General features: G+C 64.7%; 54 protein-coding genes and 1 pseudogene (1 of these 55 only partly in view). 24 read left to right on the forward strand and 31 right to left on the reverse strand.

Annotation, left to right across the window (positions count from 1 at the left end; genetic code table 11):
* Positions 1-227 (reverse strand): transposase (locus GCT13_RS26205; protein ID WP_152763086.1); only part of this gene is annotated, 227 nt, incomplete at its 3' end.
* A 132-nt stretch (positions 228-359) separates the two neighbouring features.
* A complete protein-coding gene (locus GCT13_RS26210; protein ID WP_152763088.1) occupies positions 360-1358 on the reverse strand; it encodes a LysR family transcriptional regulator in 999 nt (332 codons plus the stop codon).
* A gap of 197 nt (positions 1359-1555) precedes the next feature.
* Here GCT13_RS26210 and GCT13_RS26215 point away from each other — a divergent pair, with 197 nt between their 5' ends.
* The 3 genes from GCT13_RS26215 (at position 1556) to GCT13_RS26225 (ending at position 5739) form a co-directional block, all read left to right on the forward strand.
* A complete protein-coding gene (locus tag GCT13_RS26215) occupies positions 1556-3736 on the forward strand; it encodes an FUSC family protein (protein WP_152763091.1) in 2181 nt (726 codons plus the stop codon).
* 137 nt (positions 3737-3873) lie between these two features.
* The gene (locus GCT13_RS26220) at positions 3874-4095 is read left to right on the forward strand and encodes a hypothetical protein (protein ID WP_152763093.1); all 222 of its coding nucleotides are present in this window, start codon (positions 3874-3876) and stop codon (positions 4093-4095) included.
* A 129-nt stretch (positions 4096-4224) separates the two neighbouring features.
* Positions 4225-5739 carry an acetyl-CoA hydrolase/transferase family protein gene (locus GCT13_RS26225; protein WP_152763095.1) on the forward strand — a complete coding sequence of 505 codons (1515 nt, stop codon included), beginning with the start codon at positions 4225-4227 and terminating at the stop codon, positions 5737-5739.
* 54 nt (positions 5740-5793) lie between these two features.
* On the opposite strand, the gene GCT13_RS26230 is transcribed toward GCT13_RS26225, so the two are convergent.
* The gene (locus GCT13_RS26230) at positions 5794-6957 is read right to left on the reverse strand and encodes a metallophosphoesterase (RefSeq protein WP_152763097.1); all 1164 of its coding nucleotides are present in this window, start codon (positions 6955-6957) and stop codon (positions 5794-5796) included.
* 369 nt (positions 6958-7326) lie between these two features.
* On the opposite strand from GCT13_RS26230, the gene GCT13_RS26235 reads away from it, so the two are divergent.
* Complete coding sequence (locus GCT13_RS26235; protein ID WP_152763099.1) at positions 7327-7641, forward strand: hypothetical protein; 315 nt, start codon at positions 7327-7329, stop codon at positions 7639-7641.
* Between the two features lie 83 nt (positions 7642-7724).
* Here GCT13_RS26235 and GCT13_RS26240 read toward each other — a convergent pair whose 3' ends face one another.
* Positions 7725-8309 carry a malonic semialdehyde reductase gene (locus GCT13_RS26240; protein WP_152763101.1) on the reverse strand — a complete coding sequence of 195 codons (585 nt, stop codon included), beginning with the start codon at positions 8307-8309 and terminating at the stop codon, positions 7725-7727.
* A gap of 291 nt (positions 8310-8600) precedes the next feature.
* Between GCT13_RS26240 and GCT13_RS26245 the strand changes: the two genes are divergently transcribed.
* The gene (locus GCT13_RS26245) at positions 8601-9194 is read left to right on the forward strand and encodes an alpha-ketoglutarate-dependent dioxygenase AlkB family protein (protein ID WP_152763103.1); all 594 of its coding nucleotides are present in this window, start codon (positions 8601-8603) and stop codon (positions 9192-9194) included.
* A gap of 65 nt (positions 9195-9259) precedes the next feature.
* On the opposite strand, the gene GCT13_RS26250 is transcribed toward GCT13_RS26245, so the two are convergent.
* Genes GCT13_RS26250 through GCT13_RS26285 form a run of 8 tightly spaced genes read right to left on the reverse strand, consistent with a single transcriptional unit; the run spans position 9260 to position 16408 of the window.
* The gene (locus GCT13_RS26250; protein ID WP_152763105.1) at positions 9260-10195 is read right to left on the reverse strand and encodes an ACP S-malonyltransferase; all 936 of its coding nucleotides are present in this window, start codon (positions 10193-10195) and stop codon (positions 9260-9262) included.
* Positions 10195-10899, reverse strand: a complete 705-nt coding sequence (locus GCT13_RS26255) for a malonate decarboxylase holo-ACP synthase (RefSeq protein ID WP_152763107.1) — start codon at positions 10897-10899, stop codon at positions 10195-10197. The genes GCT13_RS26250 and GCT13_RS26255 overlap by 1 nt, the downstream gene beginning before the upstream one ends.
* Positions 10899-11729 (reverse strand): biotin-independent malonate decarboxylase subunit gamma, encoded by an 831-nt coding sequence (mdcE, locus tag GCT13_RS26260; RefSeq protein WP_152763109.1) that lies wholly within the window; start codon positions 11727-11729, stop codon positions 10899-10901. The genes GCT13_RS26255 and mdcE overlap by 1 nt, the downstream gene beginning before the upstream one ends.
* Entirely contained in the window at positions 11729-12625 is an 897-nt protein-coding gene (locus tag GCT13_RS26265) for a biotin-independent malonate decarboxylase subunit beta (RefSeq protein ID WP_152763111.1), read from the reverse strand. The genes mdcE and GCT13_RS26265 overlap by 1 nt, the downstream gene beginning before the upstream one ends.
* Positions 12622-12936 carry a malonate decarboxylase subunit delta gene (locus tag GCT13_RS26270; protein ID WP_152763113.1) on the reverse strand — a complete coding sequence of 105 codons (315 nt, stop codon included), beginning with the start codon at positions 12934-12936 and terminating at the stop codon, positions 12622-12624. The genes GCT13_RS26265 and GCT13_RS26270 overlap by 4 nt, the downstream gene beginning before the upstream one ends.
* A gap of 5 nt (positions 12937-12941) precedes the next feature.
* Positions 12942-13922, reverse strand: a complete 981-nt coding sequence (locus GCT13_RS26275) for a triphosphoribosyl-dephospho-CoA synthase (protein WP_152763115.1) — start codon at positions 13920-13922, stop codon at positions 12942-12944.
* A gap of 4 nt (positions 13923-13926) precedes the next feature.
* Complete coding sequence (gene mdcA, locus GCT13_RS26280; protein WP_152763117.1) at positions 13927-15618, reverse strand: malonate decarboxylase subunit alpha; 1692 nt, start codon at positions 15616-15618, stop codon at positions 13927-13929.
* A 7-nt stretch (positions 15619-15625) separates the two neighbouring features.
* Positions 15626-16408, reverse strand: a complete 783-nt coding sequence (locus GCT13_RS26285) for a GntR family transcriptional regulator (RefSeq protein ID WP_152763119.1) — start codon at positions 16406-16408, stop codon at positions 15626-15628.
* 174 nt (positions 16409-16582) lie between these two features.
* On the opposite strand from GCT13_RS26285, the gene GCT13_RS26290 reads away from it, so the two are divergent.
* On the forward strand, positions 16583-17887 hold the full coding sequence (locus tag GCT13_RS26290; protein ID WP_152763128.1) for an MFS transporter: 1305 nt from the start codon (positions 16583-16585) through the stop codon (positions 17885-17887).
* A 129-nt stretch (positions 17888-18016) separates the two neighbouring features.
* On the opposite strand, the gene GCT13_RS26295 is transcribed toward GCT13_RS26290, so the two are convergent.
* Complete coding sequence (locus GCT13_RS26295) at positions 18017-18952, reverse strand: DMT family transporter (protein WP_152763130.1); 936 nt, start codon at positions 18950-18952, stop codon at positions 18017-18019.
* Between the two features lie 121 nt (positions 18953-19073).
* Between GCT13_RS26295 and GCT13_RS26300 the strand changes: the two genes are divergently transcribed.
* The 6 genes from GCT13_RS26300 (at position 19074) to GCT13_RS26325 (ending at position 25175) form a co-directional block, all read left to right on the forward strand.
* Positions 19074-19970, forward strand: a complete 897-nt coding sequence (locus tag GCT13_RS26300) for a LysR family transcriptional regulator (RefSeq protein WP_152763132.1) — start codon at positions 19074-19076, stop codon at positions 19968-19970.
* A gap of 255 nt (positions 19971-20225) precedes the next feature.
* The gene (locus GCT13_RS26305; protein WP_152763134.1) at positions 20226-20912 is read left to right on the forward strand and encodes a hypothetical protein; all 687 of its coding nucleotides are present in this window, start codon (positions 20226-20228) and stop codon (positions 20910-20912) included.
* Positions 20913-21170: 258 nt separating this feature from the next.
* On the forward strand, positions 21171-22001 hold the full coding sequence (locus GCT13_RS26310) for an arylamine N-acetyltransferase family protein (protein ID WP_152763136.1): 831 nt from the start codon (positions 21171-21173) through the stop codon (positions 21999-22001).
* 43 nt (positions 22002-22044) lie between these two features.
* On the forward strand, positions 22045-22722 hold the full coding sequence (locus tag GCT13_RS26315) for a methyltransferase family protein (protein WP_152763138.1): 678 nt from the start codon (positions 22045-22047) through the stop codon (positions 22720-22722).
* A 104-nt stretch (positions 22723-22826) separates the two neighbouring features.
* The gene (poxB, locus tag GCT13_RS26320) at positions 22827-24548 is read left to right on the forward strand and encodes a ubiquinone-dependent pyruvate dehydrogenase (protein ID WP_152763140.1); all 1722 of its coding nucleotides are present in this window, start codon (positions 22827-22829) and stop codon (positions 24546-24548) included.
* 366 nt (positions 24549-24914) lie between these two features.
* Positions 24915-25175, forward strand: coding sequence for a hypothetical protein (locus tag GCT13_RS26325; protein ID WP_152763142.1), 261 nt, complete (start codon positions 24915-24917; stop codon positions 25173-25175).
* Between the two features lie 120 nt (positions 25176-25295).
* On the opposite strand, the pseudogene GCT13_RS49525 reads toward GCT13_RS26325, so the two are convergent.
* Positions 25296-25394, reverse strand: a pseudogene (locus GCT13_RS49525) (alpha/beta hydrolase); the annotation flags it as partial.
* Between the two features lie 18 nt (positions 25395-25412).
* On the reverse strand, positions 25413-25769 hold the full coding sequence (locus GCT13_RS26335) for a DUF4148 domain-containing protein (protein ID WP_152763144.1): 357 nt from the start codon (positions 25767-25769) through the stop codon (positions 25413-25415).
* A gap of 770 nt (positions 25770-26539) precedes the next feature.
* On the opposite strand from GCT13_RS26335, the gene GCT13_RS26340 reads away from it, so the two are divergent.
* From GCT13_RS26340 to hutC (GCT13_RS26365), 6 genes are all read left to right on the forward strand, one after another.
* A complete protein-coding gene (locus GCT13_RS26340; RefSeq protein ID WP_321574633.1) occupies positions 26540-27409 on the forward strand; it encodes a transporter substrate-binding domain-containing protein in 870 nt (289 codons plus the stop codon).
* Between the two features lie 112 nt (positions 27410-27521).
* Positions 27522-28244 (forward strand): ABC transporter permease, encoded by a 723-nt coding sequence (locus tag GCT13_RS26345; RefSeq protein WP_087732357.1) that lies wholly within the window; start codon positions 27522-27524, stop codon positions 28242-28244.
* Positions 28245-28259: 15 nt separating this feature from the next.
* Complete coding sequence (locus tag GCT13_RS26350; RefSeq protein ID WP_152763146.1) at positions 28260-29012, forward strand: ABC transporter permease; 753 nt, start codon at positions 28260-28262, stop codon at positions 29010-29012.
* Positions 29013-29033: 21 nt separating this feature from the next.
* Positions 29034-29825, forward strand: coding sequence for an ABC transporter ATP-binding protein (locus GCT13_RS26355; protein ID WP_090872853.1), 792 nt, complete (start codon positions 29034-29036; stop codon positions 29823-29825).
* A 76-nt stretch (positions 29826-29901) separates the two neighbouring features.
* Entirely contained in the window at positions 29902-31527 is a 1626-nt protein-coding gene (locus tag GCT13_RS26360) for an HAL/PAL/TAL family ammonia-lyase (protein WP_152763148.1), read from the forward strand.
* A 125-nt stretch (positions 31528-31652) separates the two neighbouring features.
* A complete protein-coding gene (gene hutC / locus GCT13_RS26365; RefSeq protein WP_152763150.1) occupies positions 31653-32408 on the forward strand; it encodes a histidine utilization repressor in 756 nt (251 codons plus the stop codon).
* A 14-nt stretch (positions 32409-32422) separates the two neighbouring features.
* On the opposite strand, the gene hutC (GCT13_RS26370) is transcribed toward hutC (GCT13_RS26365), so the two are convergent.
* The 5 genes from hutC (GCT13_RS26370) to GCT13_RS26390 all read right to left on the reverse strand — a co-directional run bounded on the left by hutC (GCT13_RS26370) (position 32423) and on the right by GCT13_RS26390 (position 36456).
* The gene (hutC, locus tag GCT13_RS26370; RefSeq protein ID WP_152763152.1) at positions 32423-33283 is read right to left on the reverse strand and encodes a histidine utilization repressor; all 861 of its coding nucleotides are present in this window, start codon (positions 33281-33283) and stop codon (positions 32423-32425) included.
* 23 nt (positions 33284-33306) lie between these two features.
* Complete coding sequence (locus GCT13_RS26375; protein ID WP_152763154.1) at positions 33307-34173, reverse strand: amino acid ABC transporter ATP-binding protein; 867 nt, start codon at positions 34171-34173, stop codon at positions 33307-33309.
* Between the two features lie 38 nt (positions 34174-34211).
* Positions 34212-34874, reverse strand: a complete 663-nt coding sequence (locus GCT13_RS26380) for an amino acid ABC transporter permease (protein WP_152763156.1) — start codon at positions 34872-34874, stop codon at positions 34212-34214.
* Between the two features lie 10 nt (positions 34875-34884).
* The gene (locus GCT13_RS26385; RefSeq protein ID WP_152763158.1) at positions 34885-35535 is read right to left on the reverse strand and encodes an amino acid ABC transporter permease; all 651 of its coding nucleotides are present in this window, start codon (positions 35533-35535) and stop codon (positions 34885-34887) included.
* An 81-nt stretch (positions 35536-35616) separates the two neighbouring features.
* Positions 35617-36456 (reverse strand): transporter substrate-binding domain-containing protein, encoded by an 840-nt coding sequence (locus tag GCT13_RS26390; protein WP_152763160.1) that lies wholly within the window; start codon positions 36454-36456, stop codon positions 35617-35619.
* Positions 36457-36747: 291 nt separating this feature from the next.
* Here GCT13_RS26390 and GCT13_RS26395 point away from each other — a divergent pair, with 291 nt between their 5' ends.
* Together GCT13_RS26395 and GCT13_RS26400 are read left to right on the forward strand one after the other, a co-directional pair.
* Positions 36748-37734, forward strand: coding sequence for an isopenicillin N synthase family dioxygenase (locus GCT13_RS26395; protein WP_152763162.1), 987 nt, complete (start codon positions 36748-36750; stop codon positions 37732-37734).
* 8 nt (positions 37735-37742) lie between these two features.
* The gene (locus GCT13_RS26400; RefSeq protein WP_152763164.1) at positions 37743-39155 is read left to right on the forward strand and encodes an FAD-binding oxidoreductase; all 1413 of its coding nucleotides are present in this window, start codon (positions 37743-37745) and stop codon (positions 39153-39155) included.
* 39 nt (positions 39156-39194) lie between these two features.
* Here the strand turns inward: GCT13_RS26400 and GCT13_RS26405 are convergent, their stop codons facing one another.
* Both GCT13_RS26405 and GCT13_RS26410 read right to left on the reverse strand, forming a co-directional pair.
* Positions 39195-42611, reverse strand: a complete 3417-nt coding sequence (locus GCT13_RS26405; protein WP_152763166.1) for an alpha/beta fold hydrolase — start codon at positions 42609-42611, stop codon at positions 39195-39197.
* A 396-nt stretch (positions 42612-43007) separates the two neighbouring features.
* The gene (locus GCT13_RS26410) at positions 43008-43817 is read right to left on the reverse strand and encodes a hypothetical protein (protein ID WP_152763168.1); all 810 of its coding nucleotides are present in this window, start codon (positions 43815-43817) and stop codon (positions 43008-43010) included.
* A 388-nt stretch (positions 43818-44205) separates the two neighbouring features.
* Between GCT13_RS26410 and GCT13_RS26415 the strand changes: the two genes are divergently transcribed.
* Both GCT13_RS26415 and GCT13_RS26420 read left to right on the forward strand, forming a co-directional pair.
* Positions 44206-46041, forward strand: coding sequence for an ATP-binding response regulator (locus GCT13_RS26415; protein WP_227747021.1), 1836 nt, complete (start codon positions 44206-44208; stop codon positions 46039-46041).
* A 461-nt stretch (positions 46042-46502) separates the two neighbouring features.
* Positions 46503-46820 (forward strand): hypothetical protein, encoded by a 318-nt coding sequence (locus GCT13_RS26420; protein WP_321574635.1) that lies wholly within the window; start codon positions 46503-46505, stop codon positions 46818-46820.
* Positions 46821-46946: 126 nt separating this feature from the next.
* Here GCT13_RS26420 and GCT13_RS26425 read toward each other — a convergent pair whose 3' ends face one another.
* From GCT13_RS26425 to GCT13_RS26450, 7 genes are all read right to left on the reverse strand, one after another.
* Positions 46947-47699: a response regulator transcription factor gene (locus tag GCT13_RS26425; protein WP_152763281.1), complete on the reverse strand. Its 753-nt coding sequence runs from the start codon at positions 47697-47699 to the stop codon at positions 46947-46949.
* A 691-nt stretch (positions 47700-48390) separates the two neighbouring features.
* Entirely contained in the window at positions 48391-48549 is a 159-nt protein-coding gene (locus tag GCT13_RS48550; RefSeq protein WP_193727767.1) for a hypothetical protein, read from the reverse strand.
* Complete coding sequence (cydB, locus tag GCT13_RS26430) at positions 48527-49528, reverse strand: cytochrome d ubiquinol oxidase subunit II (RefSeq protein ID WP_152763170.1); 1002 nt, start codon at positions 49526-49528, stop codon at positions 48527-48529. The genes GCT13_RS48550 and cydB overlap by 23 nt, the downstream gene beginning before the upstream one ends.
* A gap of 39 nt (positions 49529-49567) precedes the next feature.
* Positions 49568-50989: a cytochrome ubiquinol oxidase subunit I gene (locus GCT13_RS26435; protein ID WP_152763172.1), complete on the reverse strand. Its 1422-nt coding sequence runs from the start codon at positions 50987-50989 to the stop codon at positions 49568-49570.
* Positions 50990-51395: 406 nt separating this feature from the next.
* On the reverse strand, positions 51396-51713 hold the full coding sequence (locus tag GCT13_RS50610) for a 4-oxalocrotonate tautomerase (RefSeq protein ID WP_152763174.1): 318 nt from the start codon (positions 51711-51713) through the stop codon (positions 51396-51398).
* On the reverse strand, positions 51628-52404 hold the full coding sequence (locus GCT13_RS26445) for a class II aldolase/adducin family protein (RefSeq protein ID WP_152763176.1): 777 nt from the start codon (positions 52402-52404) through the stop codon (positions 51628-51630). The genes GCT13_RS50610 and GCT13_RS26445 overlap by 86 nt, the downstream gene beginning before the upstream one ends.
* A gap of 45 nt (positions 52405-52449) precedes the next feature.
* A complete protein-coding gene (locus GCT13_RS26450) occupies positions 52450-53433 on the reverse strand; it encodes an urea transporter (RefSeq protein ID WP_152763178.1) in 984 nt (327 codons plus the stop codon).
* A 273-nt stretch (positions 53434-53706) separates the two neighbouring features.
* Here GCT13_RS26450 and GCT13_RS26455 point away from each other — a divergent pair, with 273 nt between their 5' ends.
* The gene (locus GCT13_RS26455; RefSeq protein WP_152763180.1) at positions 53707-54261 is read left to right on the forward strand and encodes a putative glycolipid-binding domain-containing protein; all 555 of its coding nucleotides are present in this window, start codon (positions 53707-53709) and stop codon (positions 54259-54261) included.
* 52 nt (positions 54262-54313) lie between these two features.
* On the opposite strand, the gene GCT13_RS26460 is transcribed toward GCT13_RS26455, so the two are convergent.
* Positions 54314-54877, reverse strand: a complete 564-nt coding sequence (locus GCT13_RS26460) for a GNAT family N-acetyltransferase (RefSeq protein WP_152763182.1) — start codon at positions 54875-54877, stop codon at positions 54314-54316.
* Between the two features lie 325 nt (positions 54878-55202).
* Here GCT13_RS26460 and GCT13_RS26465 point away from each other — a divergent pair, with 325 nt between their 5' ends.
* The gene (locus tag GCT13_RS26465) at positions 55203-55757 is read left to right on the forward strand and encodes a thioesterase family protein (protein ID WP_152763184.1); all 555 of its coding nucleotides are present in this window, start codon (positions 55203-55205) and stop codon (positions 55755-55757) included.
* Positions 55758-55879: 122 nt separating this feature from the next.
* On the opposite strand, the gene GCT13_RS26470 is transcribed toward GCT13_RS26465, so the two are convergent.
* Positions 55880-56355 carry the 3' portion of a TAXI family TRAP transporter solute-binding subunit gene (locus GCT13_RS26470; protein WP_152763186.1) on the reverse strand. Its footprint extends 649 nt past the window's final position, so 476 of the gene's 1125 nt are visible here — the last part of the coding sequence; the start codon falls outside the window, past its right edge — the gene reads right to left on this strand; it ends in the stop codon at positions 55880-55882.

A 56355-nucleotide genomic window follows, 5' to 3' on the forward strand; every position in this document is an offset into this window, starting at 1 on the left:
TTTTCCGCCTCAAGCTGCCGGATTCGCTGCTGCTCAGCCGTCAGCGGCTTGCCCTCGCCGGCGCCGCCAGCACGCTCCGCATCGTACTGCGCCACCCAGCGGCGCACGGCTGTCTCAACAAGGTCCATCGACCGGCACACTTCGCTGACCGATAGCCCTTGGTCTCGCACCATCCGTACTACTTCCAGCTTGAAGCTGGCGTCAAATTGTCGGCGCCTTCTTGTCATCTTGCTCTTTTCCTCCTCGATTCAGGATTGTCCTCCTATCGACCTGTCCGAGGAAATTAGACCACTACACCCGAGCGGCGCGCCGGACTGCGCATCCAACGCACAGCCACAGCCGCAACTACCACCTTCCCCCTAATGCTTCATCTGCGGCGCAGCAACGCCTACGTCACCCGCACGCAGCACATCGCTGAGCACACTCTGGCTTCCGGTTTCACCCAGCAACGCGACATCGCGGGCAATGACCTGCGGCAGATGCGTCCGCAGAAACTCCACCCACGTCCTCGTCTTCGCGTCGATGAACTTGCGCGACGGATACAGCGCATAAACATTCATTTTCTGCAGCGTGTATTCCGGCAGCACGCGCACGAGCGATCCCGTTCGCAGTCCGTCGATGGCCGCGTACAGCGGCAACATCCCGATTCCCATGCCTTCACGAATTGCCACGATCAGCGATTCGGCGATATTCACCTGCACGGGCCCGCTCACTTCCAGCGCTTCGCTGCCATTTGGGCCATCGAGTGTCCACTCGCTGGTCGGAAAGGCCGGCGTTTTGAGCAACAGACAGTCGTGATGCAGCAGATCGGCTGGCGTCTGCGGCGCAGCGTGCGCGTGGATGTAAGCGGGTGACGCGCACAAGATGCTGAACGTCGTCCCGAGCAGAAGCGATACGAGATCGGAATTGGGCAACGTCGATGCCCCCACGACAGCGACATCGGCGCTGCCCTCGAACAGATCCGGCATCTGCTGCGAAAGCGTGAGTTCGACGGCAACTTCGGGGTAGAGCGCGCGATATCGCGAGATCGCCGGCAGCACGTAGTGCTGGCCGATGCTCGCGAAGCTATGCATTCGCAGCACGCCCGACGGCCGCTCATGCGCTCCACTTGCTTCTTCTTCAGCATTATCGACATCAGCAAGGATCTGCTGACATCGTTTCAGATATCTCTCACCGGCGGTCGTCAACGCGAGGCGTCGCGTCGATCTGTTGAGCAGACGCGTCCGCAGATGCGCCTCGAGTTCTGAAACCGCGCGGGACATCGCGCCCGTCGTCGTATTCAGCGATTGCGCCGCTGCCGTGAAACTGCCTGCCTCAACGACGCGCACGAACACCCGCATGTTTTGTAACGTATCCATCAATTCTTCTTGACTGAAATCAAGCCGTTATTGTCCGCCTATTGCATGCCGCCATTGTTGAGTGTTCTGCAAGGGATGTTCCCGAGGCCTCGCATTAATTCGCACAACGCCGGCTCCTACAATCGGCGCCTTCAGGGCGGGAGTCTGCATGTCCGGTGCCGCGCTCCTCCGACAACAGCCAAGCGCAGTCTCAACGAATGAAACCCCAGCATGCGATGAAGCAAGCGTCGTCCGATACCACTCCCGGATGGCGAGCCGGCATGTTGCGGGCAATCGCCGATGCGAGCGAAGAGTGGACGACCACCGACGGCCTCGTCTGGCTTCATCTCTTCAAAACGGTGACGGCGGCGCTGCTCGCGCTGGGTATCGCGATGCTGCTCGAATTGCAGCAGCCGCGCACGGCGATGACGACCGTGTTCGTCCTGATGCAGCCGTTCAGCGGGATGGTGCTCGCCAAGAGCTTCTATCGGATTGTCGGGACGTTCGTCGGGATGCTGGCCGCGCTGCTGCTCGGCGCACTGTTCGCGCAGCAGCCCGAGCTTTACATGCTCGGCATCACGGCCTGGATGGGCGCCTGCGTGGCGGCGGCGGTCCGATATCGGCATTTTCGGTGGTACGGCTTCGTGCTGGCGGGTTATACCGCTGCGCTGATCGGCATTCCGACCGTCATGGAGCCGAACGGCCTGTTCCTCGCCGCGTTGACGCGCGCGGCGGAAGTGGCGATCGGCATCATCTGCTCGGCCGCAGTGAGCGCGCTGATCGTCCCGCGCCGGTCGAGCCTGGCGCTGCAAAACGCGCTGCAACTGAGGCATGTCGATTTTACTGCCTTCGCCGTGAAAGTGCTGGAAGGGGCGGTCGAGAGGGGCACGTCGGAGCGATATTTCGCGGATCTCGTCGACGAAGTGGTGGGCTTCGAAGCGACCCGCGCGTTTGCCGCCTTCGAGGACCCCGGCATGCGCTCGCGCAGTCAGGTGCTTGCAAGGCTAAACCACGAGTTCATGGACGTTTGCGCGCGTTTGCATGCATTGCATCAGTTGAGGAAGCGTCTGCGCGACAACCAGTCGATTCTCGTCGTGCAATCGACCGCGCCGTATTTTCGCGAGCTTTCCCAATTGCTCGGCGCTCGCACGGAACGACGCCTCGATTCGTCCGATGCCGCTCGCATCGCCATCAGACTCAAGCGCTTCCAGGCGACGCTGCCGGCCAGAATGCGCGCGACGCGGCGTCCGCTGGAATCGAGCGAGGCGCGATGCCTGCCGGACTTCGATACAGCGGGAGAGTTGCTGTATCGATTCGTCGGCGAGTTCATTCGATACATCGATACCTATGCGTCGCTCGAGACCAATCACAACCCGGCGCGCGAGCGGCCGCCCGTGCGTTACGTGAGCCGGACCAACGGGTTCGTCGTCGCGTGCACGTTCGCGCGCACGGCGGTTGTCGTTGGCGCCGTCAGCTCGTTCTGGATCGCGACGAACTGGCCGAGCGGCGGCATGGCCGTGATCGGCGCCGCGCTCACTTGCGCACTGACGTCGTCCGCGCCGAATCCGGTCAAGCTCGCACTGCAGATGTCCGTCGGCGCGGCGTGCGCGACGATCGCCGGTTATCTCGTCACGTGCTACGTGTATCCCATCATCGACGGCTTTCCGCTGCTATGCGCGATGCTCGCGCCCGTGCTAGCGGCGGGGACGTTCCTCGCGTCGCGCGCGAAGACTTCGGGCTATGGCGTCGGCTTCACGGTGTTCTTCTGCCTGCTCGCCGCGCCCGACAACGTCGTCGCGTACGCACCGGACCTGCTGATCAACAACGGCATCGCGATCGTCGTATCGATGCTCATGACCGCGGTCGGCGCCGCGATCGTCTTCCCCGTGCAGATGCCGTGGCTGATCGCGCGCATCGAAGGCGATTTGCGCAGTCAGATCACGCTCGCCTGCACGGCGCCGCTCGCGGGTCTCGCGCAGCGCTTCCAGTCGAGCACGCACGACCTGATGCACCAGTTGCGCATGCTGTTGCCCAAGCGCTCGCGACGTCACCGTTACGCACTCAGGTGGATGCTGGTGACGCTCGAAGTCGGTCATGCCGTCATCGATCTGCGCACCGACGCCGAGCGCGCGGCCTACGCGACGCAACTGCATACGCGCTGGAAGCCTTCGCTCGATCACGTCACGCGCGACCTCGCGCGGCTTTTCGAGCGGCCCGACAAGGCAAATGCACAGCGCGCGCAGATCGCCGTGCGCGCGGCGATGCGTGTCGTGCAGCAGGTGCTCGATGCCGTCCATGCGGATCGCGAAAAGCGCCACGACCAGCAGCGCATTCTCAGTTGCCTGCACTTCATACGCACGACGCTGCTCGACAAGGACGCGCCATTCGACACGCGTTAGCCGGTAGCCCCGCGAACGCCGATCTTGCCGCAACCTGGAAGAATGCCTTCCGCCAAGCCCTCTTAATCCGCGCCGACCCCGGTCCTATAGTTGGAACCACTGCTCCCGCAGTCACTGAATCGAATGGAGAGATTGAAATGAAAGCGCTGAAGTTGGTCCTGATTGCCTGTTCGTTGTCTGCTGCTGCCCTCGCGCACGCGCAGACGGCGCCGGCGGACGAAAGCGCGCAACAGGTTGCCCAGGCGAGCGCAGCACGCGTCGCGCAACCCGAAGCGCAGCGTCCCGCCACGGCACCGGCAAAGAAGGCCAATGACTGTGTCGGTCCCGTGAGCTACTGCGTGATGTACTTCGGCAGCTAACCCGAGCGGCACGGCGAAGCACCTGCAACACAGCATCAACTGGCATCAGGCGGCAACGGGACGACGCACACCGACAAAAAGACGTGCACTTCGGCTGCCGCGAGCATGACATCGGAGAGACTTTCATTCATGTACGAAGACCGGATTCGTTGTGCCGCGTTGCGCGGCAAGATCACGTCGGCGGCGCAGGCAGCGCTGCTGATTCACGATGGCATGCGCGTCGGCGCGAGCGGCTTTACGCGCGCGGGCGACGCGAAGGCCGTGCCCGTCGCGCTGGCCGAACGCGCGCGTAACGAAGGCAAGCCGCTGCGCATCACGCTGATGACGGGCGCCTCGCTCGGTCACGGCGTCGACAGCTTGTTGACGGATGCCGGCGTGCTCGCACGCCGTTTGCCGTTTCAGGTCGACAACACGTTGCGCCGCGCGATCAATCGCGGCGACGTGATGTTCGTCGACCAGCATCTGTCGGAGACGGTCGAAATGCTGCGCGCCGGCCAGCTCGGCAAGCTGGATGTCGCGATCATCGAAGCCGTTGCGATCACGGAGACGGGCGGCATCGTCCCGACCACTTCCGTCGGCAACTCGGCGAGCTTCGCGATTCTCGCGGACAAGGTCATCGTCGAAATCAATCTCGCGCAGCCGCTCGCATTCGAGGGCTTGCACGACATCTGGATTCCGGGCCGCCGACCGCATCGCGAGCCGCTTCCCATCGTGCGTCCGGGCGATCGCGTCGGCACGACCGCGATCGAGATTCCGCCCGAGAAGATCGCCGCGATCGTCATCACCGACAAGCCCGACAGCCCGTCGACCGTGCTGCCCGCCGACGAAGATACGGCGCGGATCGCAGGTCATCTGATCGAATTTCTCCAGCATGAGGTGTCGCATGGACGCATGCCCTCTCCGCTGCCGCCGCTGCAGGCTGGCATTGGCACGATCGCGAATGCGGTGCTGGCCGGCTTCGTCGAGTCGCCGTTCGAGCCGTTCACGATCTACTCGGAAGTCCTGCAGGATTCGACCTTCGATCTGATGGACGCGGGCAAAGTCACGTTCGCCTCGGGCGCGTCGATCACGTTGTCCGAGAAGCGCCAGGCGCAGGTGTTCGGCGATCTCGCGCGCTATCGCGACCGTCTCGTGCTGCGTCCGCAGGAAGTCAGCAACCATCCGGAAGTGATTCGCCGGCTCGGCCTGATCGCGCTGAACACGGCGCTCGAGTTCGACATCTACGGCAACGTGAATTCGACGCATGTCGGCGGCACGCACATGATGAACGGCATCGGCGGCTCGGGCGACTTCGCGCGCAACGCGTCGTGCGCGATCTTCGCAACGAAGTCGATTGCGAAGGACGGCGCGATTTCGAGCGTCGTGCCGATGGTCCCGCACGTCGACCACAACGAACACGACGTCGATATCGTCGTCACGGAAATTGGTCTCGCGGACTTGCGTGGACTCGCGCCGCGCGAGCGCGCGTCGCTGATCATCGACAAGTGCGTGCATCCCCTCTATCGCGATCTGTTGCGCGACTACTATCGCGACGCGCTGCGTTTCGGCGGTCAGACGCCGCACGTGCTGCGCGAAGCGTTTGCATGGCACGCGCGGTTTCAGGAAACGGGATCGATGCTGCCGGAGCAAAAGGTCACGGCGTGATAGAACCGGGACCGAAGCGTCCCGGTTGAAGTCCAGTCGAAGCTAAGTTGATGTTCAGGCGCCGCCGCTGCCGACCAGACGCAATCGCGTGATCTCCGACGGCGCGCCCAGACGCTTGGGCGGTCCCCAATATCCGGTGCCGCGGCTCGTGTAGACCCACAGGTTATCGAGCCGCGAAAGCCCCGCGACGAACGGCTGTTGCAACCGCACAGCGAAATTCCACGGAAAGAACTGGCCGCCGTGCGTGTGGCCGGACAATTGCAGCGTGAAGCCTGCATTGGCGGCGGCTTCGGCCGTGCGCGGCTGATGCGCGAGCAGCACCCGGATCAGCACGTCGCCGGGCGCACCTTCGAGCGCCGCGGCCGGATCGCTCCGATGCGTGGGATCGAAATGGCCCGCCGTATAGTCGGTGACGCCCGCGATCACCGCCTGCGCGCCGTCGTGCTCGACGACGACATGCTCATTGAGCAGTACGCGCAGGCCCAGACGCTGAAACTCGGCGATCCACGCATCGGCGCCCGAATAGTATTCGTGATTCCCCGTCACCAGATAAGCGCCATGACGCGCGCTCAGGCGCGACAACGGACGCGTGTGCTCGGACAGCCGCTCGACGCTGCCATCGACGACATCGCCCGTCACCGCGATCAGATCCGGCTGGAGTCGATTCACGGCATCGACGATGGCATCGACATAACCGCGCTTGATGGTCGGACCGACGTGAATGTCGCTGATCTGCACGATCGTGAAGCCATCGAGCGCACGCGGCAGATCGTCGATCGGCACGTCGATCGACACGACGCGCGCGCGGCGCCGTGCATTGACGAAACCGACGGCCGTCGACAGCAGCGCGAGCAGCGGCACCGCCGTCGCGCTATCGATCTCCCACTGCGCGACGTGAATCGCTTGCGGCGCGAGCGTCTCGACGATCAGCACGACGAGCAGCATCAGTTCGCGCGCGAACGTCAGCACGAGCAGCGACGAAAAGAAGCCGAGCGGGAGCAAGCCCGCCCACGCGAGCCGGTCGCCGAGCGGTTGCCGTTCGATCGTGCGCGCGATCATGCCGAGCGGAATCAGCAGCACGGACAGCACGAGCCATAGCACGCACAGCCACTTCACGGCGTTATCGACGGGCAGTTCGGGAATGATCCGAATGCCGACGTACACATGCAGCAGGATGCCGATGGCGATGATCCGGACAAGAAACGATAGGCGGCGCATAGGTGGGAGCAGGGCGCTGGCGCAGCGCGGGACACGAGTCGCGGGAAGCACGCCGACCGTTCGAGAGAGGCGGACGGAAGGCGGCCAGTCATTCTACAAGCAGTTTTGCACGCTTGCCGAAGACTCGCTTTCGCGTTGCGGCGCAAGCGATATCCGCGCGCTGCGATGCAGCACGATGGACGCGACAAGTTCTTCGTCATGCCTATTAAATGGATATTGAATTGCAGGCGCTAACGGACTATTCTGAAAGTAAGCGCACTGCCGTCGGCAGTCACCGCGTTCCGTTCACGGCATCAAGGAACGCGAGTATGCCCTGCCAGCGACAGTCGCGCGCTTGATCGCCATATCGGATCGAGGTGGGGGGCAAACATGAAAACGACAAAGATCACACATCGCGAGCATCACATCGGCCACGAAGGCAGCCACGTGATGCTGCCGATGGTCGCGCTGTCGCTGATGGCGCTCGGCGTCTACTACGGCGTGCGCAGCATCGATTTTTCCGAGCTGGGCCGCACCGCGCTGTTCTATGTCGTGATGGTGTTCGTCGCGCTGGGCGTGGCAGGGCTCTTCGGCGTTGCCGCGGCGTGGCTGCGCTCGCGAGGCGACGAGGCCGAAGAGGGCTTCTGTTTTGTCGGCGCGCTCGTCGGCGCGATCGTGTTCTACGTCGCGATGCTGACCAGTTGACGCCGCCTTTCGCTTGCGACGCGTTTCAGCGCGCCGCTATCAACAAACTTCGACCAGCAAACTGCGATCCGCACCGCCGGCGATCAAACGATCCGCGCCGCTTCGTCGAACGAAAGGCGCGGGCTGCGCGGAAAAAGTTTCGAGTGGTCGCCGTAGCCGAGATTGATCAGAAAATTCGACTTGATGGTCGTGCCGGCGAAAAACTCCACATCCACCTTCGCCTTGTCGAAGCCCGACATCGCGCCCGTATCGAGGCCGAGCGCACGCGCGGCCATGATCAGATAGCCGCCTTGCAGCGTCGAATTGCGAAACGCGGTGTCGGCGATCGCGGCTTCGTTGCCCGCGAACCAGCTGCGCGCGTCGGCGTGCGGAAAGAGCTTCGGCAGATGATCGTAGAACGCCATGTCCATGCCGACGATGGCCGTGACAGGTGCCGACATCGTCTTCTCGAGATTGCCTTCGGACAACGCGGGACGCAGCCGCGCCTTGCCCTCGGGCGTCTTCACGAACACGAAGCGCGCCGGGCTCGAATTGGCCGATGTCGGACCGAGCAGCACGAGCTCGACCAGTTGCCTGAGCAGCGAATCGTCGACGGTCCGCGGCTGCCAGCCGTTGTGCGTGCGGGCGGTGCGGAACAGTTGATCGAGTGCGTCGTCGGAAAGAGTCATGATGATGATCGGTACGGTTTCTGGAATGCGGATGAAAGCGCAAGCTGGAAGGCAACCAGGTTGCATGGGACGGGAGTAAGCGCCGAAGCGCCAACTCCCGTCGACAACTGTGTAGGGGACGCGAGCAAGTGCTCTGTATGGGACGGGAGTAAGTGCTAAAGCACTAACTCCGGCCGACGGCTAAAGCGCCAACTCTCGTCGATAGCTGACGCGTTGCAGCGGCACGTCCGATAATAACGCTGTTCCCTTGAAAGAGAGGCTTCGCGAGCGCTGGCTCGCGATCGCAATACGATGTCCGCCGATTTGTTCGACGATTTGCCGACCCCCGATGTCGCGTGGTTTCCCGACTGGCTCGCGCCCGACGCCGCCGCGCAGTTGCTCGCGCGCATCGTCGCGGAAGTGGCCTGGCAGCAGGATTCGATGTTCACGCCGGCGGGCCGCGTGCCGTTGCCGCGCCTGACTGCGTGGCAAGGCGAGCGGGATGCCGTCTACGTGTACTCGGGCATCCGCAACGTGCCGCAGCAGTGGACGCCTGCCGTCGCGGAACTGAGATCGGCCGTCGAGGCAACCTGCGATGCGCCGTTCAACAGCGTGCTGCTCAACCGCTATCGCAGCGGCGCGGACAGCATGGGCTGGCATGCTGACCGCGAGCCCGAACTCGGCAAGGAGCCCGTGATCGCGTCGGTGAGTCTCGGCGTGGCGCGCCGGTTCGATTTGCAGCACAACAAGACGGGCGTCGTGCAGTCGTATCAGCTGAAAGGCGGCAGCCTGCTCGTGATGCGCGGAAGGACGCAGGCCGAATGGCGGCATCGTGTGCCCAAAGAGCCGAAGGTGCAGGGCGAGCGCGTGAATCTGACGTTCCGCTTCATCACGCCCGGAAGATAGCCCCCGCCGGATCGCTACACGCGCGTTAAAAATTAGAAAAAATTTATACGCACGAGGAACCGGTTTCAGCCAGCGGATTCAATGCGGCGATGAACGGTCGGCGCGAGCCGGTCAAACGGCAGCGTGCTCGCGGCGATGGCGGCCACATCCGGATACTGCTCGCGGACGATATCGGTCAGCACCTGTCCTGGCGGCGCTTCGACGAATAGCGTTGCGCCCATTTCGACCATCACCGTCAACGCGTCGAACCAGCGGACCGTGTAGCGCATGTTCGTCGCAAGGTCGTCGCGGATGGCGTCGGCCGTGTGCAGCGCGCGGCCACCGCGATTGCCGATGTAGAGCCTCGAAGGCGCGCGAAACGGCACGCTGCGCGCATAGTCGGTCAGCGCGTCGGCGGCGGCGGCTAGCAGTTCGCAATGCGACGGCACGCTGACGGCAAGCCGCGTCGCCTTGCGCGCGTCTGCCGCGAGCGCGCGCCCGATGAACGCATCGAGCGCGCGGTTCGATCCCGCGACGACGATCTGGCGCGGCGCATTCACATTGCCGACGTACACGTGCTCATTGCGCTCGCGCGCTTGCGCATCGGCGAGCCGTTCGACCTCGTGTTCGGTCATCCCCGCAATCGCGGCGAGCCCGTAGCCGCTGGGGTAGGCGGCTTCCATCAGTTCGGCGCGCTTGCGGACCATCAGCAGCGCATCGGCGAACGCGATCGAGCCGCAGCTGACAGCCGCCGCATACGCGCCCACGGACAGGCCCGCGCTGATCTCCGGCACGAGTCCTTCGGCTTCGAGCGCGCGCTGCATCGCGACGCCTGCGATCAGCAAGCCCGTCTGCACGGCGACGGTCGATTCGAGTGCCGTCGGCGTGTCGAGCGTGAGCACATCGATGCCGAGCGCCTGCGACGCCTCATCGAGCGTCGATCGAATCGCGGCATGATCGCCGAGACGATGCAAGAAGCCTTCGGATTGCGCGCCCTGACCCGTAAAGAGATACGCGAGCATCAGAGAACCGCCTGCGCGTGATCACGCGCCCACGGATCGGCGACAAGCCGTGGACCGTTCGCGTCTCGCGTCATCACGCGTGCCTTGCCGGACGCATATTCGGCGAGCGCGACGCCGCCCGCCGGCGTTTCGAGTTGTGCATCGATGCGGATGCCGGCGCTTCCCGCATGCGTGTCGAGCAGGGCTTGCAGCCGTTGCGCTTCGTCGCGTGGAAAATGATTCGGTATCCGTATCAATAGATCGAGATCGCTCGTCGAAGTGACAGTCGGCTTGAAGGTCGCGAGTTCGAAGCCGACGCTTCCCGTCGGTCCCCATGTGAATGTGTCGAGCATCGACGGCGAATCGCTGCGCAACGCATCCAGTGCGACAAGCGCAGGCAATGCGTGCCGATCCGCAGCGAGCGTCGACGCCGACAATAACGCTTCAGGCTTCACCACAGCCTCGATATCGTTGCAGCGCGCCCACGTTCCATACCGCTCGTTGCGCGCCGCGCCGCGCACGCCCACCGCGACAAAGCCCGGCGCCACTTGCGCCCGTCTCACGACGACGAACGGCGTGCGCGCGAACGCATCGCGGACCCACGCCGGTTCGTTGTCGAACGCTTCGAGACGATGCAAACGCAGAATGTCATGCGCTTGCCAACGCGGATTGCCTGAACCTGTCGCATCGTCGGGCGCAAATGGAGCAACTGCGCACACACGCATCACGCAGCATCCCACTGCTCGGCGAGCCGCCGCCGCACTTCGATCGACGCCGCGCGCGTCTGTTTCGCCGTATCCGATTGCAGCCGCCGCGACAGCCCGCGTTCATCGGACCGCGCGCTCTGCACCGATTCGGCCAGCACGCCGCGCACGCGTTCGATCTGCGCGTCGGTCGGCGCATCGGCATCGATGCCTTCGATCAGCGTGTCGAGCAGCCCGAGCTTCGCGAACGAGGCCATCGTGTACGACATCGGCGTGATCGTTTCGCCGAGCTTGTCGAGTTCTTCGACGGTGCGTCGCGTGACGCGCGCGGCCGCTTCCTTGCCCATCGCGTGCACCATCGTGCCCGGCGCGTCGAGCGCGACGATCCGGTTCGCCTGATAGCCGTGCGCGAGGAACGCGCCCGACATCGCCGGTCCGACGATCAACGCGACGACGGGATGCCCCGCATCGCGCGCACTCGCATACGCATCGACGGCCGATGCGCACGCGAGATGAATCCCAAGCGTCTCTTCGCGATAGCCATACGCCTGGCTCTTCACATCGACGATCGCGACGATGGGGCGCTTGCGATCCGAAGACGCATCACGCGCGATCGCATCGCGCACCCCTTGCGCGAGCCGCCAGCCCTGTTCGAGGCCGACGACGTTATCGGTCGCGCGCGGAAAGCGGTTGTCCGGATCGGGCACGACAGCGATGAAACGCGCCGCTTCACCGCCGAGCGTGCCGTCGCCGGACCAGACGGGCGCGGCCACGGCTGTCGTGTCGCCCGCGAGCGCCTTGAACCAGCGCATGCCGCGCGTGAGTGCGAGTTCGTTGTTCGTTGCGCTCATCATTGCTCCTTGCGTGGCGCGGCTGCCGCGTTTGCCATTGCGTTTGCGTTGAACACTTCACGCATCGTTTCCGGCGATACGTTCGCGGGATCGATCCGCGCAAGCCGCTCCAGATACACCGGCACCTGCTCGCTGCGATGCGCCGCCGGCACGCCGCGCGCAAACGCATCGCGAATCGCGGCGCGGATCGCGTGCGCGTCGTCGTCGACGAGCGCATCGGCGAGTCCTGTCGCCACGCGCTGCTCGCCGCCGATCATCTGCCACACGCGGCGCCGGTCGCTCGCATCGAGCTCTTCGATGCCCGCTTCCTGCTCGATCACTTCGGGGCCGTTCATGCCGAGCCGCCCCTGTTTCGTCGCGATCAGATACGAGCACAGCCCGGCCGCGAGCGACATGCCGCCGAAGCAGCCGACCATCCCCGCGATCACGCCGACGACGGGCACATGACGCCGCAACGCGACGATCGCCGCCTGGATCTCCGCGATCACGGCGAGCCCGAGATTCGCTTCCTGCAAGCGCACGCCGCCCGTTTCGAACAGCACGACGGGCCGCACGATCTTGCCGCGCTCGCAATCGCGCAGCGCGAGTTCGAGCGATGCCGCGATCTTGCTGCCCGATACCTCGCCGATGCTGCCGCCCTGGAACGCGGATTCGATCGCGGCGATCACGGCGGGCTCGCCGTCGATCGTGCCGCGCGCGATCACGGCGCCGTCGTCGGCCTGGCAGACGATGCCTTGCAACGGCAGCCACGGCGATTCGACGCGATCGAACGGACCGAGCAGTTCGCGGAACGTGCCGTCGTCGAGCAGTGCACGCGCGCGCTCGCGCGCGGGCAGTTCGATGAAGCTGTCGCGCAGCGTCAGCGCGGGCGCGGCGGGTGTCGTCATCGTGCTCATGCGCTCGCTCCCTGGCCGTTCGCTTCGGCCGCTTCGACTGCTTCTGCGAGACGCAGCGCGACGACGCCGGGCGTTGCGCCGAAGTCGTTGATCTCGATCTGCGCGGCGCCGTCATAGCGCGTGAAGAAGCGGTCGAGCACGCTCTTCCAGATATGTCCGTAACCGTCGACGCTGGTGCGCACCGTCACCGTCGCCTTCAGCGCATCGGCGGGCGACAGCAGCACTTCGAGATCTCCCGAGCCGACGACGCCCACATGCGCGCGTGTCGTGATCGCGCGTTGCGCCGGATAGTCGAATGTCATCTGTTCCATCAGTTTCAGCTCCCGCTGGCCGCACGATGGGCCAGCCTGTCGATGAAGAGGGTGGCGGCGAGCAGATCGGCCGCGCCGCCGGGAGAAGCGTTGAGCGACAGCAGCTCGTCGTCGAGCGCATCGAGCGCCGCGCGTCCCGCCGCCGTCGATGCGCCGCCTGCCGCGAGCACCGCGCGCGCGCCGCGTTGTCCCGCCCGCAAACCCGCGAGGCCCGCGCGATGCAGCAGGCACGTGTCGTCGAGCGATGCCATGATCGCGAGCAATGCGTCAAGACGCGCGTCGTCCTCGCGGATGCCGTTCGCGCGCGCCGCGCGCAGCGCGGGCAGGCCGACGCCGATCACATGCGGAAAGCCATCCTGCGCTTCCTGGCGCGCGCCGCCGACGCGATATCGCCGACGCGCGCGCTCGCCGTGGCTGTCGGCGGGCGCGGCGAAGCGATCGGGAAAGCAGGCGATCTGCGCGGCCAGTTCGCACACGCGCGCGGCATGCGAGTTCACATGCGCATGCGCGCTTGCATATGCGTGCAACGGCAGCGCTGGCGAAGCAAGCGGAGCGTCTTCGTCGAACACGATGGCCGCGCCCGCAACCAGCAGGCCGACGATCCAGATCGCGCCGCGATGCGCATTGCTGCCGTCCGTCGCGCGCATCATGTCCTGTTCGCCCGCGCGGCCGAGCTGCGCAAGTTCCGCGCGTAACGTAGCGGACGGCATGCGGCCACGCGATGCGCGTGCGAGCGCCGCGAACGTCGGTTCGAGCGCGCGGGCCGAGCGCAGCATCAGCGGCAAGTCGAGATCGCGATGCGCGCCGCTGCCGCGCGCGTCGACGAGCGCGGGCTTCGGTGTCAGTTGCGCCTCTTCGATCAGCGAAGCGACGGCGAGATCGGCGAGTGTCGTGTCGGACAGCGCATCGCACTGGCCGCCGAAGTCTTCGACGCGCGCGCGGCGAACAGCAGCCGCATCCGAACGCAAGGTGGAAGGCAAGCCCATCGCGTCACCAGCTACGGAAGCGCGCCGGCGGCGCATAGAGTCCGCCCGACCACGTAACGAGATCGTCGATGCTGCGCGCCGCGAGCAGCGAGCGCTTCGCTTCGCCGCGCCGGATGCCGAGATCTTCCGGATACGCGACGATGCCTCTGCGGCGCAACTCGGCCGTCTTTTCCGGCTTCGCGCGCAAGCCGATGGGCGTCACGCCCGCGACGGCGGCGACGGCCGCGCGCCGCTCTTCGATGCCTTCCGCCTTGTGCAGATGCGCGATGCCTTCCTCCGTGACAACGTGGCTCACGTCGTCGCCGTAGATCATCACGGGCGCGACGGGCATGCCGCTTTTCGCGCCGACGGCGACGGCATCGAGTTCGTCGACGAAGGTCGGCTCGCCGCCTTTCTTGTACGTTTCGGCCAGTTGCACGACGAGCTTCTTGCCGCGCGACACGGGGCCCTGATCCTTCAGCAGCTTGAGCCACGCTTCGCTCGAATGACGCCGGCCGCGCGGATCGTGTCCCATGTTCGGCGCGCCGCCGAAGCCCGCGAGACGTCCGCGCGTGACCGTCGACGAATTCGCGTCGCCGTCGATCTGCAACGTCGAGCCGATGAAGAGGTCGACGCCGTATTGCCCCGCGAGCTGGCACAGCACGCGGTTCGAGCGCAGCGTGCCGTCGTTGCCCGTGAAGAACACATCGGGGCGCGCTTCGATATACGCCTCCATGCCGACCTCGCTGCCGAAGCAATGCACGCTCTCGACCCAGCCGGACTCGATCGCGGGAATCAGCGTCGGGTGCGGATTGAGCGTCCAGTTTCGGCAGATCTTGCCCTTGAGGCCGAGCGATTCGCCGTAGGTCGGCAGCAGCAGTTCGATCGCGGCCGTGTCGAAGCCGATGCCGTGATTTAGCGACGAAATCCCATACGGCTCGTAGATGCCCTTGATGACCATCATCGCGGTGAGCACCTGCAAGTCGCCGATGTGGCGCGGATCGCGTGTGAAGAGCGGCTCGACGGCGAACGGGCGGTCGGCCTGCACGACCACGTCGACCCACGACGCGGGAATATCGACGCGCGGCAATTCATCGACGATCTCGTTGACCTGCACGATCACGATGCCATGACGAAACGCGGCGGCTTCGGCGATGGTCGGCGTGTCTTCCGTATTCGGGCCGGTGTACAGATTGCCGTGACGGTCGGCCTTTTCCGCGCACAGCAGCGCGACGTGCGGCGTGAGGTCGACGAACATGCGCGCATACAGTTCGACGTACGTATAGATCGCGCCGATTTCGAGCTGGCCGTCTTCGAGCAGTTGCGCGACGCGCAGGCTCTGCGGACCGGCGAACGAGAAATCGACCTTGTGCGCGATGTTCTTTTCGAAGAGCGTCAGATGCTCGGGACGGCTGATGCTCGAAATCAGCAGATGCACGTCGTGCACCTTTTGCGGATCGACTTTTGCGAGCGAGCGCGACAGGAAGTCGGCCTGCTTCTGGTTGTCGCCTTCGAGCGCGACGCGATCGCCGGGACGGATCAGCGTTTCGAGCGCATCGACGATGCGCGCGGCGGGAAGAATGCCGTCTTCGAGCCAGGGCTCGATCGCGGCGAGCCTGCGTCTTTTCTCGTCGCGCCTGGTGGTCCATGAGCGCGCGGCGGGCGCTCCCGTTGCCTGTGCCAATTCGAGCTTGGCTGACTCGACTCGTTGATTCATCGGCGCTTCAACTCCCGATAGTGGATGGAGTGCGCGCGGGCCGTCCGCGCCGTCGGCGTGGGGCCGCCTCGGCGGCTTCGGCTTGCGCGCGTTCCGTCAAGAAACGATAGACAAACTCGCCCGTGCCCAAGAGGTGCACGGACACGAGCGCTTGCGCAGTTGCGATGTCCTTGCGCTCGACGGCGGCGAGGATGTCCGCGTGCTCGGCATCGGACGCGCCCTTGTACTCGGGCAGGCCGAACTTGAGCCGCAGATAGCGCTCGCCGCGCCGGTGCAGCGACGAGATCATCTCGGCAAGTTGCGGGCGGTTCGCGGGCGCGTACAGGCAGGTGTGGAACGCCTCGTTGCGCGTGACGTAAAGAGCCGGGTCCGGCTCGCGCTCGGCCGCGCTGCACAGCGCCGCTGCTTCGGCCAGCGTCGCGGCCGTGTGATTCGGAATCGCGAGCGCGATCGCGAGGCTTTCGAGCGCCGAGCGGATCTCATAGATCTCGCGCGCTTCGTCGGGCGTCAGCCGCGCGACGGTCGCGCCCTTGTTCATCTCGACCTTGACCCAGCCTTCGCTTTCCAGCTGACGCAAGGCCTCGCGCACAGGAATCGCGCTGACCGAGAAGTGGCGCGCGATCGCATCCTGGCGCAGCGGCGCGCCGGGCGCGAGCGTGCCGTCGATGATCGCCGCGCGCAGCGCTTCCGCGATCACACGCGGCGTGCTGGCCCGCGGCGTGTGCGCCGTCGGCAGAAGAGGAGCGTGCTGAGCGCTCTCCAGGGGAAAACCATCGGTTGCGTCGTTCATGACATCAAATATTATATATAAAAATGAACAATTTCCAGCGGGACAAACCCGGGGTTTTCAGAAGGCACGGCGCTGACGCGCTTCCATTCGCGCATGCGGCTTCACGCATGCAGGGGGAGCTGTTGCGTCGTGACGGACACGCAATCCAACCGTAGCACTTGGAGGAGCAGGAGCATGAATTCATCGATATCGGACCGGGCAGGAACCCTCCGGCAGCGTACACCGCTCAACCGGTCGCAGATTGCCGGATTCTGGGGCGCCTGGGCGGGCTGGACGCTGGACGGGATGGACTCGTTCATCTACGCGCTGGTGCTGACGCCCGCGCTCACCGAGCTGTTGCCGCGCTCGGGCTATGCGGCATCGCCTGCGAACGTCGGCCTGGCCGGTTCGATCCTGTTCGCGCTCTTCCTCGTCGGGTGGGGGCTGTCGTTCATCTGGGGGCCGCTCGCGGACCGCTTCGGCCGCACGAAAGTGCTGGCGGGCACGATCTTCACGTTCGCCATCTTCACCGGGCTGTCGGCGACGGCGCACAACGTGTGGGAGCTGGGCATCTTCCGCTTCATCGCGGGCGTCGGCATCGGCGGCGAGTGGGCGTTGGCGGGCACCTACGTCGCGGAGTCGTGGCCCGAGGACCGGCGCAAGATGGGCGCGGGCTACCTGCAGACGGGCTATTACGCGGGCTTCTTTCTCGCCGCCGCGCTCAACTACACGGTCGGCGTGCACTTCGGCTGGCGCGCGATGTTCCTGACGGGCGCCGTGCCCGTGTTCGTCGCGATCATGATCCTCACGCGCGTGAAGGAGTCGGACAAATGGAAGAAGGCGGAAGCGCGCGACGTGGTGCACGTCAAGCCGATGCGCGAGATCTTCGGGCGGACCTATCGCCGCCGCACGTGGGTCGCTTGCGCGCTGTTGACCATCGCGATCATCGGCTTGTGGGCGGGCGCCGTGTATGAGCCGTCGGCCGTGATGCAGCTCGCGGCGCGCGCCGGCATGTCGAAGCCCGAAGCGACGAAGATGGCGTCGATGGCGACGGGCCTGCTGTCGATCGGCACGATTCTCGGCTGTCTCGCGCTGCCGCCGCTCGCCGAACGCATCGGCCGCAAGAAGACGCTCGCCGTCTATTTCGCGGGCATGGCCGTGTCGATCATCGGCAGCTTCGGCTGGGCGTTCTATCTGCCGAACGGGCTCGCGCCGTTCATCGCGTGGCTTTTCGTGCTCGGCTTCTTCGGCGGCAACTTCGCGCTCTTCAGCCTGTGGCTGCCGGAGCAGTTCGAGACCCGCGTGCGCGCAACGGCGTTTGCGTTCTGCACGTCGTTCGGCCGCTTCGTCGGCGCGGGCGTGAACTTCCTGCTCGGCGCGGCCGTGCTCAACATGCACACGCTCGGCGTGCCCGTCGCGCTGACGGCGCTTGCGTTCATCGTCGGCCTGTTCATCATTCCGCTTGCGCCGGAAACGAAGGGCGAAGAGCTGCCGCAGTGACGGCATCGCTCTGTCCGGTGGGTCTGTCCGGCGGTGCTCCGCCGCAGTAACGACATCGCTTTCCGGTGGGTCTCTGTCCATGCAAAACGCGACGCTTGCGGGCGCCGCGTTTTGCTTTTCTGCTTTCGCTCAGCGCCGCGCGTGCCCGGGCTTCTGGATGCGCAACGCCGACAACAGCGGCCAGCCGAGATTCACGCCCAGGCTCGCGACCACGATCAGTGCCATGCCGCCCATCTGCGGAATGCTGAGCGCGCGTCCGTAGACGATCGCATCGACGGCGATCGCCGTCAGCGGATACACGAACAACAGCACGGCGATCACGGGCGTCGTGAGCTTCGGGAGCGCGCCGTAGATCAGCACGTACGACAGCCCCGTATGCAGCACGCCCATGCCGATCAGCCAGAACCATTGGACAGGCGCGATATGCTCGGCGCCCAGCGGCGCGATGAACGGCAGGCTCACGACACCGACGGCACATTGCGCGAGTGTCAGCAGATGCGGGCGCAGCTCGCCGAGACTCTTCGCGATCAGCGTGACGCTCGCATACAGCACCGATCCCGCCAGCGCCTCGCCGATGCCGATCAGGTAGCTCGCATGTCCTTGCAGCGCGCCCGTTGCCGCGACGCCCGACGCGAGCACGAGTCCGACGAACGCCGTCGCGATCCAGCCGAGCCGGTCGATGCCGAGCCGCTCGTTGAACAGCGCCGCGCCGATCAGCACGACCCAGAACGGCTGCACATGGAACACGACGGTCGCGACGGCGATGCTCGTGCGATGGATCGCATCGAAGAACCAGACCCATTGCGTGACCATCAGCACGCCGGACAGCATCGCGAGCAGCACGGTGCGCCGCGTGAAATGGCGGCGCGCGAAATAGCCTTGCCACGCGCAGTACGCGGCGAGCGAGATGAAGCCGAACAGACAGCGGAAGAACACGAGCGTCAGCGCGCCGAGCCGCGCCTCCTCGACGAACACGCCGATCGTGCCCATCAACAGGCCGCCGCTGGCGAGCGTGAGCGCGCCTTGCTGGCTTCGGCTGAGCGATAGCGGCGACAGGGACGGCATGGCAAACGGCTCCTTACTGTGAACTGCTTTGAGTGGTCGAATGCATCCGAGTATCGGTGCGTTTGCCTTCACGTGACAAACGAATAAAATTGAGAAATTCCATAAGCCGGATTGATGAATCATGCATCCCGAGTTTGACGTCGATCTGTTGCGCACCTTCGTGGCCGTCGTCGAGGCGGGCAGCTTCACGAAGGCGGCTGTCTCCGTGCATCGCTCGCAGGCGGCCGTCAGCATGCAGATCAAGCGGCTGGAGCGCATGCTCGGCACGACGCTTTTTGCCCGCGACACGCGCAATCTTTCGCTGACACGTCCGGGCAATACGCTGCTCGAATACGCGCGGCGCGTGATCGATCTGCATGAGGAGGCGTGGTCGGCGATCGTGCGGCCCGAAGTGACGGGGCGCGTGGTGCTCGGCGCGCCGGACGATTACGTGTCGTCGTTGTTGTCGCCGGTGTTGCGGCGCTTCTCGAACCTGTATCCGCATGTGGAGATCGAGATCGTCTGCGCGCAAAGCACGGCGCTCGCGCCGATGCTCGCGGACAACAAGATCGATCTCGCGTTCGTCACGCGCGACCGCAAGCTGCGCGGCGAGTTCGTGCGCAGCGAGCCGATGGTGTGGGTGGGCGCATCCGCCGATACGCCCGTGCTCAACATCTCGCCGTTGCCTGTGGGCCTTTACGAGCCCGGCTGCGTCGCGCGCGCGAACACGCTGGCCGCGCTCGACCGCGCCCGCGTCCGCTATCGGGCCGCGTACAGCAGCGCGAGCCTGAGCGGCCTCGTCGCGACGGTCGACGCGGGTCTCTCGGTGATCGCGCTCGCGCGTTGCAGCGTGCCGTCGCGGCTTGCGATCCTCGGCGCCGAGCAGGGCCTGCCGACGATCGAGCCGCTCGACATCGTCGTGGCGCGCAGCGCAAAGTCGGACCGGCCGACCTGCGACTATCTCGCCGCGCAGATGGTGCAGGACCTGTCGGTGCGCGCGCCGGCCAGAGAGCCGCGAGAGGCGCGTGTCAGGGCGTGAAGTGTGGTCATTGCAGGCTGTGCTTACGTCATATGTGTGTCTGGGATGTTGCTGCTCGCGTCGGGTGAGGCTTTCCAGGAGCAGGCTCGCGATTTGCCACGCGGCCTTGGGTCTGACGAACACGCGAACGCGAGCCGGGTCCGCGTGTCGAAGCGACACAATCCGGACGAACCCGTCGGGACCAACTCGTCGGGACGAACCCGACAGCATCCGCGACGAACGTCACGCATCGATCACATGACAGGAGGGCCACCCATGAAGACACGCATTCTTTCCACAGCGCTACTGGCGACGGGTCTGTTCGTGAGCAGCGCCGCTTTTGCGCAGCTGAACCTGCAACAGTTCGGCATCGGCGGCGGCAACTCGTCGGGCAATGGAGGCGGCAACGCGGGAGCGGCCGCTTCGTCGGGCGGCATTTCACAGCTTCTGCAGAACTACGTCGGCGCGAACCAGCAGGTGCTGAGCGGCCAGTCGAGCCTCGCATCGGCGATGGGGCTGTCGAGCGCGGCGAGCCGGGCGCAGCAGGCGTCGGGCCTGTTGAGCGGCGGCACGCCTTCCGTCAGTCAGCTGTCGCAGGTCGGCAGCACGCAGCAGTCGCTGTCGCAGACGCTCACGCAGGCATTCGCGAGCCAGTCGTCATCGGCATCGTCAAAGCCCGTCGACAAGCAGGCGTTCTCCAACGGCCTCGCGTCGCTCGGGCAGGGCGTAAGCCAGTATTCGAGCTTGCAGTCGAGCCTCGGCAGCATCGGGCAGATGAGCCCCTCGTCGCTGCTGCAATCGGGCATGAATCCGCAGTCGGCGCAAGCGGCGTCGTATATCGCGCAGTCGGCGCAGGGGCAGTTGCAGTCGCTTGCATCGACGCTGAGCGCGGCCGTGCAGTACGCGACGAGCCACGGCATCAGCGTGCCGTCCATTGCGACTTCGGCGCTCAAGGGCTTTTGAGGTTTGTGACGGGCGGGGTCGTCGTGAATGGGCGTATGCGTTTAGGGACTTTACGCATCGCACGCCGCAATGAAGGTACGCTTTCGATTCGATGCCGCACGACGCATCGTACTGCATGAGGCGTGCACTTCACGCAGCATGTGCACGATGGGCGACGTGATAGACGACAACAGCAACCATCTTGGATGGGACCAGAGAAAGGCGTGGGGCCGGAGTAAGTGCTAAAGCACTAACTCCGGCCGACACAAGGAGAACCCGATGTCCACCACACTCGATCTCGACCGCTATTTCAGGCGCATCGGCTACACGGGCCCGCGGGCCGCGACGCTCGACGTGTTGCGCGATTTGCAACGTCTGCATCCGCTGTCGATTCCCTTCGAAAACCTCGACCCGTTGACGGGCCGGCGTGTCGATCTCGGACTGCCCGCGATCGTCGACAAGCTGATCGAGCGTCGGCGCGGCGGTTATTGCTTCGAGCAGAACGGGCTGTTCGCGCATGTGCTGATGCAGCTCGGCTTCGACGTCACGCCGATGATCGCGCGCGTGCTGTGGAACCGCGAGCCCGACGCGATCACGCCGCGCACGCATATGGTGCTGCGCGTGAGCGTCGACGATCAGCCGTGGATCGCCGACGTCGGCTTCGGCGCCGTCACGCTGACATCGCCGTTGCGTCTGCAAACAGGCGTCGCGCAACAGACCACACACGAGCCGTTCCGTCTCGCCGATGCGTCGCAAGGTTCGTTCGATCTCGAAGTGCAATCGGGCGAGACGTGGCTCAAGATCTATCGCTTCGATCTGCAGCGCGCGGAGTGGATCGATTACGAAGTGTCGAACTGGTACACGTCGACGCATCCCTCGTCGTTCTTCACGACGAGTCTCGTCGTCTGCCGCGTGACGCCGGAAGGGCGGCTCACGCTGTTCAACGACCGGCTCACCGCGCGCTCGAAAGACAGCGAAGCGATCGAGCGCCGTATCGAGAGCGCGCACGAACTCGAAACGTGCCTGCGCGACACGTTCCTGATCGAGCTCGGCGATATCGACGTCGCGGACATCTACAGGCGCGTGTCGACGGCGGCCCAGCCCGCCTGACATCCGGCTGACACGCGTCCGACATTCGAGCGGGGCATCAACGATGATCGCGCGTCTCGTCATCCAGAACGTGCTGTGGATCGCCTTCATGGGCGTGCTGCTGTTCGGCGCGGCGCATACGCTCGCGTGGCCGGCTGCATGGTGCTATCTGATCGAGCTCGGCGGCCTCGGTTTGTGGATCGGCGTGTGGCTCGCGGGCTACGACCCGGCGCTGCTCGCGGAGCGGCTCGGCTCGTTCTCGCAGCGCGGCCAGAGCGCATGGGACAAGATATTCCTCGTATGCGTCGCGATCGGGTGGTGCGCGTGGCTCGTGCTGATGGGACTCGACGCGCGGCGTTTTCACTGGTCGTCGATGGGCCCTTGGCTGCAGGCCGCCGGTGCGCTTGCTATTCTGGTCAGCATGGTCGCGATGCGCGCCGTGTTTCGCGCGAACAGTTTTGCGGCGCCCGTCGTGAAGATCCAGGCCGAGCGTGGCCACAAGGTCAGTGACAGCGGGCCGTATGCGTACGTGCGTCATCCGATGTATGCGTGGGCCATTCTGTTTCTCGCCGGCACGCCGCTGATGCTCGGCTCGTGGTGGGGCCTCGCATGCGTGCCGCTGCTCGTCGCGGCGCTCGCGTATCGCGCGGTGCTCGAAGAACGCATGCTGTGCGCGCAGCTCGAAGGCTATGCGCAATACGCGGCGCGCGTGCGCTATCGGTTCTTGCCGCATGTCTGGTGATCGCGCCTTGTCAGGCCGTTGCAAGTTCCGCTCGCGTGCCGACAAGACATGACGAACCGAAGTATCAGCAGCCATCGCAAACTCATCGCAAACGAGGAACGTTCATGGCCAGGAACACGATTGCGGATTACCTAGCAAAGACGCTCGCCGCAGCAGGCGTCAAACGCATCTGGGGCGTGACAGGCGACAGTCTCAACGGTTTGGCGTTCAGTCTCGATCAGGTCGGCTCGATCCGCTGGATGCATACCCGTCACGAAGAAGCGGCCGCATTCGCCGCGGGCGCCGAGGCGGCTTCGAGCGGGCAGCTTGCCGTGTGCGCGGGCAGTTGCGGTCCAGGCAACCTGCACTTGATCAACGGACTCTACGACTGCCATCGCAATCACCAGCCGGTGCTCGCGATTGCCGCGCACATTCCGTCGACGGAAATCGGCCTCGGGTACTTTCAGGAAACGCATCCGACGGAAGTCTTCAAGGAGTGCAGCTACTTCGCCGAACTGGTGGTGAACGCATCGCAGTTTCCGCGCGTGCTCGAACGGGCGATGCGCACGGCGATCGAGCAACGCGGCGTCGCCGTGATCGTGCTGCCGGGCGATATCGCGTTGAGCGAAGGGCCGGCGCAGGCGCCCGTGTGGAATCCCACTGCGCCGTCCGCGGTCCTTCCGCCCGACAGCGAAATCGCGCGCCTCGCGACGATGCTCAACGACTGCGAAGCGGTGACGATCATGTGCGGCAGCGGCGTCGCGGGCGCGCACGATGAAGTAGTGAAGCTCGCGGACACGCTGGGCGCGCCCGTCGTCCACGCGATGCGCGGCAAGCAGTTCATCGAATACGACAATCCGTTCGACGTCGGCATGACGGGGCTGCTCGGCTTCAGCTCCGGCTATCACGCGATGATGTCGTGCGACGTGCTGCTGCTGCTCGGCTGCGATTTTCCGTACCGGCCGTTCTATCCGCCCGATGCGAAGATCGTGCAGATCGACTGGAATGGCTCGCAGCTCGGGCGGCGCGCGCCGCTCGCGATGGGGCTCGTCGGCACGGTGAAGGAAACGGTCGCCGCGCTGTTGCCGAAACTGAAGCGCAAGGACGATCGCACGTTCGTCGACATGGCGACGGCGCACTACCAGGAAGCGCGCCGCGACCTCGACGAGCTCGCGACGCCTTCCGACCCGGGCCGCCCGATTCATCCGCAGTATCTGACGCGGATGATCGACGAAGCCGCCAGCGACGATACGATCTTCACCGCCGACGTCGGCACGCCGACGCTATGGGCCGCACGCTATCTGACGATGAACGGCAAGCGGCAGCTGCACGGCTCGTTCAATCACGGGTCGATGGCGAATGCGATGCCGCAGGCGCTCGGCGCGCAGGCGGCGCATCCGGGGCGGCAGGTGATATCGCTGTCGGGCGACGGCGGCCTGTCGATGCTGCTCGGCGATCTGCTGACCGCGCGCCAGCTCGATCTGCCCATCAAGGTCGTTGTGTACAACAACAGTCTGCTCGGCTTCGTGTCGATGGAACTGAAAGCGGGCGGCTATCTCGACACGAACGTCGACTTAAGCAAGACCGATTTTGCGCAAATCGCGAAAGGTGCGGGCATTTTCTCGGTTCGCGTCGAGGAATCGGAAGAACTCGAAGGCGCGCTGAAGCAGGCATTTGCGCATCAGGGGCCGGCGCTCGTCGATGTCGTCACCGACAAGCACGAACTCGCGATGCCGCCGACCATCGAGCTTTCGCAGGCCAAGGGCTTTAGCCTCTACATGTTGCGCGCGATTCTCAACGGACGCGGCGATGAAATCGTCGAGCTGGCGAAGACGAACCTGCGATAAAAGGAACAAACGCGGCGTGCAACGCTTGCCGATGCGCGTCGCATTGCAATGCAGCGACACAGCATTGCAGTCTCGCGACGAAGGTCTATAACAGAAGCAGCAGCGCGGATCTTCTCTGCGCAGCCGGCATTCGAACCACTCCATCCCGGCCTTTTCGCGCCGTGCTGCGCCGCCCGACAGACTCGGGGGCTGTCCCATCAATCGCGTACACAACACATGGCACGCTGCGGCGCGGATGGCTGCTGCGCGCGGTTTCGCGCTCGCGCGAAACGATCGAAACGATGCCGGTCACGCGAGCAGTGCATGAGCATCCGGCGGATCGTGACGGACGACTGTCGCGTTCCGTCTGCATGGAAGGAGTTCGACATGAAGATCCTGATGGCGTTACCGGTGGCGGGCGCGCTGTTGCTGGCCGTGCCTGTCGCGACAATGGCGGATGAAGTGGCGCAGAGCAGCGATGCATCGAAAGCGACGATGCAGAACAACGCGAATGCGTCGGCGCAGGCGACGACGGATATGTCGTACGGGGGCTCGATGGATACGGGCATGACGTCGTCGGGCAAGGCGATGCCACATTCGCGCAAGTGCTCGACGGGCTCGCAATGCGACGTCTACTTTGGCAACTGAGCGGCAACCGAGGCGATAACCCGCTGCCTCACTGATTTTCACCCAGGCAATGCGCAGGCCGGCGCACGATGTTGCATGACGTGCATGAAGCGCCGGCTGCGATTGCTTCGATCCCCGGGATTACTGCTGCGCGTGTTTTGCCGCGTCCTCGATGACGGCCGCTACCTGCTGCGGACGCGACTCGTATACCGAATGGCTCGCGCTCTGAATCATCACCGTTGGTCATGTGCGCCTCACCTAGTTGCCGAAGAAGATGTTGCAGTAGCTCACTGGGCCGACGCAGTTGCTGTTGCTGTTGCCCATCTCGGTGCGCGCCGGCTTGCCCGACGACGTGCCCGTCTGCATGACGCCGCCGACGGCTTCGTTGCCCGGCTTCTGGTTGTCCTGCGCGGCGATTTTCGCTTCGGCGGCCTGGATGTCGGCGGGGTAGTCGATGTCGTTCGGGCGGCCCGGCTGATAGCCCGCCTGTTCGACGCGAATGAGATCGGCGCGAACCTCCGCGCGTGTGACGGGACCGTTCGACTGCGCGAAGCTCAGAGCGGGAGTGGCCAGTGCGCCGGCTGCGACTGCGAGACAAACGAAGGTCTTCTTCATGATGAAACTCCTTGAATGAATGGATCGAAAATCAATTCGACATCCGAAATAATAAAGCTCGATATGGACCGATTGGATCAGGCTAAAGGTCCGGCTGCAAAACGCTACTTCAACGGCCGGATCAACTGCTGAATTTACGTCTGTCTGGTTTTGGTCCTGCGATGAATCCCGGGTTCGAATCTGAATCTGCCTGCTACATCCACACAAACACGGGAGCCTCGAATTTCATTCCCGATACGCGGAAATTTTTTGTCTCGCGGACACGACCGATCGCGCGTGCGGGCAATGTAGTGCGGAGGCGCTCGCCGCTCCAGACCTACGAATGCACGAAAGGAGATCAACTATCGTTGCGTGCTATGAACGTCCGGATGACGCACACGCGCGCAGGCAATGCGCGCGTCCGATGAATCAACGCCCTGGAGATGAGCAGGCCGGCGCCGTCATACGAAGCTATGAACCGATCGTTCGTGTCGCGCTCGAGCCGCGGCGCGCGATCTCGACGCGGGCTTGCGGCGCACGCTCGCGGTGCATGCGCGCACCGCGAAAATCGCGAACCTGTCTAGTCAGCTGCACCAGCCTGACGCCAACCCTTCATACGTATGCCGGTGCGCATGTCCGCCTGAGAAGCCATGTTCGTAGGGGCTTACCCGGATAATTCAATTATTTCTGTGAATCCAGTTGCGATGATTTTTGACCTCATGCAAACTTGTCTATACATGTCCGGCACGCGGGAAGCGACGGCACCCGCTCAAACCAAAAGGAGATTCGACGTGAAGGTGAAGAAGTCAAACCGCACTACGTTGTCTAAAGCAGTGTTGGGCGCGGTTCTGAGCGCTGCGGCATTGATCGGAGCGCCTGCCCAGGCGAAGGAATGGAAGTCCGTGACGATCGCGCTGGAAGGCGGCTACGCGCCGTGGAATCTCACGTTGCCGGGCGGCAAGCTGGGCGGCTTCGAGCCCGAGCTGGTCGCGAACCTGTGCGAGCGCATCAAGCTCCAGTGCAACCTGGTTGCACAGGATTGGGACGGCATGATTCCGGGCCTGCAGGCTGGCAAGTTCGACGTGCTGATGGACGCGATCTCGATCACGCCCGAGCGCGAAAAGATCATCGCCTTCTCGCGTCCGTATGCGGCGACGCCCGCGACGTTCGCCGTCTCCGATACGAAGGTCTTGCCGAAGGCGTCGCCGACGGCACCCGTCGTCAAGCTGACGGGCGACGCGAAGGCCGACCAGCCGACGGTCGACGCCTTGCGCAAGCAGCTTAAGGGCAAGACGATTGGCATCCAGTCGGGCACGGTCTATACGAAGTTCATCAACGAGGGCTTCAAGGACATCGCGACGATCCGCGTGTACAAGACCTCGCCGGAACGCGATCTCGACCTCGCGAACGGCCGCATCGACGCATCGTTCGACGACGTGACCTATTACGCCGCGAACGCCGACAAGAAGGAATCCGCGCAGATCGCAATGGCGGGCCCGAAGATCGGCGGCCCGATCTGGGGGCCGGGCGAAGGCCTCGCGTTCCGCAAGCAGGATGCCGATCTGCGGGCGAAGTTCGACACCGCGATTGCCGCCGCGCTCGCCGACGGCACTGTGAAGAAGCTCTCGAACAAGTGGTTCAAGACCGACGTCACGCCTTGATCGACGACGGTTGCGCGTCGCTGCGCGAGCGGCGCGCGCACTCGCTGGAGCGATCCGCTGTGTCGTATGAACAAGCGGATCTGTCAACGAAAGCACGGATGAGGGGTAGAGCATGGCTCTGATCGAGACGCTCGGCTTCGGGCAGGAAGGCTGGGGCGGCGTACTGCTGCTCGCGGCATTGATGACCGTCGCGCTGACGCTCGCGGCGCTCGCGGTCGGGGCGGTATTCGGCGCGATCGTCGCGGCCGCGAAGCTGTCGCGCTTTCGCACCGCGCGCGTGCTCGGCGATCTGTACACGACGGTGTTTCGCGGCGTGCCCGAACTGCTCGTCATCTACCTGTTCTACTTCGGCGGCTCGACGCTCGTGACGACGGTCGGCCAGTGGTTCGGCGCCGAAGGCTTCGTCGGCGTGCCGCCGTTCGTGATCGGCGCACTGGCCGTCGGCATGATCTCGGGCGCGTATCAGGCCGAGGTGTATCGGGCGGCCGTGCTCGCCGTATCGAAAGGCGAACTCGAAGCGGCGCGCTCGATCGGCATGCCGACCATGACGATGGCGCGCCGCATCCTCATTCCTCAAGTGCTGCGCTTCGCATTGCCGGGCATCGGCAACGTGTGGCAACTGAGCCTGAAGGACTCCGCGCTGATCTCGGTGACGGGTCTCGCCGAACTGCTGCGCGCAAGCCAGATCGCAGCGGGCTCGACGCATCAGTACTTCCTGTTCTTTGTCGTGGGCGGCGCGCTGTATCTCGTGATGACGGGCATCTCGAACCGCGTCTTCAATCACGCCGAGGCTCGCGTGGGCCGATCCTTCCGGCGCAACTTCGCGCGCAACTGACGACGGAGCGCCAACATGTCTTTCGATTTCGACTTTCTGTTCGACACGCTGCGCCAGTTGCTCGCCGCCGTGCCGACCACGCTGGGCCTGTTCTTCTCGTCGCTGGTGCTGGGCGGCCTGCTGTCGCTCGTGATCGTCACGATGCGCGTGTCGCCGCACTGGCTGCCGAACCGCTTCGCGCGCGCGTACATTCTCGTGTTTCGCGGCTCGCCTCTGCTGATCCAGATGTTTCTCGTCTACTACGGGCTCGGCCAGTTCGGCGTGATCCGCGAGAGCTTCCTGTGGCCCGTGCTGCGCGAGCCGTATGTGTGCGCGGTGCTGTCGCTCGCGTTGTGCACGGCGGGCTATACGGCGGAGATCATTCGCGGCGGCCTGATGGCCGTGCCCGTCGGACAGATCGAAGCCGGCTATTCGATCGGCCTGTCGGGCTTTGCGCTTCTGCGCCGGATCATCGGTCCGATTGCATTGCGCCAGTGCCTGCCCGCGTATTCGACGGAAGCCGTGCTGCTCGTCAAGTCGACGGCGCTCGCGAGTCTCGTCACCGTGTGGGAAGTGACGGGCGTCGCGCAGCAGATCATCCAGCAGACGTACCGCACGACGGAAGTCTTCATCTGCGCCGCGCTGATCTATCTGTTCCTGAACTTCGTCGTCGTGCGTCTGCTCGGCTTGCTCGAACGGCGTCTGTCGCGCCATCTGCGCGCGATGCCCGTGAACGCAGCGCCGCGCGCGATGCCGCCCGCTACCGAAGCACGTCGTGCCGCACCCTGACGGCCCATTCCGGAGAATCACATGAACGCTACGGCACCCGTTGCATTGTCGGTCAAGAACATCCACAAGTCGTTCGGCGACCATCACGTATTGAAGGGCATTTCGCTCGACGCGCACGAAGGCGATGTCATTTCGATTCTCGGCGCGAGTGGCTCGGGCAAGAGCACGTTTCTGCGCTGCCTGAACCTGCTGGAGACACCCGATGACGGCAGCGTCGCGCTCGCCGGCGAGACGCTGACGATGAAACGCCGCAAGGACGGCAAGCTGCAGCCCGACGACCGCAAGCAGGTCGATCGCATCCGCTCGCAACTCGGCATGGTGTTTCAGAACTTCAACCTGTGGTCGCACATGACGGTGCTCGAAAACCTGATCGAAGGGCCGATGCGCGTGCAGAAGCGAAGCCGCGCGGAAGCCGTCGAAGAGGCGGAAGCGCTGCTAGCGAAAGTTGGTCTCGCTGAAAAGCGCGGGCACTATCCGGCGCATCTGTCAGGCGGTCAGCAGCAGCGCGTCGCGATTGCGCGTGCGCTGGCGATGCATCCGAAGGTCATGCTGTTCGACGAGCCGACTTCAGCGCTCGATCCCGAACTGGTCGGCGAAGTGTTGCGCGTGATGCGCTCGCTCGCGGAAGAAGGGCGCACGATGCTCGTCGTCACGCACGAAATGGGCTTCGCGCGGCACGTGTCGAATCGCGTGATGTTCCTGCATCAAGGGCAAACGGAATGCGACGGTACGCCCGACGAAGTGTTCGGCGAACTGAAGTCCGAGCGTTTCCGGCAATTCGTGTCGAGCCATCATTCGCGCACGACCAACTAGGGCGAGCGCCGCGCCGGAACCTGAGACATACGAACACAAGAGCACACGCACGAAAGCGCACGATAAAGGCAACATCATGGCTATCACCCGTACCGACCGTCCCTTGCACTGGCGCGAACTGGCCGCGGTTGCGGCCGGTGAGCCGCTCGTGCTTTCCGATACCGCGCGCGAGCGCATTGCGGCGGCGCGCGTGCTCGTCGAGCAGATCGTCGAGCGCGGCATTCGAGCGTATGGCGTGAATACGGGCGTGGGCGCGCTGTGCGACGTGATCGTGTCGCCGTCGGAACAGCGCGCGTTGTCGCGCAACATCCTGATGAGCCATGCCGTCGGCGTCGGCGCGCCGCTCGGCGTCGCGGAGACGCGCGCGATCATCGCGGCCGCCGTCAACAACTTTGCGCACGGGCACTCGGGCGTTCGTCTCGAAGTCGCCGATCAGCTCGTCGCGCTGCTCGATGCCGGATATATCCCCGAAGTGCCGGCGTTCGGCTCGGTCGGCTATCTGAGCCATATGGCGCATATCGCGCTGGTGTGCATCGGCGAAGGTCATGTGCGTTGCGGCAATGAACGGCTGACGGGAAGCGAGGCGCTCAGGCGTCTGAAGCGCGAGCCGCTCGTGCTCGAAGCGAAAGAAGGGCTGAGTCTCGTCAACGGCACGCCGTGCGTGACGGGCCTCGCGGCGCTCGCGCTGGCGCGCGCCGAACGTGTGCTCGACTGGACCGACGCGATCGCCGCGATGAGCTTCGAAAATCTGCGCGGACAACTCGCCGCGTTCGACGCCGACTCGCTCGCGTTGCGCGTGTCGCCGGGTTTGAATCTCGTCGGCGAACGCATGCGCAATGCACTCGCCGATAGCGGCATTCTCGCTTCCGTGGTCGGGCAGCGCACGCAAGACCCGCTGTCGATGCGCACGATTCCGCACGTGCACGGCGCGGCGCGCGATGTGCTCGACGCAACGTCCGATGTCGTGAATCGCGAGCTGGCGTCGATTACCGACAATCCGATCGTCGCGGGCACGCCGGATGCGCCGCGCGTGTATTCGCAGGCGCATGCCGTGGGCGCGTCGATTGCGCTCGCGATGGACAGCATCGCGACGGCAATCGCGCAAGTCGCGGCGATGGCCGAGCGGCGCCTCGACCGGCTCGTGAATCCGCTCGTGAGCGGCTTGCCTGCGTTTCTCGCGGAACCGGGCGGCACGTGCTCGGGCTTCATGATCGCGCAGTACACGGCCGCTTCGCTCGTCGCGCAGAACCGGCGGCTGGCCGCGCCCGCGAGCCTGGATGGCGGCATCACGTCGGGCTTGCAGGAGGACCATCTGTGTCACGCGACGCCCGCCGCGCTGAAGGCATTGGAGATCGTCGACAACACGGGCCGTATCATCGCGATCGAGTTGCTGGCGGCGGCGCAAGCCTACGATCTGCAATCCGTCGATGCGCCGCGCGCGCCGCACACCGATGCATTGTGGCGCCGCGTGCGTGCAGTCGTGCCGACGTATCGCGACGACCGGCCACTTGCCGACGACATGGCGGCCGCATTCCGGATGATCGGCGAAGCAGCGCCGCCGCTGCCGCCGAACTCGGGCGATCTGCATTCGACGGCGACGCATGGCAATCGCGCTGCGCTCGACGACCACGGCGGCTTTGCCGCGCATGCCGCGAATGATCCGACTTCGATCGTGCAACGGGCGCCGCAGTCGGCTGCATGATGAGCGCGCATCGGCGCACACGGAGGATTCGGCGGCGCGCTTATCGGTGTGTCGCAACGAGACGCGGCTGCCGCATTGAACTGATGCGTTAAGCTCGCGAGTTCAACCCACGAGGTGATGAAAACATGACGATAAACGGGCACCTGGAGACAGAGGATAGTAGAGCGGCCGCCATGCGCACGACGCCAGCCAAAGCATTGCCGGCGTATGAGCAGATCAAGCGCTACGTGATCGCGCAGATCGAAGAGGGCGTATGGAAGCCGGGCGGATTGATCCCTTCGGAGGCGGAGCTGGTGAAGGAATTCGGCGTCGCGCGGATGACGGTTTCGCGCGCGCTACGTGAACTCACGACGGAACGCGTGCTGACGCGCGTGCAGGGTTCTGGCACCTACGTCGCGCCGCAGCGTTACGAATCGACGGTGCTCGAAATCCGCAATATCGCCGATGAAATCGCTGCGCGCGGGCACCGGCATTCAGCGCGCGTGCTTGCGCTCGAATCGAGCGACGACCCTCTGGCCGTCGATGCGCTCGGGCTCGCGAAAGGCCCCATCTTTCATTCGCGCATCGTGCACTACGAAGAGGCCGAGCCGATTCAATACGAAGACCGCTACGTGAATCCGCGCGTATTTCCCGAGTATCTGGATCAGGACTTCACGGCCGAAACGCCGAATCACTACATGGTGCGTCTTGCGCCGATCCAGCGCGCGGAGTTTCGGATCTATGCGCAGAAGCCGGACGCGCATGTGCGCCGCCATCTGATGATGGAGATCGGCGAGCCTTGTCTGATGCTGTGGCGCAGAACCTGGGTGGGCGAGCATGTCGCGACTTCGGTGCAGCTATGGCATCCGGCGTCGCGCTTTCATCTGGCCGGGAACGTCTGATTTTTTTCTCCGGGCTAGCCCTGTCGCTGCGACGTATCGGGCGCAAACCGGCACCCCAGCCGATATCGCGAGCCGGGATGCACGAAGCGCGCGAACGTCACCGCGACGCCGCTCGTCCACGTGCGGCGCATGAGCGTGAGGCAGGGCTCTTCGGTTGAGATCTGCAGCAGCTCGGCCTCGGAGCGCGTCGGCAGGCCGGCATCGACGATGTGCTCGACATCGTGCGCGGGCACGACGCTGAACAGATATTCGGAAGGCCGTACCGCCGAGAAATCCTGCTCGATGAAATCCGGCGCGATGGCAGGGTTCACGTAGCGGTCTTCGAGTTGCACGGGCAAACCGTTCTCGCGATGCACGCAAATCACATGAAACACTGAAGCGCCGGGCGGCAAGCCCAACGCATTCGACACGTTGACGAGCGCCACCTCGCGTCGCATGAGCACCGTCTGATAGCTGTATTCGTGACCGCGCGAGCGGATCTCGTCGCCGATATGCGCGATCATCAGCAGCGTCGATTGCGGCTTCGTCTCGGCGACGAACGTGCCGATGCCCGATACGCGCGTCAACAGTCCTTCATCCGTGAGTTCGCGCAGCGCGCGGTTCACCGTCATTCGCGATACGCCGAGCGAGGCGACGAGATCGAGTTCCGATGGAATGCGATCGCCCGCGCGGCGTTCGCCCGATTCGATCGTTTGACGGATGTATTGCTTGACCTGCTCGTATCGCGCGGCGGGTTGCGCGTTCTTCGCATCGGACGTCAAAGCCGTTGCGATTGCGGCCGCCGCATTCGCCGTGCGCGCATTCGACCCACGAGGCTTGCGCGTCTTCGCAAGCGCTCGTGCGCGGAGTTTGTCGCGGACGGCAGGGGCGGGCATCGCGGCGTCTCGTCAAAACGTGTTCATGCCGGCTCGGCGCTATCGCCGCCGCGCGACCAGAATGCATTGCGGTCGAAGTAGTTTTGCAGGAACTGCCGAAGGCGTGGCTGATTCGCGTCGTGAAAGACGTCGTGCGGCTTGCCTTGCACGGCGATGCGCCCCTGGTCGATAAAGACCACCTTGTCCGCGACCTGCGCTGCAAAGCCCATTTCGTGCGTGACGACGGCCATCGTCATGCCGTCGCGCGCGAGCTGCTTCATCACTTGCAGCACTTCGCCGACGAGTTCCGGGTCGAGCGCGGACGTCGGCTCGTCGAACAGCATGATGTGCGGCTCCATCGCGAGCGCGCGTGCGATTGCCACGCGCTGCTGCTGGCCGCCCGACAGCTTCGCCGGATACGCATCGCCCTTATGCGCGAGGCCGACGGTTTCGAGCATCGCGTTTGCGCGCTGCTTCGCAGCGTCGTGCGACAGATGACGCACGCGCAGCAGCGCTTCCATCACGTTACCGAGCGCCGTCATGTGCGGCCACAGATTGAATTGCTGGAACACCATGCCGACGTTGCGGCGCACGCGGTTGATCTCGCCTTGCGAAGCGCGCACGCGCTTGCCGTTGCGTTCGGTATAGCCGAGCAGTTCGCCTTCGATGCGCACATCGCCCTGGTCGTAAGTCTCCAGCGCGGCGAGGCAGCGCAGCAGCGTGCTCTTGCCCGAGCCCGACGGTCCGATGATGCAGACCACCTCCGAGCGGTTGATGTCGAGATCGACGCCGCGCAGCACTTCGACATCGCCGAAGTGCTTGCGCAGATCGCGCACTTCGATCAGCGGTGCATTGCCGGATCGCATCGAACCGAGATTGGAAGAAGCAGGCATGTCGACGAGTGCATTCATGATGAACCTTGATTTCCGTTCACGCTTGCGATTGACGTTCAGGCCATGAAGCGGGCGATGCGCGCCTCGGCCCACATGCCCACGCGCGACGTGAGCTCGACGAGCGCGAGATAGCACACGCACAACACGAGCAGCGTTTCGACGAACGCGAACGTCGCCGAGCCGATACCCGTCAGCACGAACGTGAGCTCGGGCACGGTGACGATCGACAGCACGGCTGTTTCCTTGCTGAGCACGATGATCAGGTTGGTCAACGCGGGCACGATCAGCACGAGCATTTGCGGCACCTGGATGCGCAGTACCGCTTGCCAGCGCGTGAGGCCAAGACACGATGCGGCTTCGAGATGGCCATGCGGTATCGACTGAAAGCCGGAGCGGAACGCTTCCGCGAAATAGGCGCTGCCGTAAAGGCCAAGGCCGAGCACGCCGGCCGTCAACGGTTCAAGCGTCAGCCCAATGGACGGGCCGCCGTAGTACAGCAAAAAGAGTTGCACGAGAAACGGCGTGCCGCGAAAGAGTTCGATGTACACGCGCAGGGCGCCGCGCACCCAGCGGCCGCAAAAGAGTTGCAGCACGGCGATCAGAAAGCCGAGCACGATACCGATGGCGACGCCAACGAGCCACGTGCCGAGTGTCGTCGCAAGACCCGCGGCGATCGGTTGCAGATTGTGCGTGATGACGGTGGGATCGAATTGCTGCATCGTTCGGCCCTCAGATCTGCGCGAGGCGCTGCTCGGCGGCGTGCGCGACGAGTGCGAGCGCGCCGCAGATCATGAAGTAGATGAGCCCCGCTGCGAGATACGCTTCGAGCGGCCGGTACGTGCTCGCCGCGATGTTCTGCGCGGTGCGCGTGAGCTCGGCCACGCCGACGACGGAGATCAGCGACGACGCCTTGATCAGCAGCACCATTTCGTTGACGAGCGAAGGCAGCGTCATCCGGAACGCTTGCGGGACCTGAATGCGCCGGAGCATATCGATGGGCGAGAGGCCTAGCATGCGTGCCGCTTCGATCTGTCCTGGCGGAATGCTCATGAAGCCGCCACGCAGGATCTCCGCGATATACGACGCCGAGCACAACGACACGGCGCTGATCGCGGCCACGATCGGCGACACGTTGATGCCGACGAAGGGCAGCAGGTAATAGACGAGCAGCAGTTGCACGAGCATCGGCACGCCGCGAAAGAAGAACACGTACGCGCCGCCGAAGCGTCGCGCGAACGCATTCGACGACAGCCGCGCCGAGCACACGCCAATCGCGACGAAAAAGCCGATCACGAGACCTGTCAGCGAAATGCCGATGGTCGCGAGCGCGGCCTGCAACAGCAGCGGAAAACCTTGAGCGAAAACGTGGGCGCTGAACATGGCCTGATACCTGCAACAAAGGACATGTGGGCGGCGCGTCGCGTGCGTGATTGCCGCCGGCGCACCGCGCGATTCAGGACATCAATAGTTGGGCGAGGGCATCGTGGTCGGCGCATCCATCGTCACGCCGAACCACTTCTTTTGCAGCGACGCGAGGCGGCCGTCGTTGTGCATCTTGACCAGCGCGGCGTTGAACGCGTCAGCGAGCGGCTTGCTGTCCGCGTCCTTGCGCAAGCAATACGCGAAGTACACCTTCGCGCCGAACGGCGGCGTGACGACGGCGAACGTTTCGGGCCGCTGCTTCGCGACGTACGCGATATTCGTCATCGAGTTGGCGACGGCGGCGATGCGGCCCGCTGCGAGATCTGCATACGCCTGGTTGTTGTCGACGTATTCGCGCACTTCGGGCTGCTTCGGCAATGTCGCGATGTAGGCTTTGAGCTGATCGAGCTGCGCGGAGCCTTTGCCCGCGCCCACAGTCTTGCCGACGATATCCGACGACTGCTTGAGCGACGTATCGTTCGCGCGCTTGAGCAGTGCGTCGGTGGCATCGGCGACGGGCAGCGTGTACGTGTAGCGCTCCATGCGCGCCTTCGTCACGGTGAGCGGTCCGCCGACCATGTCGAACTTGCCCGCTTCGAGACCGGGCAGCACGCTCGGCCACGGCAGATCGATGAAGCGCACCTTCACGCCGAGTTCTTTGCCGACTTCGGCAAACAGGTCTTTGTTGAAGCCCGCTTGCTGGCCGTTTTCGAGGAAGTCGAACGGCGCGAACTGCATCTCCGTGCCGACGACCAGTTCGCCCGCTTTCTTGACCTTCGCGAGTTGGTCTTCCGCGTGCGCGCTCACACTGGCCACGGATGCGGCGGCGCAGAACGCCACCATCGCGAGACGACACTTCCAGCCTGCAAAGATACCCATGAGATTCTCCCGTTGGCAAAGCGGTGTCGCGCTCGAAAGCGATAGGGCGCGAGTCATGCGGGGCAGTATATACCGCTGCTTTTGCGCGAAAAAAATATTCGCATGCTGTCAAACCCTAATGCAGCGGCTGTTCCTTCCGCAGATGAATGACGGCGCGTGCAGCGCAACTTGCGATTGCGCTTTTGGCGGTATATACAACGTGAAATCGCTCGCTGATTCGCGAGCCGATTCGCGTGCTGCGGGCGGCATGTCGAATCGTCCGTTCAATCTTCATGATGAAGGAGCCTCGCGATGCAGCCAGTCACTCGCATTCCGATCGTCGATCTGGCCGGCGTGCGCGCCGGCGACCGTGATGCGCTGATGCGCGCGGGCCGTGAGATACGCGACGCGTGCACGACGATCGGCTTCTTCTACATCGTCAATCATGGCGTGCCGCAAGCGGTGATCGATCGCGCGGAACAGGCGGCGCGCACGTTCTTTGCATTTCCCGTCGACACGAAACGGCGCGCGGCGGTGAATCATCGGCATCGCGGCTTCAATGCACTCGGCGACGCGACGATGTATCAGGCGAAGCGCCCCGACTACAAGGAGTTCTTCAGCATCGGTCTGGAGCTGCCCGAGGACGATCCCGATGTGCTCGCGGGACAGGCGTTGCGCGGGCCGAACAACTGGCCGGACTTCATGCCGGAATTGCAGCCCTTGCTGTACGCGTATTACGAGGAAGTGGGCGCATGCGGCGCCGATCTGCTGCGTGCAGTGGCCATAGGCCTCGGCGTCGACGAGCACTTCTTCGCATCGCGCTACACGAAGCGGATGCAGCGCACGCAGATGGTCTACTATCCGCCGCAGCCACCGCAATCCGATGAAGACCAGTTCGGCGTCGCGCCGCATACCGACTATGGCTGCATCACGTTGTTGTGGCAGGATCGCGTCGGCGGATTGCAGGTGCGCGAGATCGCGAACGATACGTGGATCGAAGCACCGCCCATCGAAGGCAGCTTCGTCGTGAACGTCGGCGATCTGCTGGCGCGCTGGACCAACGACCGTTTTCGCTCGACGCTGCATCGCGTGATCAACGCATCGGGTCGCGAGCGCTATTCGATCGCGACGTTCTACGATCCGACCTATACGTCGACCGTCGATCCGCGCGATCTCGGCACGACATCGGCGGACAGCAAATACGAGCCTGTCGCGGCCGGCGATTACATCCTGGGCCGCATCAACAGTTCGATGGGCTACCGGAAGAAGCTCGCGGCGACGCAAGGCACAACAGGTTAGGGAGCCGCATGACAGTGAAAGAACCGGCAGCGCTTGAATCGACATTGGCTGCGACTTTGGCTGCACTGCGTGACGCATTGGGCGACGACGCCGTGCGCGTCGGCGACGCGATCGGCGAGCGACCGATGACGGACTGGACGCGTCACGAACCGACGCGGCCCGCCGCGCTGCTCTTGCCGCGCACGACGGAGCAGGTCGCGCGCGCATTGATGATCTGCAACGACGCGCGTCAGCCCGTGGTGCCGCAAGGTGGCATGACGGGCCTCGCGGGCGGCTCGATTCCGCGCGCGGGCGACATTGCGTTGTCGCTCGACCGTCTCGCGGGCGTCGAGGAAATCGACAGCGCGGCCGCGACGATCACGGTGCGCGCGGGCACGACGTTGCAGACGGCACAGGAAGCAGCGGCGCAAGCAGGCTTCGAGCTGGCGCTCGATCTCGGCGCGCGCGGGTCGTGTCAGATCGGCGGCAATCTCGCGACCAACGCGGGTGGCAATCGCGTGATTCAATCGGGCACGGCGCGCGATCAGGTGCTCGGGCTCGAAGTCGTGCTGGCGAACGGCGCAGTGCTCAGTTCGCTGAACAAGATGGTGAAGAACAATACGGGCTATGACCTGAAGCACTGGTTCATCGGCTCCGAGGGCACGCTCGGCGTGATCACGCGCGCCGTGCTGAAGCTGCAGCCGCAACGCGCGTCGCGGCATACGGCGCTCGTTGCGTTGAACGGCTACGAGCAGGCAGTCGCTTTGCTGCGAAGGCTTTCGACGCGTTTTGGCAACGACATCGGCGCATTCGAAATCATGTGGCCGGACTTCTTTGACTTCGGTGTGAAGCTGACGGGCACGCGCGCGCCATTCGCGGAACCACATCCGTTGTATGCGCTGATCGAACACGCGAGCTTCGATGCCGATGACGACGGCGCGCGCTTTTCGAACGCGCTGACGGATGCGCTCGACGAATCGGCGATCCGCGATGCGGTGATCGCGCAGTCAGTTGCGCATACGCGCGCGCTGTGGGCGATCCGCGAATGCACGGCGGAATTTCCCGTCAAGCTGGACCCGATCAACTTCGACGTGAGCCTGCCGATCGGCGAGATCGGCGCGTTCGCCGATCGTTGCCGCGCGGCGCTCGATCGCGCGTGGCCTGGCAACGAATCGTATTTCTTCGGGCATATCGGCGATTCGAACCTGCATGTCACCGTCGACGGGCGCTCGGTGCCCGGCGTCGATCATCACGACGTGTACGCGCTCGTGTATGAGATGCTCGCGCCGTTGCGCGGCTCGGTGTCGGCGGAGCATGGCATCGGGTTGCTCAAGCGCGAGTTTCTGGCGGTCTCGCGCTCGCCGGAAGAACTGGCCGCGATGAAAGCGATAAAGCATGCGCTCGATCCGAACGGTATTTTGAATCCGGGCAAGCTGTTCTGACGCGCAGTGACGGATGAGTGACGAATGCCCCGGCATTTGTCACGCAACGTCGGCGCGGCAATGCGCATCCAGATGCCTGACGACAGTCGGAAATACATCGAGCGCCGCGCGTTTGCCGAACACGCAGTCGATATGTCCATAGCCGTCGATAACGTGCCGTTCGTAGTGTTCAGATCCGAACCGCTCGACCAGCATGTCGAACGTCATCTGCGTGCTGGTCGGCAGATAGCAGAGATTCTCCGAGCCGTGAATGAACGCGATCGGCAGCTTCATTCCTTCGATGTTCGGCATGTACACGTCGACGCCATTCGCATCGACCAGATGCCCCGCGCGCACCATCGCCGCGAGCTGATTGAACAGCTCGACGTCGTGAATGCCGAATAGCTCCTGCAGATTCGCGTGCAGCTGTTCGTCGAGTTGCGCGTGTTCGTACAGCAGGCCATACAGGAAGGTTGCGCGATGGCACACGGGGCTGTTGCAGGATTCGTCGTGCTCGACAGGGAAGAACTTCAACGCTGCGTCGAGCAGGTTGTGCGGCCAATTTTCATGCTGCGTGTAAGCGGTCAGATCCTTGATGCCCAGATGCTGAAGAATCTGCGGCGTATGCAGGCCCGCCTTGATCCGCTGCAAGAGTCCCGGCACGGGATGCGCCGACACCTGCGACAGCACGGCCGAACGCACGCCCTTGAGCCCCGACATCAGCGACATCGTGAAGGCCAGCGCGCCGAGGCAATGGCCGAACACCTGAATGTCGTCGACGCCCGCCAGTTCGCGCACCTTCGCGACGGCGGCGGGTATGTCGTAGCGCGCGATTTCGTCGGCGGTCGTGCGCTCGGTCGCGCTCGGCAGTTCGATGCTCACGCGCAGATCGACGAGCCACACGTCGTAGCGCGCGGCGCACAGAAACTCGACGAGGTTCGTGCCGATCAGGTCCGTCGAGAAGATACGGCTCGATACGCCCGAGCCGTGAATCAGCAGCACAGGGCCTTTGTTGCCGGCGTGATAACGCGCGAGTCGCAGCGTCTTGCCGTCCTCGGTGTCGAAGTACGTGATGTGCGGCGCGGGCGCGCGCAGCGCACGGCGCAGGCGCGGCGCCGCTTCGGGATTGAAGTACTGCAACGGCGCGGCGACGCCGCCATATTCCGTATAGAGCACGCCCGCGAAAAAGCGGCCGAATTTCAGCGTCCACGCGAGCCGCGTTTCGATATCGGGCGCATTCGTCACTTCGGTCGTGCGCTGCTGCTTGAGGAAGTTCTCCGGCGTGATGATGAGCGTCGCGTGACCGATGACGGGCGCATCTTCGGCCTCCGATTCGCGCACTTTCGCATAGGCGGTATTCGTCTGCGTCCACAGTTCGAGCAGCGACGTATGCGTGATGATCTTCTCGGCCGTCAGATAGAAGCGCTTGCCGTCGACGGTATCGAGCGTCATCCGGTATTTCATGTTGCGCCGCTCGACATTGGTTTCGTCGACGACGAACAGGTTGAAGACGCCGTCGCTGACGGTCATCGGCTGCGCCGACAGCGCGTTGCATGTCAGCGTGCCGACCATGTGCGCTTCATGCTGCGGATTCGCGAGCATGTCTTCGAGGTCGTCGGATGCGACCGTCACGGTGAAGCTGATGTGCGTGCCTTCGGCGGGATCGTCGGCTTGTCCCGCGGGCTTCGCATCGCCGACGAAGTACGTGCCGATCATCGTCTCGGTGAAGCGCAGGCCGATTTTCGGCGCGGGCGGCGGGGCTGCGTTTCCCGGCGCGTCGTAGTCGATCTGCCAGCCGTGCGACGCCGCAAGCTGCGCGCAGTTGCGCTCGGCAAGCGCGGAGATCGTCAGCAGCGGATTCACGCCGAGCGAAAGCGGCATCACCGAGCCGTCCATCACATACAGCCCGTCGTGCACTGCATGGCCTTGCGTATCCGAATACACGAGGCCCGCCTGATCGACGACGCCATACGTCGCATCGTCGGCCATCGCGCAGCCGCCCAGCGGATGCACGGTGACGATGCGGTTCTGAAACGCCTCGGTGGAAATCGGGTTGCGCACGTAGGCGCCGCCGAGCGCGCTCGTCGCGTCGATCAGCGCTTTTTCCACCGTCTCATAGATCGGCTGCTTGCCCGCGTTCGGCCAGCTGACGCGCGGACGGCCGTTTTCCACCGTGATTTGCCCGCTTTCTTCGTCGTGCGCCATCACGAGCCAGGTTTGCGTGTTGTGCATCGCACCGTGATACGGGCCGCGCAGAATGCTTTCGGCGATGCGCGCTTCGTCGGCGAGGGGCGGCTCGCCTTCGGGGTCGGGCATCTCGACGCCTTCGACGGGCGCCGCGACGCCGAGCACGCCCATCAGCGCAGCGCCGATGGGCGCGGCGATCGACCCTTCCTCGATCACGAAGCCGTCTTTCACGTTCGCCGTGTCGCGATGGTCGATGATGCCCGCGATACACGGGCCGACGGGCAGAATGTCGCCGGCGGGATGCGTGCCCCAGCCGACGCCGTTGATCACCTTGTCGGTGTTGAACGCGAACGCGAGCACGTCGCCGTTGCCGGTGAAGTGCTGGCCGAGCTGTTTCGACACGCTCAAGCCCGCCTGCTGCGAGCGCAACAGGATCGCCGTCGAGCCGAGCGTGCCCGCCGACAGGATCACGACGTCGGCCGTCACGAACAGTTCGGGCGCGTCGTACAGTTCGCGCTTCAGGTCGGCGGGCTGATAGCGGACGCACCAGACGCCGCGCGCTGCGTCGCGCACGACGGAATGCACGGCCACGCCCGTGAAAATCTGCGCGCCGTGCGCGACGGCGTCGGGCAGGTAGTTCATGTGCGTCGAGTTTTTCGCGCCGTGATTGCAGCCCGAGTTGCAGTCGCCGCAGCCGTTGCAGCGCTGCTGTTCGACGCCCGCCGCGTTCTTGCCGTCCTTGAACGTCACCGTGATGGGCGGCCGGTAGAAGCGCTCGCTCATGCCGAGCTTTTTCGCCGACAGCGCGAGCGCGTCGAGTTTCGGCAGATCGGGATAGTCGTCGGGAACGGGCGTCGCGCCGAGCATCGTCGTTGCGCGCTCGTAGCAAATGTCGAGGTTCGCCTGGTCCGCGCGCACGGCGGCGGGCCAGCGCGGATCGTCCCACAGGCGCGCGTCGGGTTTCAGCGCAACGTTCGCGTTGATCAGCGACGTGCCGCCCAGCCCGCAGCCGACCACGACGTTCACCTCCGGGTTCACGTGCATTTCGAGCAGCGCGAGCGGCGAGCCGATCTGCGCGACGCTTGTGTTGTACTGGATCTGCTCGGCGCCCTGGAACGGCGTCGCGGGAAAGTCGCCCGCCATGAACTCGCGGCCGCGCTCGAGCAGGCAGACGCTGCGTTTCGCGCGCGCCATGCGGCTCGCGGCGATCGCGCCGCCATAGCCCGAACCCACGACCACCACCTCGTAATGATCCTTCATCGCCGCAAGGGCGCTGGACAAGCGGTTCATTCGACCACCTCTTTTTGAGTGTGCAGCAGGGCGGGGGAACCCCGATGAAGACGGCTCGCGCTCGTAGCTTATTTATCCTGGACGGCGCGCATCGAAATGCAAGGGGAAAACGCGCGGTCGGGTGCGCAATTCAAAAAAGGGCGTGTTTTTCAGGCGCTTTCGGGCGCGCGATGCGTTCGGCGCGAAAGGGCGCAGGCGGACCACGGTTGTGGGAACGTGCATCGGAACGGTGCGCGGGATGAAGCACGGCTGCGGACGGGGCGTGGCATCAAGGCATCACGGCATCAAGGCACCCCGGCACCACGGCACCCCGGCACCACGGCACCACGGCACCATCGTCGATCGAGCCGCCGTGCAGGCCGGCCGACCGAACGCCGATTGTCAAACGCCAACTCCTCACGCAGCCACTTCGATCATCTCGTCGTCCGGGGCGGTGGCGGCTTCCGTCGCTTCCGTCGCCAGCAGGTTGAACACGACGAGGATCGCGTCGCGGTTGTCGGCGTGGATTTCGATGCCGAGCACTTCGCGCAGCCACTGGCCGATCTTCGTGTTGGAAAACTGGCTGGCGTCGTCCGTCTTCTTCATCGTGACGCCGAGCTTCACAGCGCGATAGTGATAGGAGGGCACACGATGCTGCGCGGCCACCGCGGACAGACCGCCTTTCGCTTCCGAGCACCAGCCGAGGCTGCCCGCCAGCACGATGCGCTCCGGCGCGTCGAGCGACGCGATGAACTCGCGCGCCGCTTCGCGCACGCGGCGCTCGCTCAGGCCGTATTGCATCAGCACGCTTTCGACGGGATCTTCGAGCGCCTGCGCGCGCAGATCGATTTCCTGCATCATGCCTTCGTGCTCCATCGACACGTTGCGCTGATGGCTCGCGCTGCGCAGGCAGTCGATCAGGTAACGACGGAAGTAAGCGCAGATCGCGTAGCTGTTGGACGGCGCGCTTTCGGGCGCTGCCTTCGATTCGACGTGGCCGGGCGCGAGGCGCAGCACCTTCGTATAGATGAACTGGTGCACGAGCTCTTCCTTGTCTTCGCCGAGCGCGTGCAATTCGAGCGGATGATAGGTGCGCAGCGCGCGCTTCACGAGGTCGTACATCGACATCATTTCGTTATCGGTCAGCTGCGTGCGGCGGCGCCAAAGGTCGGGAAGTACGGCATCGTCGAGAGTGCGTGCGAAAACCTGGCTCGGAACTGCGCCCATGAAGGCCTCCATCGGAAGTGGCAAGGTGCGCGGTAGGGGCGAGTGGTCCCGCCGATGGAGCCTCGACAAACAGGCATAAAACAGGTCGTGAAGCTGAACCTTCAGAGGCTGTTGGCCGCGCTTGATTGTTGAATCGTTGAGACCAGTATGCTTTTTGCACGCGGCTCCGCCTATATGGATTAAGTCATAGCTGAAGGGTAAACCGCCGGCAAGACGGGTAAACTGTCTTAAGACTGCCGTACCGGTGCCGGTGTAAGACGAGCGTCGCCCGGGTTTTATTCCAGACTCGAAGCAAGCGGCGGCGCCTGAATGAAAAGCGGAACGACCATCGAACAGCGGGCCGGCATGGCCGGACTCGAAAGCAACCATGCGTGAGGAGAACCGCACGATGCGGGCCGATCCAATCCAGCGCGCGATCGACGAAGATCTCGTGCGCGTGCTGTACGCGCAAGACCCGATTGCCTTCTTCACGCACTGGTTTTCGATCGCGGTGCTGGTGGCGATCTACTGGAATAACATCCCGCATCCGCATCTTTTTGCCGCGTGCTTCATCTTCTACGGCTTTGCCAACTGCGCGAGCCTCGCGCTGTGGATGTGCAACCGCCGTTGGCCCGATGCGGCCTCGCCGCGCACGTGGATCAACCTGCACGCCGCGCGCGGCGCGCTGCTCTATAGCGCGCCGGGGCTCGCGATCTGGTTCGCGTTCCAGAGCCCGCACACGGATCTGCCCATCCTGCACACGGTGATGCTCGTCACGCTGGCGGCGGGCGTGTTCATGTCGAACGGCTTCGACGTGATCAACTTCGTGACGGCGATTCCGTTCCTGCTGCTGCCCGCGATCGTGCTGCACTTCGGCACGCACACGTTCGACCGCACGATTCTCGCGATCGTCCTCGCATTCTTCTTCTGCGCAATCAACGTCTACGCGCTCAGCTACCGCAAGCTGTTCCAGCGGGTCGTGCAGGCGCGCGTCGATCAGCAGGCGCTCGCCGAATCGCTCGCCGCGCAAAAGCTCGTCGCCGAAGAGGCGAGTCTCGCGAAGACGCGCTTCTTCGCGGCCGCGAGCCACGATCTGCGCCAGCCGCTGCACGCGATCGGGCTGCTCGCGGCATCGCTGAACGATCCGGCGGCGACATCCGTCCAGCATGCCAAGACGGCCAGCAACATCGCCAACAACGTCGAGGCGTTGAACCAGCTGTTCAACCAGGTGCTCGATCTCGCGCGGCTCGAAAGCGGCGTCACGCAGGTGATCAAGCTGCATTTCCGGCTCTCGGAACTGTTCGACCGTGTCGGCAGCCAGTACTGGCCGCAGGCGGCCGCGAAGGGCCTCGCGCTGCGCATCGCGCCGACGGACGCCGTCATCCACGACGATCCCGTGCTGCTCGAGCGCATCCTGAGCAACCTGCTGTCGAACGCGGTGCGCTACACGGAGGGCGGCGCGATCTGGATGGGCTACCGGCGCGCGGGACGGCTCGACGGCGGCTATATCGAAGTGCGCGATTCGGGCATCGGCATTCCGAAGGCCGAGCAGGGGCGCATCTTCGAGGAGTTTTATCAGGTCGCCAATCCGCATCGCGATGCGCGGCAAGGGCACGGCCTCGGCCTGCCGACCGTCAAGCGGCTCGTCGAAATGCTCGGCGGGAAGCTGCAGTTGCGCTCGGCGCCGGGGCGCGGCTCGGTGTTCCGCTTCCCGGTGCGGGCGGGCGATCCGGCGCGGATCGTCGCCGGTCTCAACGACTCGGGCGCGAGCAGCGCGGCGGCGCTCGGTCGCCACGTGCTGTGCATCGACGACGAGCCGGCGATTCTCGAAGGCATCCAGAACCTGCTCGGGCGCTGGGGCTGCGTGGTGCGCGGCGTGCCCGACGAGCGTCAGGCGCTTCGCGCCATCGACGAAGGCTTCATGCCCGACGCGGTGCTCTGCGATTACCAGCTGGCGAACCACCGGACGGGCGCGCAGGCGCTCGGCGCCGTGCGCGACGCGCTGCGGCGGCGCGGCCGCGAGCGCGTCGTGACGCTGCTGATCACGGGCGATATGGCGTCGGTGGAACTGGAGGCGCTCGCGTTGCAGGGGATTCCCGTGCTGCACAAGCCCGTGACGCCGGCGCGCCTGCGCCGCACGCTGGAGCTGTTATGGCAGCAGCCGGGCGCCGACACGGGCGCCGATGCCGATGGCGCCACGAGCGTGGAAGGCGCGGCGCCGCAGCCGGTGACGTCGCGTAGTTGAGACCGCGGCGCTCCGGCTGGCTGGCGGTCGTGTTTCGCGCTCGCTTTTTCCCTGCCGTTTGATTCCTCTGGCGCCGCGTTCGCCGCGTCGGCATGCCGACGTCCGTTCTGTTCTTCCTCGCTTTTTCCGCGCGACTCATTTGCTGCCAGAGCGCCGCGTTGCGCTTCCGCACCCGCTCGCCGGCCTTCTTTGAGAAGTGTCTGATCGACCGGCCCCAGGCCTGGCTGCTGAAATACGCCGATTCGCGATAGCGGCGGCCGTCGAGCCACCGGCGTCGCGTGGCGATCGGCAGGCATCGCGCCGATTCGCGATAGCGGCGGCCGTCGAGCCACCGGCGTCGCGTGGCGATCGGCAGGCATCGCGCCGACCGCTTCATCCGCTGTCCGCAGCGAATTCTCCCGCCAACCGTCCGCGCCCAGCCCACCGCGCTGGCGCGGCTATCGAATCAACGAGGTATCGAAGTGAATGGACATCCTTCCGACCGGCTCGTCGCCGGCGTCCTGCTTGGCGCGGTCGTGACGAGCGCTATCGTCATCGGCATGCTGTATTTCGGCATTCCGTCCGGCCGTCACGCACATATGGCGATGCGGCTCGGCCTGCCCGTCGCGCTATCGTGCGCGCTGCTTTTTCCGGTGCCGCTTTTGCACCGTACGGTCCTGCGCGAGCGCCGCAACCTGTTCGTACTCGACGAAGACCTCAACGCGCTGCTGATCGGCCGCGCGATCGGCGTGATCGGCGGCGTCGCGCTCGGCGTCACGCTCGCGACCGAACTGCTGTAACGGGCAACGCGCCTTCGCGGCTCCAGGCGGGGCCGCGTCCTTCCGAAATGCGGCATCCGATGGGGCATCCGATGTCGCCGTCCTCTGCAATTCCCACGCTGAATCTCAACGCCGACGCGGCTCCCGCTAAAGCGTTTTTCCCGCTTCGAGCCAGCCGTTGATCACGGCAATCGCGGTCGCGCGATTGTGCACGCCGAGCGCGCGAAAAATCACAGAGAGATGAACCTTGATCGTCCCCTCGGCGACGCCGAGATCGCGCGCGATCATCTTGTTGGTCCAGCCGCGATGCACGAGGCGCATGATTTCCTGCTGACGCGGCGACAGGTTTTCCAGCAGATGCTGCTGATGCGGCTGCAGCGCTTCGACGCGGACGACGGGCTCGGCTTCGGGCGGCGCGGACGCCTTTGCTTGCGCGGTGGCCGTCGCGGCGCTTGCCGTCGACGCCGGCTCCATCGTTGCCGTCGCGGCTTCGCGGTTGCCGAGCAGGCTCAGTGCTTCCATCGGCACGTAGGCGCCGCCGGAAAGCACCAGTTCGATCGCCTTGAGCATCACGCTCGCGGGCTGGCGTTTCGGCACGAAGCCGAGCGCGCCCGCCGCGAGCACGGCGCGCATCTCGTCGGGCGACTCCTCCGCGGACAACACGACGACGGGCAGCGCGGGGTTGGCCGTCAGCAGGCTTTGCAGCGAGGAGGCGCCCGTCATGCCGGGCATATGCAGATCGACGATCGCGAGATCGTGGTCGGCGTCGGGCTTGGCGATGGCGGCCAGCGTTTCCCACGTGTCGGCTTCGTCGAATACGGCGTCGGGATCGAGTCCGCGCAACAGACCTTTGACGCCCTGGCGGATCAGTTCATGATCGTCGGCTACGAGAAACTTCATCATGTCTCCGCTTTCGGCCCTGCCGATGTTGTGCCTGCGTTGTCGGTCGGGACGGGAGCGGAGGGCGCGCTCCCCGAAGTGCGCCATCCGTCCGCAAGGCCGCGCCGCGCGCGTGCGCGAAACCGCCCGCTGCGTGACGCAACCCGCTGCATTCCCTGCGGCCGCGTCAGCGACGGGCCGTCCATGCAGCAACAGCTTTTTTGCTTGCTACGCCGCGATCATATGCCTGATCGTCGGCGTGGTCATGCTCGCCGCAGATCGCCTGCGCGGGCCTCGCGGCCCATGCGCGTGCGTCCGCCTGTCATTGTTTGCGCGGGCCGTCCGGAACGCAACGGCGTCGGCGCGCATCGGTCTGGTCTCGCTCGCGCTGCCGCTGCGGCCGTGCCGGAGAGTCCGGTCCGGTCGACGCGGTTGGCGCGTGTGGTTTTCCTTGGCTTGTACGGCACTGCATCGGTGGCCGGACGTACGTCCATGTCGCGGCCTGCTACGTAGACGAGCCGGGCGGAAGGATTTTGAAGGCGAAGCGGCGGCTCGGTCGGGTGGAGCCGGCGGCAGCGAGCTATGCGCGGCAGTGGCGTTCGGGTGTTCTCTGGCGCTGGAAGCGAGCCTCCGTACATGAGGCACGTGCTTGGGAGGCGGGCGCGACATGCGCGAACTGCCGCGCATGCCTCGGCTCCTTTGTGCCAGCCGTTCAGGTGATCGCGAAGAGCGTCGCGTTCATCAGTGCCTTGAACGCGTAGCCGGCGATCATCGCGCTGCCCACGCCGCCGCACCACAGCGCGATGAACCAGAGCCAGCCCGGCAGGCGCGAGCGCGGGCGGGCGGGCTCAGTGGTAGTGGGCGTCGCCATGGCGCACCTTGCCGCGGAAAACCCAGTAACCCAAAGTCGTGTACGCGATGATGATCGGAATGATGACGGCCGCGCCGACGAGCGTGAACACCTGGCTCGAACGCGGGGCGGCCGCTTCCCAGAGCGTGACGCTCGACGGAATCGCGTACGGCCACAGGCTCACCAGCAGGCCGGCATAGCCGAGCAGCACGAGGCCGAGCGCCAGCAGGAACGGCGTGTTGTGATGCCGGCCGCGCACCGCGCGGCGCATGAAGTACACGCAGATGGCGACGAGCAACGGCACGGGCGCGAGGCGCCAGAAGAGGCCGCCGTCGAACCAGCGTTGCGCAATCGTCGGCTCCTGCAGCGGCGTCCACAGGCTCACGACGACGATGAAGCCGAGCAGCACGATCGTCAGCGGCCACACGACGCGATGCAGCCGCCGTTGCAGATCGCCTTCCGTCTTCGCGACGAGCCAGCAGCAGCCGAGCAGCGCATAGGTGACGACGAGGCCGAGGCCTGTCAGCAGCGAGAACGGCGTGAGCCAGCCGAACGCATCGCCGGCGAAGCTGCCGTCGACGACGGGAATGCCTTGCAGGAACGCGCCCAGTGCGATGCCCTGGAAGAACGCCGCGCCCGCCGAGCCGCCGATGAACGCCAGGTCCCACAGATGCTTCGTGCGGTTCGCCTTCGCGCGGATCTCGAACGACACGCCGCGAAAGATCAGGCACGCGAGCATGCCGACGAGGGGCAGATAGAGCGCGGACAGCACCGTCGAATAGACGACGGGAAACACTGCGAAGAGGCCCGCGCCGCCGAGCACGAGCCACGTCTCGTTGCCGTCCCAAACAGGCGCGACGGTGTTCATCATCAGGTCGCGTTCCTTTTCGTCGGGGAAGAACGGAAACACGATGCCGATGCCCAGATCGAAGCCGTCCAGCACGACATACATGAAGAGGCCCAGTGCGATGATCGCGGCCCAGACTACGGTCACATCCATTTTTTCTCTCGCTGATATCGAAGGGGGTTCAGGCGTCGATCATCTGGTCGACGGGCTTTGCATGGGACGGGAGAGCGGGCGGCGCGCGGTGCGTTCCGGCAGACCGGACGAAGGGGCGGGCACACCGTCCGGCGTGTGGCCCGGCAGCGCGGGGCCCGTGCGCATCAGCTTGAACATGTAGTAGATGCCCGTGCCGAACACGAGGAAGTAGATGACGACGAACGCCATCAGCGAAATGCCGACCTGTTGCGCGGAGAGCGGCGACACCGCTTCGACGGTGCGCTTCACGCCGTACACGACCCACGGCTGGCGGCCCACTTCCGTCGTGACCCAGCCCGCGAGCAGCGACATGAAGCCCGTCGGGCCCATCGCGATCGCGATGCGATGGAACCACTTCGCGTCATACAGCTTGCCGCGCCGGCGCAGCACCCATGCCGCCGCCGCGAAGCCGATCATCGCGACGCCGAGACCGGCCATCACGCGGAAGCTCCAGAACACGATCGTCGAGTCAGGGCGATCTTCTTTCGGGAAGCTCTTCAGTCCGCGGATTTCGCCGTCCCAGCTATGCGTGAGGATCAGGCTGCCGAGATGCGGAATCGACACGGCGTATTTCGTCGTCTCGGCCTGCATGTCGGGGATGCCGAACAGGTTCAACGCGGTGCCGCCTTTCTCGGTGTCCCACAGGCCTTCGATCGCCGCGATCTTCGCGGGCTGATATTCGCGCGTGTTCAGTCCGTGCGCGTCGCCGACGAACGCCTGGATGGGCGCGAGAACGAGCAGCATCCACAGCGCCATCGAGAACATCTTCTTCACCGCGTTGTCGCGCCGGCCCTTCAGCAGATGCCACGCGCCGACGGCCGCGACGACGAGCGCCGTCACGATGAACGCGGCCATCGCCATGTGCGCGAGACGGTACGGGAACGACGGATTGAAGATGATCTTGAACCAGTCGACGGGCACGACGCGGTTGTCGACGATATCGAAGCCTTGCGGCGTCTGCATCCAGCTATTCGACGCGAGAATCCAGAACGTCGAGATCAGCGTGCCGATCGCGACCATCAGCGTCGCGCCGAAGTGCGCGCGCGGGCTCACGCGCTGCCAGCCGAACAGCATGATGCCGAGGAAGCCCGCTTCGAGGAAGAACGCGGTCATTACTTCGTACATCAGCAGCGGGCCCGTCACGGGACCGGCGAACGCGGAGAAGCCCGACCAGTTGGTGCCGAACTCGTAGCTCATGACGACGCCTGACACGACGCCCATGCCGAAGGCCACGGCGAAGATCTTCGACCAGAACAGACAAAGATCCTTGTAGTAGGCCTTGCCCGTTTGCAGCCAGCGCCATTCGAGAACGGCGATGAAGCTCGCGAGACCGATGCTGAGCGCAGGAAAGACGATGTGAAACGAGACCGTGAACGCGAACTGCATGCGCGCGAGGTCGAAGGCTGAGATTGCGGTGTTCATGTGTCCGAATCCGAAAGAAAGACACGGCGCGCGTCGGCGGATGCCGGGCGCACTGCGTCGTGCAGGTGAGGCAAGCGTAGGGGATTGCGGACGGGTTTGCTGCGGTGCGGGCTGCGTCGATATGGCGCGGAACTGCGCTTCCGCGCGATCGATCTGGCGAGATAAATCCTTGATCGCGATCAGATTTTTGCTGCGTCGCTCGGCTCGCCTGTTGCGCGCGCTCAAGGGGGAAGTGCGTCAATCAACCGCGTCGCAGCATCGTGTGCGTGACGGTCGCGCGACGGTTCGCATGGCGGTTCATGGCGGCGTCGAAAACAGAAAGGCCGCAAGCGCGGAAGTGCACTTGCGGCCCGTTGTCGCGGAAGAGGCCTTGGGGTTTTGTGCGAGCCGTCTGGCGGTTTTTTCGTCAGGCCGGATCGGACCACAGACGGCCGCCCGTCGCCCAGTTCTCCCGTTTGACATCGATGAGAACGATGTCGACGGAACCCGGCTCGACGTTCAGCGAATCGCACGTCGCCTTCGTGATAGCCTCGACGAACTGGCGCTTCTGCTCGACCGTGCGGCCTTCGAAAAGCTCGATATGAAAAGTAGGCATGTCTCGTGTTCCTTGAAGTGGGTTGAAACGAAGAGTGTCGAAGTCAGTTCCTGAACGACGGATCGAGTCGATCGAGCTTGCGCAGCAGCGCGGGCCATTCGATTGCGCCTTCGATTGCGCCGCCGTCATAGAGTTGTTCGGCCGTGCGTTCGGCGACGGCTTCCGATGGCAGCACGAGCGGCCCGCCGCCCGCCTGCGCCTGCAACTGGATCTCGCACGCCTTGATCAGCGTCGCCATTAGCACATAGGCTTCCGCGACGGTGCGGCCCGCCGTCAGCGTGCCGTGATTGCGCAACAGCATCGCGGGCTTGTCGCCGAGATCGGCGACAAGCCGTTCGCCTTCTGCGGGCGTGAACGCGAGGCCCTCGTAGTCGTGATACGCGAGATAGCCATGAAAACGCAGCGCGTGCTGCGAGCCGGGCAACAGGCCGTCCTTTTGCAGCGACACGGCAATGCCCGCCGTGTTGTGCAGATGCATGACGCAGAATGCGTCGGCGCGCACCGCGTGCACGGCGGCGTGCAACGCGAAGCCCGTCGCGTTCACGGGATGCTCGCTTTCGCCGACGATATTGCCGTCGATATCGATCTTCACCAGATTCGACGCGCAGACTTCATCGAACGACAGGCCAAAGGGATTGATCAGGAAATGGCCGGGCTCGTCGGGCACGCTCGCGGAGATGTGCGTATAGACGAGATCGTCCCAGCCGTTGAGCGCCGCGAGCCGGTAGGCGGCCGCGAGATCGACGCGGGTGCGCCGTTCTGCTTCCGACATCGGCGTTGACTGCGCGACGCGGCCTGCAGGCGTGTGTGCAAATGACATGATGTCTCCCGTCTCATTCAACAGGGTTGCTTGTGACTCGCCGCTTCAGCGTTCCGGCAAAGCGGCGCGGGTCGTGTTTTCTGGGTGCCCGATGTTCGCGCTGCGCGAGGTCGCGACGTCGAACGGGCTTGTGTTGCGCGAAATGTGCGTGTCGCGAGTATCGCGCATGAAACGGCTCACCGTCCACGTTGCCACGACAAAGGGCGCGGTCAGTGCCGGTACACCAGGAAACGCAGCAGCCTGTTGCAGCAATACCGACACGCACACGCCAACGAGCGCGGCCAATGCGCCGCAATCGGCCAATGCAAGCGCGGTGAGCGCGCCGTTGAAGCCCGACAGGCCCGCGCCGAGAGCGGCTGCATCCGTGCCGATGAACCAGTGCGCCGCCGTCGCGAGCGCCGCGCCCGCCAGCGCGAATGCGGCGCATCGCATCGACGACATCGCGATGCCCGCGAGAATCAGCAGACCGGCCCACGCGGTCGACCCAAACGATGTCTGCGCGATGCCCGCAAGCAATGCGCGCGCAAACGGCATCCACGCTACGGTGTCGCTTGCGCTCGCACCGACGCCGACGCCGACGCCGACATGCGCAAACGCCCCATGCGCGAGCGGCAGCCACGCCCACGTGACGAGCAGGCAAGGGCTCGAATAGTATCCGAGGCCGCGCGAGCGCAGCAGCCGCGCCCACGGGCCGAGGAGCCACGCGGCGGCCGTTGCCGCGAGTATCGCGATGGCGATCGCCGTGGCGTCATCGGCGACGAACGTGAAAGCGGCAAGCGCGGCCAGCGCGCCGTTGAAACCGTGCAGCCCGTCGCGCGTCTCGCTCGGATCGTAGCCGCGCAGCACCGCGCCGACGTTCGCGGCGATCGCGCCTGTCAACGCAGCGCACGCGAGGCGTGGATCGCACACGAGCCATGCGGCGAGCACGCATGCGCCCGTCGACGCATCGCGTTGCAGGACGATCTGGCCGAAGCTGCGCAGCAGCGTGCGCAGCGCGGTGAGCGGCTCTTCATGGGGCGCGGCGTGCATGGCGATATCGATTGGAGCGGGCGTGACAATGCCGTATGAGGCGGAACTCAAGCGGCCAGCGAGATTCGAAGCAGACGTATCGCGAGCGTAGCGAGGCGGACGGGGTACGGCATGCGTGCGCGTTGATAACGGCTATTTGCGGCGCGTGTCTTCCAGGCGCATGACGCCGGTCCATTTCGCGGCCAATGCGGCGCGAACGGAACACGCGGCGTTCATCGCGGCGCGTTCGCGCTACGATGTCACCGATAACGATCGTACGAAGGAGACGGATTCATGCGTGAAGTGCGATGGACCCCGGAAGAGGGCGATGGCGTCGAGCATCTCGCGTTCGACGCGCGCGCCGACGGCTTCTATGCCGAAAGCGTGCTGATCGGCGAGCGCAACGGCCATCCGTATGGCCTCTTTTACCGCGTCAAATGCGATCTGCAGTGGCGCACCGTGCATGCGTGGCTGAAAGTAATCGGCGGCCCGGAACTCGATCTGCACGGCGACGGCGAAGGCAACTGGCACGATGGTCACGGCCTGGTGCTTGCGTCGCTGGCGGGCTGCATCGATATCGACATCGCCGCGACGCCTTATACGAACACGCTGCCCATTCGCCGTCTGCAACTCGCGAAGGGCGCGCGCGAGACGATTGCCGTCGCGTTTATCTCAACGCCCGATCTGCAGGTTTCGCGCGCCGAGCAGGCATACACCTGCGCCGAGCCGGGCATCGAGTATCGCTATGAAGGCATCGATACGGGCTTCGCGGCCGAGTTGAAGGTCGACGAAGACGGACTCGTGATCGACTATCCGATGATGTTCACGCGCACGTTGCCGTTCGCCTGAAGCTGCGCTTCGCGTTCGGCGACGAAGCCGTCGATCCGCGTGAGTGTGCGATTTACTTCGTAGTGTCGGCGTCCGCTGGCAGTACATCGCTGCCATGTCCGAGCGCGCGCTGCATCATCGTCGAATCGAGCCAGCGTCCGTGCTTGAATCCGACCGCCTTCAACGTGCCGACGAGTTCGAATCCCGCGTCCCGATGCAGCGACAACGAGCCGCCGCGTCCGCCGTCGGCGATGACGGCGATCATCTGACGCCACGGTCCTTGCTCGCATCGCTCGATCAGCGCGGCGATCAGCGAGCGTCCGACGCCGCGTCCCCGGCAGCCATCGTCGACGTAGATCGAGTCTTCGATCGTGTAGCGATAGGCGATGCGCGGCCGGTACAGCGTCGCATACGCATAGCCGGCGACCTTGCCGTCAAGCACCGCGACGATATACGGCAGACCGTGAGAGAGCACGGCAGCGTGGCGCTTTTGCATTTCGTCGACGGACGGCGGCGCTTCTTCGAACGACGCGACGCCCGTCAGCACGTGATGCGCATAGATAGACTGGATGAAGGGAAAGTCGGCGTCCGTCGCGTCGCGGACGACGGGCGCGGCGGCCGGAGAGGTCTCGCTCATTGTGTCGGATGATGGTGTCGTAGCTGGAAACCTCTCACTATGCCTGCGGCGCGTGCGGAAATGAAGCGCTTCAAAAATCTGCGTCGACGGACGGCGAGGTGAGCCGATCCAGGATGGTGAGGAAAACCAGGAGGCGCGGCTTTCCCGCCACCGACACGCGCCGGGGACGAAAATACAGATCGCTCACGAAGGCACGCGCGATGCGAAGAGGTGCTCTATCACCAGACGCCGCTTCTGCTGTTTCCGGCCGCGCAGCCGTCGATTAACATGCAGGCTCCTTCGTCAACCTCATCCATTGGTCAGCGTCGCCGATACGGGCTTTGCCATGAACCTGCTGTTGCGTCTCTTCCTTACCCTGCTGCTGAGTCCGCAGCGTAGCCGTCTGCATGTGCTCGACACTTGCGTGACGCCGTTTCGCGTGTGGCCGAACGATCTCGACGTGCTGCGCCATATGACCAACGGCCGCTACTTCACGATTCTCGATCTGGCGCGCGTCGATCTGATGGTGCGCTCGGGCATGTGGCCGCAACTGAGGAAGCAAGGTTGGTATCCCGTCGTCACGCTGGAGACGATACGCTTTCACCGATCGCTGGAGCTATGGGATCGCTATGACGTGGCGACGCGCGTGATCGGCTGGGACGACAAGCACACGTTCATCGAACAGGCTTTTATCCGCGACGGCGCGCAGGTCGCGTTGGGCGTGGTGCGCGCGCGGTTTCTCAAGCGCAGCGGAGGCACCGTGCCGACGAACGATCTGCTGCAACTCGCGGGCGTCACGCAGGCTTCGCCCGTGCTGCCCGAATGGGTCGTGCAATGGAGCGCGGCCGAAGGCGGCATGGCGATTCCGCCAGCTGCGCGTCAGGCGTCGGCGCAGGCGTGACCTGAGTGAAGGACAGTTAAGCGCTACGTCGCTCACATGTTCTCATGTGCAACGAAAACGCCATGGCGTCCAGCAAGCCGTGGCGTTACGCGTCGATGAAGAAGCGCCCCGGTTCGAACGCATCACTTCCCGCACAACAGCAGCAAGCGCTCCTGATCCGAGCAAGGACGCTTGTTGACTTTAGGCGGCGCGGGCTGCTGTTGCGCGGAGGCCGTCGTCGGCGTGCCAGCCGCGCGGTGCGCGATGCACGCGCGCAAGTGCCGTTCGATGGGCGGGTAGTATTGCCAGCCCTTCGTGAGCGGCGGCAGTTCGAGCTTCACCTGCTTCCACTTCGGATGTCCTTTCTCCTGAAGCACATCGAAGTTGTTGCACAGCGAATCGGCGAAGCGGTTCAGATTGCTGACCGTATCGCGCAAGCCGTAGTCGTACGTGACGAGAAACGCCTTGACGGTCAGCGTCGGTACGTCTTCTTTAAGCCAGTTCGGGTAGCTGCCCTGGCGGATCGTCGCGGGGAAATACGTTTCCTTCGCGCGCGCCGTTTCGGGCGCGTTCGCGTCGAGTCGCAGGAAGCGGATCTGCGACAGAAGATCGGGGTTCA

This window comes from Paraburkholderia franconis (assembly GCF_009362735.1).
In the GTDB taxonomy this organism is placed as follows: domain Bacteria; phylum Pseudomonadota; class Gammaproteobacteria; order Burkholderiales; family Burkholderiaceae; genus Paraburkholderia; species Paraburkholderia franconis.

Coding starts and splice junctions, on each gene's coding strand:
- GCT13_RS26435 (WP_152763172.1), bottom strand. CDS start 50,989: ATGAACACCGCAATCTCAGCCTTCGACCTCGCGCGCATGCAGTTCGCG.
- GCT13_RS26270 (WP_152763113.1), bottom strand. CDS start 12,936: ATGGAACAGATGACATTCGACTATCCGGCGCAACGCGCGATCACGACA.
- GCT13_RS26265 (WP_152763111.1), bottom strand. CDS start 12,625: ATGAGCACGATGACGACACCCGCCGCGCCCGCGCTGACGCTGCGCGAC.
- GCT13_RS26395 (WP_152763162.1), top strand. CDS start 36,748: ATGCAGCCAGTCACTCGCATTCCGATCGTCGATCTGGCCGGCGTGCGC.
- GCT13_RS26415 (WP_227747021.1), top strand. CDS start 44,206: ATGCGGGCCGATCCAATCCAGCGCGCGATCGACGAAGATCTCGTGCGC.
- GCT13_RS50610 (WP_152763174.1), bottom strand. CDS start 51,713: ATGACGGCGGCGCAATCGAAGGCGCAATCGAATGGCCCGCGCTGCTGC.
- GCT13_RS26275 (WP_152763115.1), bottom strand. CDS start 13,922: ATGGGCTTGCCTTCCACCTTGCGTTCGGATGCGGCTGCTGTTCGCCGC.
- GCT13_RS26355 (WP_090872853.1), top strand. CDS start 29,034: ATGAACGCTACGGCACCCGTTGCATTGTCGGTCAAGAACATCCACAAG.
- GCT13_RS26350 (WP_152763146.1), top strand. CDS start 28,260: ATGTCTTTCGATTTCGACTTTCTGTTCGACACGCTGCGCCAGTTGCTC.
- GCT13_RS26285 (WP_152763119.1), bottom strand. CDS start 16,408: ATGAACGACGCAACCGATGGTTTTCCCCTGGAGAGCGCTCAGCACGCT.
- GCT13_RS26310 (WP_152763136.1), top strand. CDS start 21,171: ATGTCCACCACACTCGATCTCGACCGCTATTTCAGGCGCATCGGCTAC.
- GCT13_RS26295 (WP_152763130.1), bottom strand. CDS start 18,952: ATGCCGTCCCTGTCGCCGCTATCGCTCAGCCGAAGCCAGCAAGGCGCG.
- GCT13_RS26315 (WP_152763138.1), top strand. CDS start 22,045: ATGATCGCGCGTCTCGTCATCCAGAACGTGCTGTGGATCGCCTTCATG.
- GCT13_RS26465 (WP_152763184.1), top strand. CDS start 55,203: ATGAACCTGCTGTTGCGTCTCTTCCTTACCCTGCTGCTGAGTCCGCAG.
- cydB (WP_152763170.1), bottom strand. CDS start 49,528: ATGGATGTGACCGTAGTCTGGGCCGCGATCATCGCACTGGGCCTCTTC.
- GCT13_RS26360 (WP_152763148.1), top strand. CDS start 29,902: ATGGCTATCACCCGTACCGACCGTCCCTTGCACTGGCGCGAACTGGCC.
- GCT13_RS26305 (WP_152763134.1), top strand. CDS start 20,226: ATGAAGACACGCATTCTTTCCACAGCGCTACTGGCGACGGGTCTGTTC.
- GCT13_RS26245 (WP_152763103.1), top strand. CDS start 8,601: ATGTCCGCCGATTTGTTCGACGATTTGCCGACCCCCGATGTCGCGTGG.
- GCT13_RS26240 (WP_152763101.1), bottom strand. CDS start 8,309: ATGACTCTTTCCGACGACGCACTCGATCAACTGTTCCGCACCGCCCGC.
- GCT13_RS26380 (WP_152763156.1), bottom strand. CDS start 34,874: ATGCAGCAATTCGATCCCACCGTCATCACGCACAATCTGCAACCGATC.
- GCT13_RS26215 (WP_152763091.1), top strand. CDS start 1,556: ATGAAACCCCAGCATGCGATGAAGCAAGCGTCGTCCGATACCACTCCC.
- mdcA (WP_152763117.1), bottom strand. CDS start 15,618: ATGAATCAACGAGTCGAGTCAGCCAAGCTCGAATTGGCACAGGCAACG.
- GCT13_RS26250 (WP_152763105.1), bottom strand. CDS start 10,195: ATGCTCGCGTATCTCTTTACGGGTCAGGGCGCGCAATCCGAAGGCTTC.
- GCT13_RS26335 (WP_152763144.1), bottom strand. CDS start 25,769: ATGAAGAAGACCTTCGTTTGTCTCGCAGTCGCAGCCGGCGCACTGGCC.
- GCT13_RS26385 (WP_152763158.1), bottom strand. CDS start 35,535: ATGTTCAGCGCCCACGTTTTCGCTCAAGGTTTTCCGCTGCTGTTGCAG.
- GCT13_RS26405 (WP_152763166.1), bottom strand. CDS start 42,611: ATGAACCGCTTGTCCAGCGCCCTTGCGGCGATGAAGGATCATTACGAG.
- GCT13_RS26210 (WP_152763088.1), bottom strand. CDS start 1,358: ATGGATACGTTACAAAACATGCGGGTGTTCGTGCGCGTCGTTGAGGCA.
- GCT13_RS26455 (WP_152763180.1), top strand. CDS start 53,707: ATGCGTGAAGTGCGATGGACCCCGGAAGAGGGCGATGGCGTCGAGCAT.
- GCT13_RS26375 (WP_152763154.1), bottom strand. CDS start 34,173: ATGAATGCACTCGTCGACATGCCTGCTTCTTCCAATCTCGGTTCGATG.
- GCT13_RS26325 (WP_152763142.1), top strand. CDS start 24,915: ATGAAGATCCTGATGGCGTTACCGGTGGCGGGCGCGCTGTTGCTGGCC.
- GCT13_RS26230 (WP_152763097.1), bottom strand. CDS start 6,957: ATGCGCCGCCTATCGTTTCTTGTCCGGATCATCGCCATCGGCATCCTG.
- poxB (WP_152763140.1), top strand. CDS start 22,827: ATGGCCAGGAACACGATTGCGGATTACCTAGCAAAGACGCTCGCCGCA.
- GCT13_RS26235 (WP_152763099.1), top strand. CDS start 7,327: ATGAAAACGACAAAGATCACACATCGCGAGCATCACATCGGCCACGAA.
- GCT13_RS48550 (WP_193727767.1), bottom strand. CDS start 48,549: ATGGCGACGCCCACTACCACTGAGCCCGCCCGCCCGCGCTCGCGCCTG.
- GCT13_RS26255 (WP_152763107.1), bottom strand. CDS start 10,899: ATGCGTGTGTGCGCAGTTGCTCCATTTGCGCCCGACGATGCGACAGGT.
- GCT13_RS26460 (WP_152763182.1), bottom strand. CDS start 54,877: ATGAGCGAGACCTCTCCGGCCGCCGCGCCCGTCGTCCGCGACGCGACG.
- GCT13_RS26345 (WP_087732357.1), top strand. CDS start 27,522: ATGGCTCTGATCGAGACGCTCGGCTTCGGGCAGGAAGGCTGGGGCGGC.
- GCT13_RS26450 (WP_152763178.1), bottom strand. CDS start 53,433: ATGCACGCCGCGCCCCATGAAGAGCCGCTCACCGCGCTGCGCACGCTG.
- GCT13_RS26425 (WP_152763281.1), bottom strand. CDS start 47,699: ATGAAGTTTCTCGTAGCCGACGATCATGAACTGATCCGCCAGGGCGTC.
- GCT13_RS26445 (WP_152763176.1), bottom strand. CDS start 52,404: ATGTCATTTGCACACACGCCTGCAGGCCGCGTCGCGCAGTCAACGCCG.
- GCT13_RS26390 (WP_152763160.1), bottom strand. CDS start 36,456: ATGGGTATCTTTGCAGGCTGGAAGTGTCGTCTCGCGATGGTGGCGTTC.
- mdcE (WP_152763109.1), bottom strand. CDS start 11,729: ATGAGCGCAACGAACAACGAACTCGCACTCACGCGCGGCATGCGCTGG.
- GCT13_RS26220 (WP_152763093.1), top strand. CDS start 3,874: ATGAAAGCGCTGAAGTTGGTCCTGATTGCCTGTTCGTTGTCTGCTGCT.
- GCT13_RS26225 (WP_152763095.1), top strand. CDS start 4,225: ATGTACGAAGACCGGATTCGTTGTGCCGCGTTGCGCGGCAAGATCACG.
- GCT13_RS26410 (WP_152763168.1), bottom strand. CDS start 43,817: ATGGGCGCAGTTCCGAGCCAGGTTTTCGCACGCACTCTCGACGATGCC.
- GCT13_RS26290 (WP_152763128.1), top strand. CDS start 16,583: ATGAATTCATCGATATCGGACCGGGCAGGAACCCTCCGGCAGCGTACA.
- hutC (WP_152763152.1), bottom strand. CDS start 33,283: ATGCCCGCCCCTGCCGTCCGCGACAAACTCCGCGCACGAGCGCTTGCG.
- GCT13_RS26300 (WP_152763132.1), top strand. CDS start 19,074: ATGCATCCCGAGTTTGACGTCGATCTGTTGCGCACCTTCGTGGCCGTC.
- hutC (WP_152763150.1), top strand. CDS start 31,653: ATGACGATAAACGGGCACCTGGAGACAGAGGATAGTAGAGCGGCCGCC.
- GCT13_RS26400 (WP_152763164.1), top strand. CDS start 37,743: ATGACAGTGAAAGAACCGGCAGCGCTTGAATCGACATTGGCTGCGACT.